Below are 56,051 nucleotides of genomic sequence, written 5' to 3'. Positions count from 1 at the left end.
CCGCCTCCGACACCCGCGAGCAGAAGCCCCGGCTGCAGGAACTCGCGCCGGGCGCCTACGGCTACATCAGCGACTTCGATCCCAACTGCGGCTTCGTCGTCGGCGACGAGCAGGTGGTGCTGATCGACACCCGCCCCACGCCGCGCATGGCGCGCGACTTCCTCGCGGCGATCCGCAGCGTGACCGACAAGCCCATTCGCACCATCGTGCTCACGCACTACCACGCGGTGCGCGTGATGGGCGCGAGCGCCTTCGACGAGGTGCAGGAGATCGTCGCCAGCAACGGCACGCTCGACTGGATCCGCACGCGCGGCCAGGCCGACTTCGAGTCGGAGGTCAGCCGCTTCCCGCGCCTGTTCGCGGGCGTGGAAGAGATTCCGGGCCTGACCTTCCCCACCACGGCCTTCGAACGCGAGATGACGCTGCCGCTGGGCGACGGCCGCGAGTTGCGGCTCATGGCGCTGGGCCGCGGCCATTCGAGCGGCGACACCGTGGCCTGGCTGCCCGACAGCGGCGTGCTGTTTGCGGGCGACGTGGTCGAGAACCACTGTGGCGTGTACGCGGGCGACGCCTACATCGGCGACTGGGCCGGCACGCTCGACGCCGTGCGCGCGCTCAAGCCGCGCGTGCTGGTGCCCGGGCGCGGCGCGGTGCTGCAAGGCGAAGCCGCCTGCGCCGAAGCGATCGGGCTCACGAAGGACTTTCTCTCCACGCTGCTCGACAGCGTGCGCGCGGGCATCGCCGCGGGCGAAACGCTCAAGGGCTGCTTCGCGCGCGCCGAGGCGGCCATGACGCCGCGCTTCGGCGGCTGGCCGGTGTTCCAGCACGTGCTGCCCTTCGACGTCTCGCGCGCCTACGACGAACTGCGCGGCATCGAGCACCCGGTCGTGTGGACCGCCGAGCGCGACCGCGAGCTCTGGCAGATCCTGCGCGGCACCTGAGCCGCCCCCTTTTTCAACAAAGCAACGGAGACAACAAACGATGAAACGCCTTCTTCCCCTGCTGGCCGCGACCCTCGCGCTCGCCGCCGCACCCTTCGCGTCGGCGCAACCGGCGGCCTACCCCAGCCAACCCGTGAAATGGATCGTGCCCTACGTGGCCGGCGGCGGCACCGACAACCTCGCGCGCTCGCTGGCCGAGGCCATGCAGCCGTCGCTGGGCCAGCCGCTGATCATCGACAACCGCCCCGGCGCGTCGACCAACATCGGCGTGTCGGTGATGATGCAGGCCAAGCCCGACGGCTACACGATCATGCAGGCCGAGAACGCGGCGCTGCTGTTCAACGAGCACATGTTCGCCAAGCTGCCCTACAAGCCGGCGACCGACTTCACCTACATCGGCACCATCGGGCGCTTCCCGGTGGCGCTGGTGGTGCACCCCGACTTCCCCGCGAAGAACGTGGCTGAGTTCGTGCGCTACGTGAAGGCCAACCCCGACAAGGTGAGCTACGCCTCGCCCGGCAACGGTTCGCCGCACCACATGGCGATGGAGCTGTTCAAGCAGAAGGCTGGCCTCACGATCACGCACGTGCCGTACAAGGGCGCCGCGCCCGCCATGACCGACGTGATGGGAGGCCAGGTGCCGACGATGATGCTCGACCTGGCCTCGGGCCTGCCGATCATCAAGTCGGGCAAGGTGCGCGTGCTGGCCATCGCGCTGCCGCAGCGCGCCAGTGCGTTGCCCGAGGTGCCGACCTTTGTCGAGGCCGGCTTCAGCGACGTCAACGCCTACGCCTTCCACGGCCTGATCGGCCCGGCCGGCATGCCGCCCGAGGCCGTGGCGCGCATCAACACCGAGCTGCACAAGGCGATGAAGGCACCGAAGGTGGTGAAGCTGTTTGCGGAGTTCGGCTTCGAGGCGCTGCCCGGCACGCCGCAGGACTTCTACAAGCTCTCGCGCGCGGAGAGCGATCGCTGGGGCAAGATCATCCAGGCAGCCGGCGTGAAGCTCGACTGAGCTGACGGCCCGGCTACCAGCCCAGTCCCAGGTGCAGGGGCAGGTACACCGCCATGCCGGCCAGCATCGTGCCGAGCACCCCGCGCCGCCAGAAGTAATAAGCGCCGCCGACGACCGCCGCATAGAGACGGGCGTCGTGCAGCGTGGTGATCAGGTGGCCCTGCGTCATCACGATCTCGGGTGCGATCACGCCGGCCAGCGCGGCGGCCGGCGCGTAGTGCAGCGCGCGGTGCGCCCACTCGGGCAGACCCCAGGGCCGGTCGAGGATGAAGAAGAAGCAGCGCGTGAGCACCGTGACGGCCGCGAGGCCGGCGATCACGGCAATGGACCACCAGTCGGTGCCGCCGCTGTTCACTTGTCGTCCTCCGCGTCGGGGTCGAGCCCGAACTGCTTTTCGAGCCAGAAGCACAGCAGCACCGCCACGCCGATGGCGACCACGATGTTGAGCTTGAGCGGCAGCGCATAGGCCGCGACCGCCGTGGCGCCCGCGATGAGCGCGGCCAGCACGCGCAGCCGCGTCGTCGCCATCGAGCAGACGATGGCCACCAGGCTCAGCACGCCGGCAAAGCCCAGGCCCCAGGTCTGCGGAATGAGGTTGGCCAGCGCGATGCCCAGCAGGCTCATGCCCATCCACGCGCACCAGGTCACGAAGTAGTTGCCGGTGAGGTAGGCCTCTTGCGCCAGCCGCTCGGCGGGCGTGGTCGGCGGGGCCGTGTACTGCTTCGTGAAGAGCGCGTAGCTCAGGTCGGCCGTCAGATAGCCGTGCAGCAGGCGGCGCCAGCGCGGCATGTGCATGAGGTAGGGCCGCAGGTGCAGGCTGAACACCACGAAGCGCAGGTTGACGCAGAAGCCCGTCGCCAGGATCACCCAGGCCGGCGCGCCCGCGGCCAGCAGCGGGATGGCGGCCAGCTGCGAGCTGCCGGCGTAGACGAACAGGGTCATCGCCACGGCCTCGAGCACGCTCATGTCCGACTTGACCATGGCCACGCCGGTCATCAGGCCCCAGGCGCCGATGCCGAGCGCGGCCGAGGCCATGTCGCGCATGCCGGCGCGGAACTCGGGCTGGCGGCGCAGCGTGGGCGAGAGGAACATCAGCCGAAGACCTGTCCGGCCTTCAGGTCGAAGCCGCGCAGGAAATCGGCCGCGGGCAGGCGCTTGCCGCCCGGGCGTTGCAGTTCGGTGAGCACCACGGTGGCGTCCGACGCCGCCACGGCGACGCCGGTGGCGTCGGCCGAGACGACGGTGCCGGGCGCGGCGCCTGCAGGGCCGGGCGCCACGTGCGCAGCCCAGAGCTTGACGGTCTCGCCACCGAGCGGGCTGTTGGCGCCGGGGAACGGATCGAAGGCCAGCACGCGGCGCACGATGGCGGCGGCCGGCTGCGTCCAGTCGATCAGCGCTTCGTGCTTCTCGACCTTGTGGGCGTAGGTGATGCCTTCGGTGGGCTGCGGCGTGCGAACCAGCTGGCCGATCTGCGCCAGTGCCTCGACCACCATGCGCCCGCCGAGCGCGGCCAGCCGGTCGTGCAGGCGGGCGGTGTTCTCGCCGGGTGCGATGTCGATCGCCTCGCGCAGCAGCATGTCGCCGGTGTCCAGGCCCGCGTCCATCTGCATGATGGTGATGCCGGTCTGTGCGTCGCCGGCCTCGATGGCGCGGTGGATCGGCGCCGCGCCGCGCCAGCGCGGCAGCAGGCTGGCGTGGATGTTGAGGCAGCCGTGCGTCGGCAGGTCGAGCACCCACTGCGGCAGGATCAGCCCGTAGGCCGCGACCACCATCACGTCGGGCTGCCACGCGAGCAGCGTGTCGCGCGCGGCGGTGGCCTCGTCGGGGTACTTGCCATCGAGCCGCAGGCTGCGCGGCTGGGCGACGGGCCAGTTGTGGGTCACGGCGCACTGCTTGACGGGCGAAGCCTGCAGCTTCATGCCGCGACCGGCGGGCCGGTCGGGCTGGCTCATCACGCCGACGATGTCATGGCCGGCGGCGGCGATGGCCTCCAGGGCGACGCGCGCGAACTCGGGCGTGCCCGCAAAAACGACTTTCAACGCGCTCAATCCCGGATCCGTTCGAATTCGAGGTCATCCCCCGTGTGATACCGGCGCACCACGCCGGTGGGGTCGATGTAGATATAGAGCATGCGACGCTCGTTGATGGCCTTGTAGCGCCAGGTCCAGACGGTGCCGTCGAAGGAGCTGACGCGGCTGATTTCGTAGGGCTTGCCGTAGAAGGCCAGCACCTCGTTCTGGCGCCAGCGGTCGACCTGGATGTCGTGGTCGAAGCGCGCCTCGGTGAGCACCTGGGTCACCGAGACGACCTTGCCGGACGCGTCGAGGTCGATGTCGACCACCTCGAAGCCGGCCGGCATGCGCGAGTACTGCAGGCGCTCGCCGCCGCCGTTGAGCGGGTAGCGGCCGGTGGGCGCACCCAGGCGCTGCAGGGTTTCGGCGGCGGAGGTGCCGGGCTGGATGCGCGTGGGTTCGCTGACGCAACCCGCCAGGAACAACAGTCCGGCGGCGGCCAGCGAGGACCACGCAGCCCGGTGGCTCATGCCCGTGCTTCTTTCATGTCCTCGCGCTGCTGCTTGAGGAGCTTGCTCTTGATGCGGTTGCGCTTGAGCGGCGACAGGTATTCGACGAACACCTTGCCCATGAGGTGGTCGAGCTCGTGCTGGATGCACACGGCCAGCAGGCCGTCGGCCTCGATGGTGTGGGTGTTGCCGTCGGCGTCGAGCGCCTGGACCTTCACCGAGGTGGAACGCATCACGCCGTCGTAGATGCCGGGCACCGAGAGGCAGCCCTCTTCATTCAGCACCTTTTCGTCGCTGGCCCAGGTGATTTCCGGGTTGATGAGCACGATCGGCTCGTTGCGCTCTTCGGAGACGTCGATCACGACCACGCGCTCGTGCACGTCGATCTGGGTCGCGGCCAGGCCGATGCCGCTCGCGTCGTACATGGTTTCCAGCATGTCGGCGACCAGCGTCTTGATGCGCGCGTCCACGCCCTGCACCGGCTTGGCCACCGTGTGCAGGCGCTTGTCGGGGTAACTCAGAATGATTCGTTTGGCCATGAAATCGGGGGGAAGTTGTGGCTATTTTCGCCAATTCCGCGACGCGTCGCGGCGCAATGACGCGAAAACGTTGCCCTTGCAAGGGCTTCGGGCGCAGAATTCGTAGCAAATTGTGAGATTCGTATGCGCCACGATACTTCGTGCGCTCACCCATCCAGACATGACACAGCCCAGCTCCACCGAACACCAGCGCCCGACCTTCTTTGCCTTCTGGACGGCCGCCCTGGCGGTGGCCGGCAGTTGCGGCGCCACGGCGGCCTGGGCGCAGACGACCTACCCGGTCACGCCCCAGCAGCGCGCCACCGCCCAGCAGACCGCCCAGGCCGGCGTGCCGCTGAGCGAGCTGTCGCCGAAGGCGCCCGACGAGTACACGGTCAAGCCCGGTGACACGCTCTGGGCCATCTCGCGCCTGTACCTGCTGCGCCCCTGGCGCTGGCCGGAGCTCTGGGGCATGAACATCAACGAGATCCAGGACCCGCACCGCATCTACCCGGGCCAGGTGCTGTACCTGGACAAGAGCGGCGGCCGCGCCCGCCTGACCACGCGCCGCGGCGTCTCTGGCGGCGACGGCGGCACCATCAAGCTGTCGCCGCGCACGCGCTTCGACTCGCTCGCCGGCATGGCCCTGCCCACGCTCAACCCGAGCCTGATCGAGCCCTTCCTCAGCGAACCCATCGTGGTCGACGCCAACACGCTCGACGCCGCGCCGCGCATCGTGGCCGGGAACGACAGCCGCGTGCTGCTGTCGCGCGGCGACCGCGCCTATGCGCGCGGCAATGCCGAATCGCCACTGGTCGAGAAGCCGGGCCCGGTGCAGCACTACCGCATCTTCCGCAGCGCCACGCCGCTGAAAGACCCCGGCACGGGCGAAATCCTCGGCTACGAGGCGCAGTACCTGGGCAAGGCCCAGCTGCAGCGCGGCGAATCGACCACCATCGAGACGACCGGTGACAAGGACGTCATCACCGTCGTGCCGGCCAGCATCGACATCATTGCGTCGCGCGAAGAAATGCGCGCCGGCGACCGCCTGCTGCCCGAGCCGCCGCGCCAGCTGCTGAGCTACGCACCGCGCGCGCCCTCCACCCAGGTGGACGGCCGCATCGTGTCGGTCTACGGCAATGCCGTGCAGTACGCCGCGCAGAACCAGGTCGTGGCCATCAACAAGGGCACGCGCGACGGCGTCGACAACGGCCACGTGCTGGCCATCCTGAAGAACGGCGAGACCATCCTCGACCGCACCGGCGCACGCAAGGAAACCATCAAGCTGCCGAACGAACGCATCGGCCTGCTGATGGTGTTCCGCACCTTCGAGAAAGTCTCGTACGCACTCGTGCTCGAAATCAACGACACTCCCCGCGCCGGCGACTTCCTCGTCAATCCCTGACACGCGCCTGAGGCTTCTTTCTCGCACACTCGTTTGGAACGCGCAGAACTCGCAGGCTGGCTGCGACTTTCACTGACCCCAGGCGTCGGCGACGGCGCCGCACGCCGCCTGCTCGCGGCCTTCGGGCTGCCTGACGCGATCTTCGCGCAGCCCGAGGCGACGCTGGGCGAAGTCGTCAGCACCGCCCAGGCCGCCGCGCTGAAGCAGCCGCCTTCCGGCCTGCAGGCGCAGGTCGACCAGACCTGGCAATGGCTGCACCCCGCGGACGACCCCACTGGCGGCGCCATCACGCGCCGCGTCGTGACGCTCGGCGACGCCGGCTACCCGGGCTCGCTGCTCGAGATGGTCGACCCGCCGCTGATGCTCTACGTGCTCGGCGCCGCCGCCTTCGACCTCACGCAACTCGGCCGCAGCCTTGCCGTGGTCGGCAGCCGCAACCCGACACCACAGGGCGCCAGCCATGCGCGCGCCTTTGCGCGGGCGCTGGGCGAAGCGGGCCTGCCCGTGGTCTCGGGACTGGCGCTCGGTATCGACGGTGCGGCGCACCTCGGCGCGCTCGACGCGGCCGGCGACGCCCCGGTGCTCGCCACGGTGGCCGTGGTCGGCACCGGCCTGGACCGCGTGTACCCCGCGCGGCACCGCGACCTGGCGCACCGCATCACGCTGCAGGGGCTGATCGTGAGCGAGCTGCCGCTGGGCACGCCGCCGCTCACGCAGAACTTTCCCAAGCGCAACCGCCTCATCGCGGGCCTGGCGCGCGGCACGCTGGTGGTCGAGGCCGCACTGGCGTCGGGCTCGCTCATCACCGCACGGCTCACCTCGGAGCAGGGCAAGGAAGTGTTCGCGATCCCGGGTTCGATCCACTCGCCGCAATCGCGTGGTTGCCATGCGCTGATCCGGCAGGGCGCGAAGCTGGTCGAGTCGGTGAACGACATCCTCGAAGAACTGCCGCCGCTGGCGCCGCCCGCTCGCACGCCTTCCACCGACACGCCTTCGCCGGCCCCGGAGCATCCGCTGCTCGATGCCCTCGGCTTCGACCCGGTGAGCCTCGATGCGCTGAGCGCACGCACCGGCTGGAGCGCGGCCCAGCTGCAGGCGAAGATGCTCGAGCTTGAACTCGACGGGCATGTCTCGCGGCTGCCCGGCGGCCTGTTTCAAAGAGCCGCCGTCGGCTGACGCACGAAGTGCACGAAAGCCTGGGGACGCACGACAGATTCCTCGGCTATATTGGGCCCATGTTCGAAGTGCTCGTGTTTGTGTATGAAAACTACTGGCGCGGCGATGCCTGCCCCGAACCCGAACAGCTGGGCCGCAAGCTCAGTGCGCACGGCTTCGAGGCGGACGAAATTCGCGACGCCCTGCAGTGGCTCGATGGCCTGAGCCTTGCCACGCAAGGCCTGCAGTTTGAACACCAGGCCAGTGAAGGCGATGACGACAACGCCATCACCACTGCCCGCGTCACGCTGGGCGGCGCACCCGAGGCGGCACTTCCGCAATCGAGCCAGTCGATGCGCGTGTACTCGCCGTCGGAGCAGGAACACCTCGGCGCCGAGTGCCTCGGCTTCATCCGTTTTCTCGAACTCTCGAACGTGCTGCCTTGCGGCCTGCGCGAGATCGTCGTCGAGCGCGCGATGGCCGCGCCGGGCGACCCGGTGGCATTGGACGAACTCAAGATCATCGTGCTGATGGTGCACTGGAGCACCGGCATCGAGCCCGATGCCCTCGTGCTCGACGAACTCTGCGAGAGCCGCGAAGGCCGCACGGCGCACTGAACTCGCCCCCAGGCAGTTCAAGCGCTCCCCGGCACAGACGAGAGCAGCCGAGCGGCTGACTAGTTCAGCAGCCGCTCGGGATTCGCATCGAGCTTCGCCAGCGCCTCGCGCGTTGCGCGCGCGGTGAGCGTTTCTTCCTCGGCCGGCACCAGCAGGCCAGCCTGCAGGTACATCGCCAAGCGCCCAGCCTGGATGAGGAAGCTGCGGCCGTCGGCCGAGGCGAACAAGTGCAGCTGCTTGCGGTCGCTGCGCCAGACGAACTGGACCTGGGTCACGCGGTCGTTGTGGTCCAGCATGAACCAGTTGCCGACCTGCAGTTCGTGCGTCCACGCGAGCATGTCCTCGGCCACCTTGACGCCGGCGGTGTCGGAAATGACCTCGATCGCGGTCGCGTCCACGCCGAGCAGCAGCTCGATGCTCTGCGCGTCCAGCGGCAGGCTGGAGGCGGTGCCGTCGTCGGTCACGAAGTCTTCGAGGTGCGCCAGCCGCTCGGCCATGGCCTCGATCTTGGCCTGCGGAATGGCCTCGGTCTTCGACATGAAGGCGTCGGTGAGCGTGGCGCCGATGGTCTTGATGTGGCCTTCCTGCGGCTCGCCGACGATGCCCAGCAGGTCCATGCCCTGGCGCAGGCGCTGCAGCAGCTGCGGCAGGTCCTGGATCACGCGGGCGCGGTCGGCGCGGTTGGGCTTGGCGCTGGCGGCCCAGACCAGCTCGGAGGCCACGCGCTTGAGCATCACGGTGTGCTCGCCCTGTGCGCCGTAGCGCAGCGCGGCGATGGCCAGCACCTCGGCCCAGACCTTGAACAGGAACTCGCGGATCTCGTCGCGCACCGGCATGTCGTTGAGCATCTTGCGCAACTCGATGGTGTACTGGATCGCCATCGTCTCCTTCTGCTCGACCTGCTGCGCCACGCTCATGACGCGCTGCGTGGCGTCGCTCTGCGTGAGGTAGCGGCTGAGGAAAGCGACGAACTCGTCGAACACCAGCTTGAATACGCGCTGGCCGGTCTCGGGGTACTGCTCGATCACCTGCACCACGCGCTTGATCTCGTTCTCGAGCGCGCTGCCGGTGATGGCGGCGGCGTCGAAGCCCATCACACAGGAGCCCATGCGGTCGATCAGCATGCGCGCGGGGTGCTGCAGGGTGCCGAAGAACTCGGGCTCGGCGATGGCCACGCGCAGCACGGGCATCTGCAGCCGCGCGAACCACACGCGGGCGGAGAACGGAATGCGTTCTTCCGCGAGGATGGCCTGGAACATCAGCGCCACGATCTCGACCGTGGCCTTGTCGGCCGTGGTGGGCGCGCGCTTCTTGAGCTCGGCGGTGCGCCGGCGCAGGTCGACGGCGGTCTGCTGGATCAGCGTGGCCTGCTCGCCGCCGCCGTCGATGTACTGCGTGGCCGCCATGCGGTAGGCGACCTCGGCATCGGCGATGGCGCCGGCAAAGGTGCGTGAAAACACGCGGGGCGCGGCCACGCCGCCGCCGGTGCCGGTCGTGCCTCCGCCCGGTTGCGAGGCGCCGGCCTCGCCGCCGATGCGCGCGGCGACAAAGCGCTTGAGGCTCAGCAGCGCGGTCTGCGCGCGCTGCCGCGCGAAGGCTAGCGGCGAGCTGCCCATCATCGAGCTGGAGGCCGGCCCCGACGACGGCACGGACGCCGCATGCGAGGCCTGGAAAGCGAAGCCCGGACGCTGCAGCGGCTGCGATGGCTGCTGCTGGCCGTGCGGCACAGCCGCACCCGCCGGCGCCCCCTGCCCCATCGGCATGCTCGACGACACCGGCATGCCCATGGACGACGGGCCGCCGCCCGAATCGCCCGTGCGGCGCACGAAGCTCTTGAGGTCGATTTCGGGCATCACGCCCTGCGCGATCAGGAAGGCGTTGGCGTTTTCGTAGGCCTTCACGACCACATCCGCCAGGGCCTGCTGCACCGTGCCCTGCACGCGGCCCCAGGCCTCGCGGCTCAGGCCGGCGGCCAGCCACTGTTCCACCAGCAGCTTGGCCAGGGTCTCGGGTTTCAGCACGTCCCGGGCATCGAGCTCGTGCGTGCCTTCGAGGTGCTGGATGCGCAGGCGCAGGTCGCTGAGTTCGAAGCTGGCCTTGTCGTGGATGGTCTGTGCCAGGCGCGAGGCGAGGATGTTGCTCTCGACCACCTCGTCGCCGATGAGTTCCAGCCGCAGCGCCGCGGGGGCCGACGATGTGCCGCCCGCCGGGCCCGTGCCCAGCGCCTTGCGCCAGCCGGTCTGCGCCAGCGACACCCACTGCGAGGCATGGCCCTGGAACGCCACGAGGTCGTCGCGGCTTTCCTGCATGGTGCGCGCGCTGCCGACATCGGAGGCCACCGCGGTCAGCCGGTCGCGGATGGCCTGGGCCAGCGGAGCGATCGCGCCTTCCGTGGCCGCCACGAAACGCTCACGCGCCTCGCGTGCGAGCTGCAGGGAAGAAGCGGACCGCGCAGTGCTCATTGATGGATCGGAAAGGCCGGAGAGAACGGTTCATCGGCGACAGCCCCGAGCTTGCATCGGGATGCGCCACCGCACAAGTGCGGGTGACGCGAAGCTGGCGCCGAAGTATCCCTCAGACGACGGCGCCGGCGTTCGGGTCGTCGCCGCCGGAGTCGCCGTCGCGCTTGACCGGCGGACCCTTGATCAGGTCCTCGCGCTTCACGCCCAGCCACATCGCGATCGCGGCGGCCACGAAGCACGACGAGTAGATGCCGAAGCAGATGCCGATGGTCAGCGCCAGCGCAAAGTAATGCAGCGTGGGGCCGCCGAAGAAGAACATCGACAGCACCACGAGCTGCGTGGAGCCGTGGGTGATGATCGTGCGGCTGATGGTCGAGGTGATCGCGTTGTCGATGACTTCGGTGGTCGTCATCTTGCGGTAACGACGGAAGTTCTCGCGCACGCGGTCGAAGATCACGACCGACTCGTTCACCGAGTAGCCCAGCACCGCCAGCACCGCCGCCAGCACCGCCAGCGAGAACTCCCACTGGAAGAAGGCGAAGAAGCCCAGGATGATCACCACGTCGTGCAGGTTGGCCAGCACGGTGGACAGCGCGAACTTCCATTCGAAACGGAACGCCAGGTAGATCATGATGCCGATCACCACCATGGCCAGCGCCTTGATGCCGTTGGAGGTCAGCTCGTCACCGACCTGCGGCCCGACGACCTCGATGCCGCGCTGCGTGGCCGACGGGTCGACCGACTTCAGCGCCTGCATGACCTGCGCGCTCTGCTGGTCGGAGCTCATGCCCTTCTGGGTGGGCAGGCGGATCTGCACGTCGCGCGAGGTGCCGTAGTTCTGCACCTGCACTTCGGGATAGCCGAGCTTGGTGACGGCCTCGCGCACCTTGCCGATGTCGGCCGATTGCTCGTAGGCCACTTCCATCACCGTGCCGCCGGTGAACTCCACCGACAGGTGCAGTCCGCGGTGGAACAGGAAGAACAGCGCCAGCGCAAAGGTTGCGAAGGAGATGATGTTCAGCACCAGGGCATGGCGCATGAACGGGATGGTCTTGTGGATGCGGAAGAATTCCATGGCGATGGTCCTCGGCCGTTACTTGGTGTCGACCACGGCCGTGCCGTCGGTCTTGGGCCGCCAGACGGTGCCGATCGACACAGACTTGAGCTTCTTCTTCTGGCCGTACCAGAAGTTCACGAGGCCACGCGAGAAGAACACGGCAGAGAACATCGAGGTGACGATGCCGATGCAGTGCACCACCGCGAAGCCGCGCACCGGACCCGAGCCAAAGGCCAGCAGCGCAATACCGGCGATCAGCGTGGTCACGTTGGAGTCGAGAATCGTGCCCCAGGCGCGGTCGTAGCCCGCGTGGATGGCGGCCTGCGGCGAGGCGCCGTTGCGCAGCTCTTCGCGCACGCGTTCGTTGATCAGCACGTTGGAGTCGATGGCCACGCCGATGGCCAGCGCCATGGCCGCGATGCCGGGCAGCGTGAGCGTGGCCTGCAGCATCGACAGGATGGCGACCAGCAGCATCAGGTTCACGGCCAGCGCGATCGACGAGAACAGGCCGAACAGCGCGTAGTAGGCACACATGAAGACCATGATGGCCAGGAAGCCGTACATCACGCTCTTGAAGCCCTTCTCGATGTTGTCGGCGCCGAGCGTCGGGCCGATCGTGCGCTCCTGGATGATCTCCATGGGCGCGGCCAGCGAGCCGGCGCGCAGCAGCAGGGCGAGGTCGCTGGCTTCGGCCACCGTCATCGAGCCCGAGACCTGGAAGCGGTTGCCCAGTTCGCCGTTGATCGACGGGGCCGTGAGCACTTCGCCCTTGCCCTTCTCGAAGATCAGCATGGCCATGCGCTTCTTGTAGTTCTCGCGGCTGACGTCGCGCATGATGCGGCCGCCCTTGGCGTCCATGGTCAGGTCGACCTTGGGCTGGTTGCTCTGCTGGTCGAAGCCGGGCTGGGCATCGGTGAGGTTCTCGCCGGTGACGAGCACCTGCTTCTTCACGATCACCGGGCGGCCACCGCGGTCGAGGAATTTCTCGGAGCCGAAGGGCACGGGCGCGCCGCTCAGTTCGGCCGCGCGGCCTTCGGCGCTTTCGTCCACCATGCGCATTTCGAGCGTGGCGGTGCGGCCCAGGATTTCCTTGGCCTTGGCCGTGTCCTGCACGCCGGGCAGCTGCACGACGATGCGGTCCAGGCCCTGCTGCTGGATCACCGGCTCGGCCACGCCGAGTTCGTTGATCCGGTTGTGCAGGGTCGTGATGTTCTGCTTGAGCGCGGCGTCCTGCAGGCGGCGGGCCGCCTCGGGCTTGATGGTGGCGGTCAGGCGCCAGTTGGTGCCGTCTTGCGTGTCGGTGGTGCTGAGGTCGGGGAACTGGTCCACGATCAGGCGCTTGGCGGTCTCCAGTGAGGCCGCGTCGCGGAAGGTCACCTCGACGGTCTGGCCGTTGCGGCTGACCTGGGTGCCGCGGATGCTCTTGTCGCGGAAGGTGGTGCGCAGGTCGCTCGCGAACGATTCGGCCTTCTTGTCGATGGCGCCCTTCATGTCGACCTGCAGCAGGAAGTCGACGCCGCCGCGCAGGTCCAGGCCCAGGTACATCGGGAACGCATGCAGCGACGTGAGCCACTTGGGCGAACGCGACAGCAGGTTCAGCGCCACCGTGTAGGGCGGGTCGCTGGCGTCGGGCACCAGGGCGCGCTGCACGACGTCGCGCGCCTTGAGCTGGTCGTCGGTGGTGGTGAAGCGGGCGCGCAGCGAGCCGGCGTCCAGCGTCACCAGGTCGGGCGTCAGGCCGGCCGCCTTCAGCGCCTCCTCGACCCGGGTCTGGGTGGCGGCATCGACCTTGACGGTCGTCTTGGCCGCGGACACCTGCACCGCGGGTGCCTCGCCGAAGAAATTGGGCAGGGCGTAGATGAGCCCCACGAGCAGCACGATCACGATGATCGTGTACTTCCAGACCGGGTAACGGTTCATGAGAAGGCGCTTTTCACAAGCGTTTCAGAAATGGAACACGGCGTGACTTGGGGCCCTGCGCCCTGAAGCGCAAGGTTCAGCTCACGCTTTTATTGCTTGACGGCGCCCTTGGGCAGCACCTGGACCACCGCGCTGCGCTGGATCTTGATCTCGACGCCGTTGGCGATTTCCAGGCCGAGGTACTGGTCGTTCAGCGAGGTGATCTTGCCGAGCACGCCGCCGGCCGTGGCGACTTCGTCACCCTTGGCCAGGGCTTCGATCATGGCGCGGGCCTCTTTCTGGCGCTTCATTTGCGGGCGGATCATGACGAAATACAGCACCACGAACATCAGCACCAGCGGCAGCATGCTGCCCAGCGAAGACAACATGTCGCCACCACCGGCGGCTGCGGGCGCGGTTTGAGCGAAAGCAGAGGAAATGAACAAGAGAGTCTCCAGCAGAGGGAAGAGAGAAGAAAAAGACTTCAGATGCGCGGGCCGGGCCCGCGGTTCCGCGCCCACGAGGGATGCGGGCCGCAAGTCAAAGGCTCGGCGGGGGAGGCCGCGCGCAGTCGGGCATTGTATTCGGCGCGGATGGCCGTTTCGCGCCCTTATCCGGCGCACCCCCGAGGGCTTTCAGCTATCGTTTAAATAGCAAAGAGCGCCGCAGGGGCGCTCTTTGTCAGGGGAAACGGGCCTGGCGGATCAGGCCGCTGCGCGCTGCGCCTGGGGGTTGCGCCACTTGCCCATCAGCTCGGTCCAGCGGGTGCGGGCCGCCGCCAGGTTGCGCTCCTTGACGTGGCCGTAGCCGCGGATCTGCTCGGGCAGGCTCGCGATCTCCAGCGCCAGCGCGTGGTTGTCGGCGCGCAGGCCCTTGAGCACTTCCTCGATGCTGGCGCGGTACTCGCCGATGAGGGCGCGCTCGGTCTTGCGCTCTTCGGTGCGGCCGAAGACATCGAGCGCCGTGCCGCGCAGGCCCTTGAGCTTCGCCAGGAAGCGGAAGCCCGTGAGCATCCAGGGGCCGAACTTCTGCTTCTGCAGCTGGCCCTTGGTGTTCTTCTTGGCCATGAGCGGCGGCGCCAGGTGGTAGTTGAGCTTGTAGTCGCCTTCGAACATGCCCTCGACGCGATCGAGGAAGGTGCGGTCGGTGTGCAGGCGGGCGACTTCGTACTCGTCCTTGTAGGCCATGAGCTTGAACAGGTAGCGCGCCACCGTTTCGGCCAGTCCCGTGCTCTTGCCGACGGCCGACTCGACCTGCTGCACGCGGCCGACGAAGGCCTTGTATTCCTCGGCGTAGGCGGCGTTCTGGTAGCCGGTGAGGAACTCGGCGCGACGAGCGACGAGGGCCTCGACCGTCTCGCGCTTCTTGAACTCGATGACCTGGCCCGGGCGCACGCGCTTTTGCAGCTCGTCCGGGCGCACGGCGGCCTGGCGGCCCCACTCGAAGGCGGTCTTGTTGTTCTCGACGGCCACGGCGTTCAGCTCGATGGCGCGCATCAGCGACTCGTGCGCCAGCGGCACCCAGCCCTTCTGCCAGGCGTAGCCCAGGATCATCGGGTTGACGTAGATGGTGTCGCCCATCAGCGCGGTGGCGGCGGCATCGGCGTCGAAAGCGCCCAGGCCCTCGATGCCCACGGCGCGCGCAATTTCAGCGGCGCAGGCGTCTTCGGGGTTCTGCCAGTTGGCGTTGCGCACGAAGGCCGCGGTAGGCGCGCTGTGGCTGTTGAGCGCCACGTGCGTGCGCCCTTCGCGCATGCGCGCCATGGTCTCGGCGTTGATCGTCACCAGCGGGTCGCAGGCCAGGATCAGGTCGGCCGCCGCGGTGCCCACGCGGGTGGTGCGGATGTCGTCCTGCGTGTCGCCGATGAGCACGTGGCTCCAGGTGGCGCCGCCCTTTTGCGCCAGGCCCGCCGCGTCCTGCGTGACGATGCCCTTGGCCTCGATGTGCGCGGCCATGCCCAGCAGCTGGCCGATGGTGATCACGCCCGTGCCGCCGACGCCGGCCACCACCACGCCCCAGACCTTGCCGCCCGCGAGCGACGGAATGGCGGGCTCGGCCAGCAGGCCGAACTCGGCCGGCGTGGTCGCCTTGTTCTTGCCCTTCTTCTTGAGCTGGCCGCCCTCGACGGTCACGAAGCTCGGGCAGAAGCCCTTCAGGCAGCTCATGTCCTTGTTGCAGCTGCTCTGGTTGATGGTGCGCTTGCGGCCGAATTCGGTTTCCAGCGGCTCCACCGAGAGGCAGTTGCTCTGCACGCTGCAGTCGCCGCAGCCTTCGCAGACCAGCTCGTTGATGACCACGCGCTTGGCCGGATCGACGGCCGTGCCGCGCTTGCGGCGGCGGCGCTTCTCGGTCGCGCAGGTCTGGTCGTAGATGATGGCCGTGGTGCCGGCCATGGCGCGGAACTCGCGCTGGATGTCGTCGAGCAGGTCGCGGTGCTTCACCTGCACGTGGTCGCCCGGAATGCTCACGCCCTCGTACTTCTCGGGCTCGTCGGTGACGATGACGACCTTCTTCGTGCCCTCGGCATGCAGGCTTTCTGCGATCTGCAGCACCGAGTGGCCCTCGGGGCGCTCGCCCACGGTCTGGCCGCCGGTCATGGCGACCGCGTCGTTGTAGAGGATCTTGTAGGTGATGTTCACGCCCGCCGCGATGCTCTGGCGAATCGCCAGCAGGCCGCTGTGGAAGTACGTGCCGTCGCCCAGGTTCGCGAAGATGTGCTGGTCGGTCGTGAAGGGCTGCTGGCCCACCCATGGCACGCCCTCGCCACCCATCTGCGTGAAGCCGATGGTGGAGCGGTCCATCCAGGTCGCCATGAAGTGGCAGCCGATGCCGCCCATCGCGCGCGAACCTTCGGGCACGACGGTGCTGGTGTTGTGCGGGCAGCCCGAGCAGAACCAGGGCTGGCGCGTGGCGTCGGCCACGCTGGTGGACGCCTGCTGCACCACCATCGCGCGTTCCTTGGCCTCCAGGATGGCCAGTTGCGCGTCGATGCGCGCGGCCATGTCGGCGCCCGCGGCGGCCAAGAGGCCGGTCTTCTTCAGGCGTCCGGCGATGGCCTTGGCGATGAGCGCCGGGTTCAGGTCGGCGTTGGCGCGCAGCAGCGTGTGCGAGGTCGGGTTGGGCATCGACCATTCGCCGCCGGAGTAGCCGTCGTCCGTGGAGCTGGCGCCTTCGTCGAACTTGCCGACCACGTTGGGGCGCACGTCGGAGCGCCAGTTGTAGAGCTCTTCCTTGAGCTGGTATTCGATGACCTGGCGCTTCTCCTCGACCACCAGGATTTCCTGCAGGCCGGTGGCGAACTCGCGCGTGAGCTGCGCCTCCAGCGGCCACACCACGCCCACCTTGTGCAGGCGGATGCCCAGCTGGCGGCAGGCCGCGTCGTCCAGGCCCAGGTCGATGAGCGCCTGGCGCGTGTCGTTGTAGGCCTTGCCGCTGGCCATGATGCCGAAGCGGTCGTTCGGGCCTTCGATCACGTTGTGGTTCAGGCGGTTGGCGCGGATGTAGGCCAGCGCGGCGTACCACTTGTAGTGCATGAGCCGGGCTTCCTGCTCCAGCGCATGGTCGGGCCAGCGGATGTGCAGGCCGCCGGGCGGCATCTCGAAGTCGGTCGGGATGACGATGTCGACGCGCTCGGGGTCGATCATGGCCGTGGCGCTGGACTCGACGATCTCCTGGATCGTCTTCATGCCCGACCACACGCCCGAGAAGCGGCTCAGCGCGAAGGCGTGGATGCCCAGGTCGAGAATTTCCTGCACGTTGGCCGGGAAGAACACCGGCGTGCCGCAGGCCTTGAAGATGTGGTCGCTCTGGTGCGCGGCCGTGCTGCTCTTGGAGATGTGGTCGTCGCCGGCCACCGCGATCACGCCGCCCCAGGCGGTGGTGCCGGCCATGTTGGCGTGCTTGAAGACGTCGGAGCAGCGGTCCACGCCCGGGCCCTTGCCGTACCAGATGCCGAAGACGCCGTCGAACTTGTTGGTGCCCTGGGGCGAGAAGCCCAGCTGCTGCGTGCCCCACAGCGCCGTGGCCGCGAGCTCTTCGTTCACGCCGGGCTGGAAGACGATGTTCTGTTCTTTCAGGAACTTGCTGGCCTTCCACAGCGCCTGGTCGTAGCCGCCGAGCGGGGAGCCGCGGTAGCCACTGATGAAGCCGGCGGTGTTCTTGCCGACCTGCTTGTCGCGCAGGCGCTGCAGCATCGGCAGCTTGACCAGGGCCTGCACGCCGCTCATGAAGGCGCGGCCGTAATCGAGGCTGTATTTGTCGTCGAGCGTGACGGTTTCTAGCGCGCGGCGGATGTGCTCGGGCAGCGGGGCGTTCATGTTCTCTGTCTCCGTATTGGCAGGGCTTTGTGGGCCTGGCTGAGGGGTGTGGGTCTGTGCCCGGTAGGGCGCAAGCCCATGGTGACGCAAAGTGTATGCCGGGGTCTGCGACAGGTGTTTGCGTTTTTTGCCTCGGAAAAACGACTTTCAGAAAGAATCTTGCTTAACATCCACCCCTATGGAAAGCATTGACAAGTTCGACCTCGCTATCCTGCAAGAACTGCAGACCGATGGCCGCCTCACGAACGCCGAATTGGCGCAGCGCGTGGGCCTGTCGGCGGCGCCCTGCTGGCGCCGCGTGCGCGCGCTGGAAGACGCCGGCTTCATCAAGGGCTACCGCGCCGAGATCGACCGCCACAAGATCGGGCTGGGCGTGCTCGCCTTCGTGCGCGTGGACACCGAGCGCGTCACCCACGAGGCCACGCGCAAGCTCGAGGACGCGATCCGCAAGATGCCCGAGGTGGTGGCCTGTCACTACATCAGCGGCACCGGCACCTTCGAGCTGCAGGTGGTGGCGCAGGACCTGAACGGCTTCTCGGCCTTCGCGCGGCAGAACCTCATGAACCTGCCGAACGTGAAGGACCTGCACACCAGCTTCTCGCTGGGCGAGGTGAAGGCCAACAGCGCGCTGCCGCTGGGGCACCTGGCGAAGTAGCCGCCCCTCCAGAAAAGAAAAAGGGCCGCCTCCCGCGAGGGAGCCGGCCCGTCCATCCGCCCGAGGGCGGTGCACCTTCTATCTGGTTAGAAGGTGATGTCCTTCTCGACGTCCTGCAGCTTGCGGCGGGCCAGCGCCAGGTTCGACTTCGCCTTGTCGAGCACGAAGTAGATGAACACGCCTTCCTTCTGCGCCATCGGGCGCAGCAGGTGGTACTGCTTGCCCAGCGTGATCAGGATGTCTTCGATGGTGTCGCTCAGGCCCAGCGCGCGCATCGTCTTGAGCTTGGCACGCATCACTTCGGTGTTGCCGGCGGCGGCCACTTCGAGGTCCACGCCGGAGCCGGCGGCGCCCAGCATCATGCCGCTGGCGGAATCGACTACGGCAGCGCACAGGGCGCCGTCGGCGGTCAGGAGGGTGTCGAGGCTGGTCTGGATCGAGGCCATGTCAGTAAGTCCTGTGAGTGAAATTCATGCGAATGAAAAAAGAGGGTGGAGACGTCGCATGCCAATCCGTCCCCGCCCGTGAATTCGTAGCCAGAACCTAGAGCTGCGGCGCCTCGAGCGCCCGCACGCAGGCCGCCGTGCGGTACATCGCCTGTGCGAGCACCGCATCGGCGTCGGCGATCACGTTCACGACCAGCGAGGTCTCGCCGCTGTGCACCGGGCTGACGAGCGCAAAGCCGTTGTCGGTCGCGACCGTGATGCAGGTGCAGCGGCCCAGGCGCGCCTCCTGCGACACCACGGCGCCGATGGCGGCGATCGAGCTGGCCATGGCGGCGATGCGCGCGGGCTCGACGTCGCGCCGCGCGACGCTGGCGATCTCGAAGCCGTCGGGCGTGGCGATCACCACCGAGGCGATGCCCGTGACCTCGTCGAGCACGCGGCGCGCCTCGACCGCGGCGCGCAGCTTCAGGGCGTGGGGAATCTTCATGGCGCGGGCTCCTCGTCGAGCACTTCGATCTGCATCAGCAGCGTCTCGATCAGCGCGACCACGTCGTCCTTGCGGCGCGGGTCGACCGCCAGCAGCGGCAGCACCAGCCCGCGCGCTGCCAGCGCCTGCGCGTAGTCGTCGAGCGTGGGGGTGGGGTGCGAGGGCAGGCGGCTCACGCCCACGGCGCAGGGCATGCGCTCGAGCGCGCCGGCGAAACCGTCCAGGTACTGGGCCAGGTCGGCCAGCGGGTCGGGCCGGCTGTTGTCCAGCAGGATCGCCAGGCCGAGCGCATCGCGCACCAGGATCTTCCACATGAAGTCGAAGCGGCTCTGACCCGGCGTGCCGTACAGGCGCAGCCGGTCGCCGTTGTCCAGCGTCACCTGGCCGAAGTCGAGCCCCACCGTGGTGGTGGCCTTGGCGACCGAGGTGTCGGCGTTGGCGACCTCGGTGGCGATCGGCGCGGTCTCGCTGATGGCCGCGATGGCCGTGGTCTTGCCCACGCCCATCGGGCCCGTGAAGACGAGCTTGAAGTCCCTCATGCCGGCGCCCTGTTCAGGCCAGCCCGAGGCGTCGGCGGATGCGAGAGAGCAGGCCCCGCTTGTGCTGCGCGGCCTCGGCGCCGGCACTGGCCCCCGAGGGGCGCGGCGCGCGGGCTTCCTCCGACCAGGTCAGCGCGCCTTCTTCCTCCAGCAGGCCGAGGAAGGTGCTGCACTCCTGCACGTCGATACGCCCCAGCACGCTCAGGCTTTCGGCCGATTGCGCGCTCTTGGACAGGGCCGCCGCCAGTCGCACGTAGATCGGATGGCGCTGCAGGGTCACCTGCGAGGGCCAGCGGATCAGCGAAGCGCGTGCACGGATCGAGCGCACCATGGCGCGCGCCGCGTCGCCCGAGGCCCCGCTGGGCGCGACCTGGTTGAGCAGCGCGACCAGCTCTTCCGCATAGATGGGGCGCGCCAGCGTGCGACGCGCGGGCGCGGCAGCCACGGCCTCGCCGCGCGCCACCATCGGCACCACGAAGCGCGCGGCCGGCGTCTGCCGCTCGGTGGCCGGCGCATCGCCGTCCACCAGCAACAGGTCGCACGGCTGCGACTCGCTGACCGTCCACAACGACCGGAGATTGGAGCTGAGGCGAACGATGATCCGCAGGAGCTCGACCTCGACCTGAGGGAGCCCCATGACGCCCAAAACCAATGGCATACCTTCTTCCCTGAGCAATTGTTCTTAATAGTTCCTTATTGTTATATGTGTTAACTAATTGATGCGTTGTGTATCGAGTCGATGCCCAAATTTGGACGCGCACCGAGAAGTAACGCACACGCTGGGAGCGCCGGGCCGGCGGCGCGGCCCTTCCCAAGACCTCTGGGACACTGGGCCCCATGAATCCCCAAGAAACCGGCCCACGGGCCCTGTCGCACCTGCACACCCTGCGCCTGCTGACCGACGCCGAACACGCGCAGGCGCTCGCGCACCCCGACCTGCCGGACACGCCGCTGCGCACCCCGAGCGAAGCGCTGGGCTGGGCGGCCGCCAAGGGCATCGTCGCGCCGGAGTCGCTGCCCGGCCTGCGCGCCCGCGCCGCCCCCGGCGCGCAAGACGAGGCGCACCGCACCGTGGCGAACGCCGTGGCCATGGTCAGCGGCCAGGCGCCGGCCTGGGTGCTGCTCGAGATCAGCCTCATGGCGAACCGCCTGGAAGACGGCGTGACCGAGAGCGCCCTCGATCAACTGCAGGCGCTACAGCTGATCGACCCCGCGCAGCACGCACAGGCCCTCAGCCTGCTGCCCGCACAGGAGCCCGAATGGGCGGCGCCCGCCTCGCCGGCCGCCACGCTCGCCTGGGCCGTGCGCACCGGCGTGCTGACGCCCGCGCAGCTGCAGGTGCTCGCCACGCCGATGTCCGCGGTCTCGCCGGAAGGCCGGCAGGTCGTGGCCGACGCGCTCGTCCGCACGGAACGCAGCAGCGGCGGGCGCACGAAGACCGTGCGCACCCACAGCGTGACGTGGAGTTCCACTGGCGCCTCCGGCTCGCCCCGCGCGGGCAAGGTGATCGCTGTCGTGGCCGTGGTGGCCGTCGCGCTCTACTTCCTGTTCGCCCGGTAGGCGGCAAGGGGGCCCGATAGCGACCGCCTAAAATGCTCGCCCACCGCTTCCCGCCGGGCGGCAAAGACACAAGGACCCCGAATGAACTCTCTACGCCGCGCCCTGGCCCTCGGCCTCGCTGCCGCCACGCTCGCCTTCGGTGCCCAGGCCCAGAACCGCGAACTCACCGTGGCCTCCAGCGCCACCTACGCGCCGTTTGCCTTCGAGAACAAGGACAAGCAGATCGTCGGCTTCGACATCGACATCATCAACGCCATCGCCAAGCAGCAGGGCCTGAAGATCAAGATCGTCAACACGCCCTTCACCGGCATCTTCGGCGCGCTGAACAACGGCGACGTCGACCTCGTGATCTCGGGCGTCACCATCAACGAGAAGCGCAAGCAGAGCTACGACTTCACGCCGCCGTACTTCGCGGCCCGCCAGCTCATCGCGCTGCCGAAGAACAGCACCGTGGCCTCGCTGAAGGACCTCACGGGCAAGAAGATCGCCGTGGTCAGCGCCTCCACCGCCGACGACATCGCCTCGCGCGAGTTCGGCAAGACCAGCCCCAACATCCGCCGCTTCGAGAGCACGCCGCTCATCATTTCCGAGCTGGCCGGCGGCGGCGTCGATGCCGCCATGGGCGACAACGGCGTGATCGCCTACCGCGTGGCGCAGCACCCCGAGCTGAAGACGCTGGACGACAAATCCTTCCCCGAAGAAGGCTTCGGCATCGTGGTGAAGAAGGGCGACAAGGCGCTGCTGGACAAGCTCAGCGCCGGCCTGGCGGCCATCCGCGCCGACGGCAGCTACGTGACGATCTACAAGAAGTGGTTCAACAAGGACCCGAACGTGCGCTGAGCCGCACGGCATTTTCCTGAACACGGCCGCCCTCACGCGGCCGTTTCGTTTTTCCGCTGACCGACAGATAGACAGAGAGTTGAGGACGCAAGCATGGAACAACCAGTGCTGCTTTTCGGATGGTTCCGCTGGGACATCCTCGTGGAATACAAGGACCTGTTCTGGCAGGGCGCCTGGATGACGCTGCGCATGACCGTGGTCTGCGTGCTGCTGGGCGCCAGCTGGGGCCTGTGCCTGGCGCTGGCGCGGCTGGCGCAGGCGCGCCATGCGCCGTGGACCTGGCTTACGCGCGTGTTCCTGCGCTGGCCCGCCACGGTGTACGTGAGCTTCTTCCGGGGCACGCCGCTGTTCGTGCAGATCCTGCTCATCCACTTCGCGGTGATGCCGGTGTTCATCCACCCGAGCACGGGCATCCTGATCGACGGCGAACTCGCGCGCACGCTCAAGCAGGAGCACGGCGCCCTCATCTCCGGCGTGGTCGCGCTCACGCTGAACTCGGCGGCCTACATCTCCGAGGTGTTCCGCGCCGGCATCCAGTCGATCTCGCGCGGGCAGTTCGACGCCGGCCGTTCGCTGGGCCTGAGCCCGGCGCAGGTGATGCGCTACGTGGTGCTGCCGCAGGCCTTTCGCCGCATGCTGCCGCCGCTGGGCAACAACGCGATCGCGCTGCTCAAGGACACCTCGCTGGTGTCGGCCATCGGCCTGGCCGAACTGGCCTACGCCGCGCGCACCGTGGCCGGCGCCTATGCGCGCTACTGGGAGCCGTACCTGGCGATCTCGGTGGTGTACTGGGTGATGACGCTGGTGCTGACCACGCTGCTGCGCCGCTTGGAACACCGTCTCGCGCGCAGCGACCGGGGCTAGGCGCGCCGCCTCGCGCCACAATAGCGCGACATGCCGCCCATATCCCCCGAAGAGACACCCCTCCCGCCGGCCCGGCCGCAGCCCTCGAACCTCGCGGCGCTGGAGCCCCTGAAGCTCCCCGTGTTCCGCATGCTGTGGAGCACCTGGCTCATCGCCAACATCTGCATGTGGATGAACGACGTGGCGGCGGCGTGGATGATGACCTCGCTGACCACCTCGCCGATCTGGGTCGCGCTGGTGCAGTCGGCCTCCACTCTGCCGGTGTTCCTGCTCGGTCTTCCGAGCGGCGCGCTGGCCGACATCCTCGACCGCCGGCGCTGGCTGGTGGCCACGCAGTTCTGGCTGGCCGGCACCGCCGTGGTGCTGTGCGCCGCCATCGCGCTCGACGTGATGACCGCGCCGCTCCTGCTGGCGCTCACCTTCGCCAACGGCATCGGGCTGGCGCTGCGCTGGCCGGTGTTCTCGGCCATCGTGCCCGAGCTCGTTCCGCGCCAACAGCTGCCGGCGGCGCTGGGCCTGAACGGCATCGCCATGAACGCCTCGCGCATCGTCGGCCCGCTCACGGCCGGCATGCTGATCGCGAGCGCGGGCAGCGTGTGGGTGTTTGCGCTCAACGCGGTGCTGTCGGTGGCCTCGGGCTTCGTGGTGCTGCGCTGGCGCCGCGAGCACACGCCCAACCCGCTGGGGCGCGAGAAGCTCATCAGCGCGATGCGCGTGGGCGTGCAGTTCGTGCGCCAGTCGCAGCGCATGCGCGCGGTGCTCACGCGCGTGTCGCTGTTCTTCTTCCACTCGACCGCGCTGCTGGCGCTGCTGCCGCTGCTGGCACGCAACCTCCAGGGCGGCGGCGCCGGCACCTTCACGCTGCTGCTGGCCGCCATGGGCACGGGCGCGATCATCGCGGTGCTCTTTCTGCCACGGCTGCGCCAGGCGCTCGGGCGCGACCAGCTGGTGCTGCGCGGCGCCATGCTGCAGTCGGCCGCCACCGCCGTGATGGCCGTGGCGCCCAACGCCTGGGTCGCGGTGCCGGCGATGTTCTTCGGCGGCATGGCGTGGATCACGGTGGCCAATTCGCTCTCGGTGTCGGCCCAGCTGGCGCTGCCCGACTGGGTGCGCGCGCGCGGCATGTCGACCTACCAGATGGCGATCATGGGCGCGAGCGCGATCGGCGCGGCGCTGTGGGGCCAGGTGGCCACCGTCACGTCGCTGAAGCTGAGCCTGGCCATCGCCGCCGTGAGCGGCACGCTGCTGATGCTGGCGGCCATGCGCTGGGTGACCGACGTGAGCGGCGAAGACGACGTGCGCCCCGCCCAGGCCGGTTGGGCCACCGGCCCGCCGGCCGAGGCGCCGCAGGAAGACGGCCGCGTGGTGATCACGGTCGAATACCTCATCGACCCGTCGCGCGCCGCGGCCTTCCACCTCGTGATGCAGCAGACCCGGCGCGCGCGCCTGGGCCAGGGCGCCATCGGCTGGGAGCTGCTGCACGACATCGCGCAGCCCGAGCGCTACGTGGAGCAGATCGTCGACGAGTCGTGGACCGACCACCTGCGCCGCTTCAACCGCGCCACCGCCGCCGACATGGCGCTGCGCGAGCGCCGCCTGGCCTTCCACCTGGGCGAGTCGCCGCCGGTGATCACGCGCTTCGTGGTGCGGCGCTGAGCAGCAGGGCCGTCAGCGGAAGAACGCCAGCCGCGCGAGGAAGGTGTGGTCGGCCTCCGCCGCCATCAGCCCGACCAGCACCAGGAGGCACAGCGGCGGCAGCAGGATCGCGTAGACCAGCGCCATCCGCTCCCACGCCATGTGCATGAAGACCGCGACGATGAGCCCGGCCTTCAGCAGCATGAAGACGATGATCAGGCCCCAGCGCAGGTAGCCCTGCACGTGCAGGTAGTCGACCATGTACGACATCGCGCTGAGCACGAACAGGAGCCCCCAGATCTTCAGGTACAGGCCGATCGGGTGCTGCTGGCCGGTGGTGGCGTGGGTGGTGTTCATGATGATGGTCCTCACCAGAGATAGAACAGCGCGAAGATGAAGACCCACACCAGGTCGACGAAGTGCCAGTACAGGCCCACGATCTCGACCACCTGGTAGTTGCCGGCCTTGTCGTAGTCGCCGCGAATGAGCTTGAAGGCCACTGCGAACAGCAGCACCACGCCGGCCGACACGTGCAGCCCGTGGAAGCCGGTGATCATGAAGAAGGCCGCGCCGAACTGCGCCGCGCCCATCGGGTTGCCCCAGGGCCGCACGCCCTCCTCGAGGATCAGCTTGGACCACTCGAAGGCCTGCATGCCCACGAAGAGCTCGCCGAAGGTGGCGGTCACGAGCATCAGCGTGGCGGCGTTCACGCGGTCGCCGCGGTAGGCGAAGTTGACCGCCATCGCCATCGTGCCGCTGCTGCTGATGAGCACGAAGGTCATGATCGCGATCAGCAAAAGCGGCACGTCGGCCCCGCCCACGTGCAGCGCGAACACCTCGCTCGGATTCGGCCAGGCCACGGTGGTCGAGACGCGCACCGTCATGTAGCCCGTGAGGAAGCAGCTGAAGATGAAGATGTCGCTCAGCAGGAAGATCCACATCATGGCCTTGCCCCACGAGACGTGGAAGGCCTGGCGGTCGGACGACCAGTCGGCCACCAGCCCGCGCCAGCCGCTCGCGGCGACGGCGGAGCCGGTGAAGGTTGCGGTGCTGGAGTTCATGCGAAGCCTCCTCACGCCGTGCCGCAGAGGACGCGCGCCACCTCCGGCGTCACCCACCCCAGCAGCGCGAACAGCGCCAGCCACACGGCCAGCATGAAGTGCCAGTAGCGCGCGCACAGCGCGATGCGCCATCCGGCCCGGGCGGGGTCGGCCCACGCGACGCGCGCCGCCATCGCCCACCCCACCAGCCCGCCCGCCAGGTGCAGCCCGTGCATGGCGGTCAGCAGGTAGAAGAAGCTGCCCGACGGGTTGCCGGCCGGCAGCACCTGCGCGTGCGCCATCGCGGCCCAGGCCCACAGCTGCACGCCGAGGAAGCCCGCGGCGCACAGGCCGCCGGCCAGCAGCAGGCGGCGCATGCGCGCCGGGTCCACGCGGCGCGAGGCGGCTTCCAGCGCCATGCTGCCCGCCGCCAGCAGCGCCGAGCTGAGCCACAGCTGCCACGGCAGCGCGAGCGCGACCGCGTCGCCGCTGCTCATGCGCATCACGTAGGCCACGGTGAACAGGGAGAACAGCGCGGTGACCACGCCCATGAAGACCCACAGGCCGATGCCCGCCGCGCTCGCGTGCGCGTCGCGCAGCCGCACGTCGCGGGGCAGGCCGCGCAGGCGCAGGGCGGCGTCCGCGTTCATGCCGGGGCTCCGCGCGCGCCGCTCACCGGCACGTCGTTCTCGTCGTCGCTGGCCTGCGGCGGGGCGTTCTGCGCGATGAAGTCTTCCGCCGCGCCCGGCACGCCGTAGGCATAGGCCCAGCGGTAGGCCACGGGCAACCGCGGCCCCCAGTTGCCGTGGCCGGGCGGCGTCTCGGGCGTCTGCCATTCGAGCGAGGCGGCACGCCACGGGTTGGCGCCGGCGGGCCTACCGCGCCACGCGCTCCAGGCCAGGTTGACGATGAAGAGCAGCTGCGCCGCGCCGACCACCAGCGCGACCACGGTGATGAATTCGTTCAGGCTGAAGGCCGACGGCGGAATGAACTTGTAGCCGTCGAAGTTGTAGTAACGCCGCGGCATGCCCAGCACGCCCAGGTAGTGCATGGGAAAGTAGATCGCGTAGGTGCCCAGGAAGGTGATCCAGAAATGCAGCCGCCCGATCCGGTCGTCCAGCATGCGGCCGGTGATCTTGGGGAACCAGTGGTAGATGCCGCCGAACACCACCAGGAGCGGCGCCACGCCCATCACCATGTGGAAGTGCGCCACCACGAAGTAGGTGCCCGACAGCGGAATGTCCACGCTCACGTTGCCCAGGAACAGGCCCGTGAGCCCGCCGATGACGAAGGTGCACACGAAGGCCAGCGCGAACAGCATCGGCACCGACAGGTGGATGTCGCCGCGCCACAGCGTCAAGAGCCAGTTGTAGACCTTGATCGCAGTGGGCACTGCGATGACCAGCGTGGTGGTGGCGAAGAAGAAGCCGAAGTACGGGTTCATGCCGCTCACGAACATGTGGTGCGCCCACACCACCACGCTGAGCCCGCCGATGGCCACGATGGCCCACACCATGGTGCGGTAGCCGAAGATGCGCTTGCGCGCGTGCACGCTGATCAGGTCGGACACGATGCCGAAGGCCGGCAGCGCCACGATGTAGACCTCGGGGTGGCCGAAGAACCAGAACAGGTGCTGGAACAGCAGCGGGCTGCCGCCCTTGTGGCCCGACAGCTGCCCCATCGACACCAGCGCCGGCATGAAGAAGCTGGTGCCCACCGTGCGGTCCAGCAGCAGCATCACGCCGCTGACGAACAGCGCCGGAAAACCCAGCAGCGCCAGCACCGTGGCCACGAAGATGCCCCACACCGTGAGCGGCATGCGCAGCAGCGTCATGCCCCGGCAGCGCGCCTGCAGCACGGTGGTCGCGTAGTTCAGGCCGCCCATGGTGGTGGCCACGATGAAGATCAGCAGCGACACCAGCATCAGCACGATGCCGCCGCCATGGCCCGGCGTGCCGGGCAGGATCGACTGCGGCGGGTACAGCGTCCAGCCCGCGCCGGTGGGGCCGCCCGCGACGAAGAAGCTCGCCATCAGCACCACCACCGACAGCAGGTAGACCCAGAAGCTCAACATGTTGAGGTAGGGGAACACCATGTCACGCGCCCCCACCATGAGCGGGATCAGGTAGTTGCCGAAGCCGCCCAGGAACAGCGCCGTGAGCAGGTAGATCACCATGATCATCCCGTGCATGGTCACGAACTGGTAGTAGCGCTCGGCGTTGATGAACTCGAACTGGCCCGGGAACCCGAGCTGCAGCCGCATCAGGTTGGACAGCACCAGGCCGACCACGCCGACCGCGATGGCGGTGCAGGCGTACTGCACGGCGATCACCTTGTGGTCCTGGCTCCAGACGTAGCGGCGCAGGAAGCCCTGCGGCGCCGGGTGGCCGGCGTCGTCGTGCTCGTCGTCTTGAGTGAGCGCAGAAGAAGTCATCGCGCGGCCTTCTGTTCGGTGGCAGCCTGCGCCGGCGGGCTGCCCAGACTCTGGATGTAGGCCACCAGCGCGGCCAGTTCCTCGTCGCTCAGGTCGATCTTCGGCATCACCGGCGGGAAGCCCTTCACGTGGCGCGCCTGCGGGTCGCGGATGAAGCTGCGCAGATAAGCCTCGTCGACCAGCGCCGTGCTGCCGTCGGCCATCGACTCGGTCTTGCCGTACAGGCCCTTCCAGGTCGGCCCCACGCGTGTGCTGCCGTCGATGGTGTGGCAGGCCACGCAGCCCTTGGCGTCGGCCAGCGCGCGGCCCTGGTCGACGCGCGCGCCGCCGCCGGCCGGTGCCTGGGCAGCCTGCGCCGCCTTGGCCGCTTGCGCCAGCTGCATCGCGCCGAAGGTCGGCAGCGCCGTGCGCCAGGCGTCGTAGGCCGCCGCGTCCTCCACCACCACGAAGCCGCGCATGTTCGGATGGCCCACGCCGCACAGCTGCGCGCACAGCGCCTCGTAGCGGCCCGCGACGGTGGGCGTGAACCAGAAGCGGCTCACCTGCCCCGGCACGATGTTCATGCGGGCGCGGATGGGCGGCACGAAGAAGTCGTGCAGCACGTCGTGGGAGCGCATCAGCACCAGCACCGGCTGGCCGATCGGCAGGTGCACCTCGTCGCCGGGAACCAGCAGGTCGTCCAGCCCCGCCGCGTCGGCCGGGTCGAGCCCGAAGGGGTTGGCGGCGCTGACGAAGCGCGCATCGGTCGCGCCCAGCTTGCCGTCCGCGCCCGGCAGGCGAAAGCGCCACTGCCACTGCTGGCCCAGCACCTCGAGCACGCGCGCGTCATGCGGCGTGCGCACGTAGTTCGCGTACACCACGAGGCCGGGCGCCAGCAGCGCCATGATGCCGACGGTGGTGCCGCCGATGAGCCAGCGCTCCAGCGTGCGACTCTCGGGCGCATGCGGCGCTACGCGGCGCCCCTCGCGGTGGCGAAAGCGCACCACGGTGTAGGCGAGGAACAGGTTGATGACGACGAAGAACAGGCCCGTGATGAGCAGCGTGATGGTCAGCGTGTCGTCCATGCGCTGCCAGTTGGAGGCCAGCGGCGTCGTCCACCACGGATTGACGACGTGGAACGCCACCGAGGCCACCACGATGAGCAACAGGACGACGGCGATGGTCATGTGCTGCGCTCCCTGGGGTGGCCATCGTGGGTTCCGGGAGTCGCATGCGCGGCGGCTTCAGCGGATCGCCGGGATCCGCGGCTCTTCGCCCTCGAAGCGGGCCTCGGGGTGCGTGGCCTCCAGCATCGCCTCGACCTCGCGCACGCGCGACGGCGGCAGGTCGACCATCAACAGGACCTGGCCCTGCGCGATGGCGCTCTCGAAGCGCGCCAGCCGCGGGCTCGGGATCGACACGCCGACCATGGTGGCCGACCAGGCGCCCACCACGCCGCCCAGCAGCGCCAGGCCCACGGCCACGGCCCATTCGGGCTCGTCGCCGAACACGGGGAACAGCAGCGCGGCCAGCAGCCCGACGACCACGCCGCAGGCGGTGCCGAGCACCCAGCCGGTCTTGGCGGCGTGAACGAGGTCGGAGGTCTGCCAGACGTTGGCCGCATGGAGCCCGGCCATGTCCTGGCCTTCGCGTGCGGCGAAATGCAGGTGCGCGATGTCGACACGCGCCTGCAGCAGATCGTGCATCGCCTGCCTGGCACTCGCCAGGTCCGGCAACAGCCAATAGATGCGTCTTTTCACGGCGCCTCCTTTCCGTCTTGCGACGAGCAAGAGACCATGCTTGAGTTATAGGCTCAACAAGGGCCGCATTCAAGTCGGCGCGCCATCGGGACCGACCCGGTGAGTACGGAAGTTCGTCGGTTTCCAGAAGGGCAATTGCACTGAATAATCCGCCGCTCCAGGCCCCCACGGCCTCATGAAAAACAAGAAGGAGCAAACGACATGCGCATGGAGCGAGGCCCCCGGTTTTCCCACTTTTCTCGGTTTTCTTTTCCCCGCCGTCATCCGGCATCTCCCCTTCCCTGGCTCGCGGCCGCCCTTGCAGGGCTCGCAGGCGGCGCCGCGCACGCGGCCTGCGGCCCCACCGCCACGCCGGTCACCGGCGACACCGTGGTCTGCGACGGCACCACGACCGTATCGCCCAGCGTGATCGCCACGCCGGGCAGCACCGGCGTCACCATCACCGTGAACAGCGGCGCCACGCTGGCCACCAACGCCACGCAGGCGCTGCTGGTGCGCGATGCGAGCACCATCACCAACAACGGCACGATCACGGTGTCGGGCGGCTCGGGCTCGGCGCGCGCGGCGATGGTCGCCACGGGCAACGACAACACGCTGACCAACAACGGCAGCCTGCGCACCACGAGCAGCGGCACCTCCGGCATCCTGGTGACGTCGAACAGCAGCACGCGCACCCTCATCACCAACAACGGCAGCATCGTCACCACGGGCGGCAGCTCGCACGGTATCTCTTTGCTGGGCCCGGGCAACACGGTGATCAACAACGGCAGCATCTCGGCCATCGGCAGCTCGGCCAAGGGCGTGTACCTGCAGGGCGGCAACCTCGTGGCCAACCTGCTGGTGAACACCGGCAGCATCGCCACCACGGGCGCCAACTCGCCGTCGGGCGGCGCCGACGCGGTGCATGCGAACACGCTCGGCGGCACCTTCTTCTCGCGCGTGGAGAACCGGGCCGGCGCCACGCTCTCGAGCGCCAACGGCTACGGCTACCGCGGCCAGAACGGCAACGACGTGCTGGTCAACGCCGGCACCATCGAAGGCCACGGCGGCACCGCCAGCACCGACGCGATCTACATGGGCGCGCTCGGCAACGGCACGCTGATCCTGCAGACCGGCTCGGTCATCAAGGGCGGCGCCGACGGCGGCGTCGGCAAGACGGCCAGCACTTTCCTCGAAGGCAGCGGCACGGTCGACAACGCCTTCCGCAACTTCCAGCACCTGACGATGCGCGGCACCGCGTGGTCGTGGCAGACCGACGCGAGCTTCTCGGATTCGATCCGCGTCGAGTCCGGCCGCTTCACCCTGCCCGCCACGCTGACCAGCCCCGTCATCACGGTGTTGCCCGGCACCACCGTGGCCGGCACCGGCACCTTCGCGGGCAACGTCACCCACCAGGGCACGCTGCTGCCCGGACCGAACGACGGCGTCGGCTTCGGCGCCTTCACGGTGCGCGGCAACTACGTGGGCGGCAGCGGCGCGCTGCTGCAGGTCAACACCGTGCTGGCGGGCGACAACGCGCCCTCGGACAAGCTGGTGATCGACGGCGGCGCGGCCACGGGGTCCACCGGCCTGCGCGTGGTGAACCGTGGCGGCCTGGGCGCGCCCACGCTGGCCGACGGCATCCTGGTGGTGCAGGCCGTCAACGGCGGCACCACGGCCGACCAGGCGTTCTCGCTGACCCAGGCGGTGGAGGCCGGCGCCTACAACTACCGGCTGTTCCGCGGCGGCGCGACGGGCAATAACCGCGACAACTGGTACCTGCGCAACAACGGCTACCTCGTGGGCGGCACCGTGGTGGGCTCGCTGGAGGAAGCCGCCGAGGTGATCGCCGAGACAGGCGCGCCGGCGACGGTGAAGCAGGTCAAGCTCTACCGGCCCGAGGTGCCGCTGTACAGCGCCCTGCCGATCGCCGTGCGCCGCCTCGGGCTGGCGCAGCTGGGCACCTTCCACGACCGGCAGGGCGATGCGCAACTGCTCGCGGACGGTGAAGGCCGGCAGGCCTCGTGGGGCCGCGTGTTCGGCGAAAGCACGCGGCAGCGCCTGCGCGGCGATGCCAATCCGCAGTTCGACGGCAGCGTCAGCGGCCTGCAGCTGGGCCACGACTTCCTGGCGGCCACCGACGGCGCGGGCGGGCGCCACCGCGTCGGCGTGCTGGGCGGCTACACGCGGGCCAGCGGCCACGCGAGCGGCGTCGCCGGCGGCGCCACCAACGAGGCGGCCGGCCGGCTCACCGTCGAGGGCTACAGCCTGGGCGCCTACTGGACGCGCATCGCGAGCAGCGGCTGGTACAGCGACGCCGTGCTGCTGGCCACGCGCTACAAGGCCGACGCACGCTCCACCTTGGGGCGCGGCGGCCGCCCGCACGGCACCAGCGTGACCGCCTCGCTCGAGGCCGGCTACCCGCTGGCGCTGAGCGACACCGTCACGCTGCAGCCGCAGGTGCAGCTCATCTGGCAGCGCAGCTCGCTCGACGACTTCGACGACGGCCTCTCGCGCGTGCGCTTCCAGCGCGACAACGCCGTCACCGGCCGGCTGGGCGCGCGGCTCGAAGGCCGCTTCGAGGCGGCCGGCGGCGTCTGGAAGCCCTACCTGAAGCTCAACCTGTGGCACACCTTCAGCGGCAGCAACGCGATCTACTTCGGGCCGAGCGACCGGGTCGCCAACCGCCGCAACGCGAGCGCGCTCGAAGTGGGCGGCGGCATCGTCGGGCAGGTGAACAAGACGCTGTCGGTCTACGGCGGCCTGGCCTACACCAGCGCCATCGGCATCACCGAGCAGACCGGCGTGCAGGGCCAGCTGGGGCTGCGCATGCGCTGGTGACCCCGGGGCGACGGGCGCCCGGGCGGCTCGACTTTTGACCGTCCGTGCAAATTTAATGGCATGCGGTTTGCTTGATAAATATCAACGGGTATCCACGGATAGCCAGTCTTTTTTGACCGTATGGATAATTTAGCCCATCATCCCGTCCGCCCGCCACGAGGTACACCCCGATGAATCACCCCCCCTTGCGCAGCCGCTTCTGGTCCGACCTGACCAGTGAAGAGTTCTCCCGCCTCGACCGCGAACGGCTGATCGCCGTGCTGCCGGTGGGGGCGACCGAACAGCACGGCCCCCATTTGCCGATGTCGACCGACACCGCCACCATCGACGGCATGGTGCGCGCCAGCCTGCCCTACCTGCCCGACGACCTGCCGGTGCTGTTCCTGCCCACCGTGCCCTACGGCAAGAGCAACGAGCACTCGCGCTACCCGGGCACGCTCACGGTGTCGGCCAACACGCTGATCTCGCTGTGGAAAGACGTCGGCGCCTGCGTCGCCAAGGCCGGCGTGCGCAAGCTGGTGCTCTACAACAGCCACGGCGGCCAGATGAGCGTCATGGACATCGTGGCGCGCGACCTGCGCGAAGAGCACGACATGATGGTCGTGGCCTCCAACTGGTACACGCTGGGCCTGCCCGAGGGCCTGTTCACCGCGCACGAAGGCAAGCACGGCATCCACGCCGGCGACCTCGAAAGCTCGGTGATGCTGCACCTCACGCCCGATTACGTGCGCAAGGATCAATTCCAGAACTTCGGCTCCATGACCGAGCAGCTGGCGGCCGAGAACAAGTTCCTGTCGATCACGCCCAGCGGCAAGCTCGGCTGGCAGATGCACGACATCAACCCGGCCGGCGCCGCCGGCGACGCCACCCGCGCCAGCGCCGAGAAGGGCGCCGCGGTGCTCGACCACGTAGGCAAGCGCTTCGTCGAGCTGCTGCACGAGATCGACCGCTTCCCGCTCTCGCGCCTGGCCAACGTTCCGGCCTGGCGCTGACGCCAAGGAGTCCCATGGAAAGCACCACGCCATCCACGCCGCCCCTGGTCCGCCTGCGCAACGTCGGCAAGCGCTTTGCCAACGGCACGCTCGCCCTGCAGGGCATGACGCTCGACATCGGCGAGCACGACTTCGTCAGCTTCCTGGGCCCCTCGGGCTGCGGCAAGAGCACCGCGCTGCGGCTGATCGCCGGGCTCACGCGCATCAGCTCGGGCGACATGCAATGGTCGGGCGCCAACACCGGCAGCGCCAAGGACAGCAAGAGCGACCGCGACCTGGGCTTCGTGTTCCAGGAGCCCACGCTCATGCCCTGGACCAAGGTGTTCGACAACGTCTGGCTGCCGCTCAAGCTCGCGGGCATGAGCCGCGACGAAGCCGCGCCGGTGGTGCAGCACGTGCTGGAGCTGGTCGGCCTCTCGCGCTTTGCCGACGTGTACCCGCGCGAGCTCTCGGGCGGCATGAAGATGCGCGTGTCGATCGCGCGCGCGCTGGTCACGCACCCGCGCCTGCTGCTCATGGACGAGCCCTTTGCCGCGCTCGACGAGATGACGCGCATCAAGCTCAACAACGACCTGCTGGCCATCTGGCGCGAGCACCGCTTCTCGATCGTGTTCGTCACGCACAGCGTGTACGAGTCGGTCTACCTGTCGAACCGCATCGTCGTGATGGCGGCGCGCCCGGGCCGGGTGATCGACGAGATCGCCATCGACGAGCCTTACCCGCGCGGAGAAGCCTTCCGCACCTCCAGCCGCTACAACGCGCACTGCACGGCTGTTTCGCAATCTCTGCACGGAGCGCTCCATGGCCTCGACATCGACCATTGAAACCGTGATGCCCCTCGACACCACCAACGAAGCCACGCCGTCCGCCGAGACGCTGCGCGCGCACGAAGACAAGCTGCGCCGGCGCGAGGCCACGCTGCGCATCGTCGTGCCGGTCGTCATCGTCGCGGCGCTGCTGCTGGTGTGGGAATGGATGGTGCGCGCCAACGACATCCCGCACTACATCCTGCCGGCGCCCTCGCTCATCCTGCGCACGCTGTTCGACAACTGGGGTTCGCTCTCGGGCGCGCTGTGGTTCACGGTGAAGCTCACGCTGCTGGCGCTGGGCGCCGCCATCGTCGGCGGCGTGCTGCTGGCGATTGCCTTCGCGCTGTTCAAGTGGGTGGAGATCGGCCTGTTCCCGATCGCCGTGATCCTGCAGGTGACGCCGATCATCGCGATCGCGCCGCTGATCCTGATCTACGTGTCGAGCACCACCGCGGCGCTGTTGCTGTGCGCGTGGATCGTGGCCTTCTTCCCCATCTTGTCGAACACCGTCATCGGCCTGAAGAGCGCCGACAGCAACCTGCGCGACCTGTTCCAGCTCTACAAGGCCTCGCCCTGGCAGACCTTCCGCTACCTGCTGGCGCCCAGCGCGCTGCCGTACTTCATGGCGGGCCTGAAGATCGCCGGCGGCCTGAGCCTGATCGGCGCGGTGGTGGCCGAGTTCACGGCCGGCACGGCGGGCAAGGAAACGGGGCTGGCCTCGCGCATCCTCGAGTCGAGCTTCCGCACCGAGATCCCGATGATGTTCGCGGCGCTGCTGCTGGTGTCCTTGCTGGGCATCGTGATCTTCATCGTGTTCGCCGCCCTGTCGCGCCTCGTGCTCGGCCACTGGCATGAAAGCGAAATGCGCCGTGAACGCTAGAACCCCGCTGTCCACCGTCGACTGGGACGCCGTGCGCGAGGACCTGCGCGGCCTGAACGTGATCGCCACGCCCAGCCAGCGCAAGCAGCTGTCGAAGGACTTCTACTGGTACAGCCCGATCCTCACGGCGCAGCTCGCGGGCTGCGTGGCCGACCTCGTGGTCAAGGTCAGCACCGAGGACGACGTGCGCCAGGCCGCGGCCGTGGCCGCGAAGTGGAAGCTGCCGCTCACCGTGCGCGCCGGCGGCACCGGCAACTACGGCCAGTGCGTGCCGCTCGAAGGCGGGCTCGTGCTCGACGTGACGCAGATGTGCCGCGTGCTCGACCTGGCCGACGGACGCATCCGCGTCGAGGCCGGTGCGCGCATGCACGACATCGACCTGGCCGCGCGCGAGACCGGGCAGGCGCTGCGCATGTGGCCCTCGACCTGGCACGTGGCCAGCATCGGCGGCTTCATCGCGGGCGGCTTCGGTGGCATCGGCTCGTTTCGCCACGGCATCCTGCGCGACCCCGGCAACCTGCTGCGCGCGCGCGTGATGACGGTGGAGCGCGAGCCGCGCGTCATCGAGCTGGTGGGCGACGAGATCCAGCAGGTGCACCATGCCTACGGCACCAACGGCGTGATCCTCGACGTGGAAGTGGCGCTGAGCCCGGCGGTCGACTGGGTGCACTGCACTGCGCTGTTCGACACCTACCGCGGCGCGCTCGACTTCGGCATTGCCGCGCAGGCGCCCTCGCTGGACATCTTCCTGCTGTCGACCGTGGAGGCGCGCTTCTCGCCCTACTACACGGCCATGGGCGATCGCTTTCCGTCCGACCGGCACGCGGTGTTCACCATGGTCTCGCCCGACTCGATGGCCGAATTCCGCGCGCTCGCGGCGGCGCACGGCGGCACCCTGTCGGTGGCCGGCACCGAGGCCGAACTGCAGGCCGAGGGCCTGCCGCCGGCCTACGAGTGCGCCTTCAACCACACGACGCTGCAGGCGCTGAAGGCCGACCGCAGCTGGACCTACCTGCAGGTGGCCTACGCCCAGCCCTTCGACCCGGCCGTGGTCGAGCGCCACATGCAGATCTTCGGCGACGACGTGCTGCAGCACCAGGACTTCGCGCGCGCCAACGGTCAGTGCGGCACCTTCGGCATCCTGCTCGTGCGCTGGAAGGGTGAGGCCCACCAGTACGAGGTGATGCGCGAGATCGAGTCGCAAGGCGGCGCGCAGATCTTCAACCCGCACGTCTTCACCATCGAGGACGGCGGCATGAAGACCATCGACACGCAGCAGATCGAGTTCAAGAAGCGCAGCGACCCGATGGGCCTGATGAACCCCGGCAAGACGCGCGGCTGGACGCCCGACATGGCCGTCGAGCGCTGAAAAACAATTAGTCTTCGCATCCCGTCCCCACCCCAACCTCCACAGGAGTCCGTCCCCATGCGCATCCCCGCTTTCTCTCTTCGGCCGCTGGCCTTCGGCCTGGCCCTCGCAGGCGCCGCCTTCGCCGCACAGGCCCAGGACAAAGTGGTGTTCGCCACCAACTGGAAGGCGCAGGCCGGCCACGGCGGCTTCTACCAGGCGCTGGTGGACGGCACCTACAAGAAGTACGGGCTCGACGTGGAAATCATGCAGGGCGGCCCGATGGTCAACAACCGGCCCATGCTGCCGGCCGGCAAGGTGGACTTCCTCATGACCGGCAACCTGCTGCAGTCCTTCGACAACGTGAAGAACGGCGTGCCCACCGTGGTGGTCGCGGCCATCTTCCAGAAAGACCCGCAGGCCATGTTCGCCCACCCGGGCCAGGGCTACGACACCTTCAAGGACATGACCAAGGCGCCCGTGGCCTTCATCGGCAAGGACGGCCAGTTCAGCTTCTGGCAGTGGATGAAGTCGGAGCACGGCTTCAAGGATTCGCAGCTCAAGCCCTACACCTTCAACGTGGGCCCGTTCCTCGCGGACAAGAAGTCCATCCAGCAGGGCTACGCCATCTCGGAGCCGCTGTCGATCAAGGCCCAGGCCGGCTTCGACCCCGTGGTGCACCTGCTGGCCGACCACGGCTTCTCGACCTACGCCACCACCATCGAGACCCGCGCCGACCTCATCAAGACCAAGCCCGAGACGGTGCGCAAGTTCATCGAGGCCTCGATCGTCGGCTGGAACAACTACCTCTACGGCGACAACAAGGCCGCCAACGAGCTCATGGCCAAGACCAACCCCGACGCCACGCCGGCCGCGCTGCAGGGCTCCATCGATCTCATCAAGAAGATGGGCATCGTGGACAGCGGCGACTCGCTCACCAAGGGCATCGGCGCCATGGACGAGGCACGCGTGAAGGACTTCTACGACAAGATGGTCAAGGCCGGCCTGTACAAGCCGGGCGAGATCGACCTGTCGAAGGTCGCGACCACGCAGTTCGTCAACAAGGGCGTCGGTGTCGACGTTCGCAAGAAGCTCACCGGCAAGTAATTCGCTTCGTTTTTTCCCGTGGGTCGCGCGGGGCTTGCGCCGGGGTCAGATGCCGGCGCCTGGGTTGCCATAAGGCACGCGCGGCCTTTTATCCCTGGGCTCTGACCCCGTCTCGCCGAACAGGCGAACCGGCCCGAACATGAAAACGCTCGTCGTCCATTGCCATCCGAACCCTGACAGCTTCAACCACGCGCTGTACCGCACCGCCCTCGAGGCCCTCACGCCGCGACATCCCGTCAAGGCCATCGACCTGTACGCCGAGGGCTTCGACCCGACGCTGACGCGCGAAGAGCGCATCGCCTACCTCGACAACCCCGAACTGATCCGCGAGCGCGTGAAACCCCACGTCGAAGCGTTGCTGTGGGCCGAACACCTGGTGTTCGTCTACCCCACCTGGTTCCATGGACCGCCGTCCATGCTCAAGGGCTGGCTCGAGCGCGTGTGGCTGCCGGGCGTGGCTTTCCTGCCCGCCGAACGCAAGGGACAACTCGCGAAGTCGGGCATGCGGCACATCCGCCGGTTGACGGTGGTGACCACGGGCGGTTCGCCGCGCTGGTTCGTGATGGCCATCGGCGACCCGGGACGGCGGCTGTTCACGCGCGCGCTGCGGGCACTGTTCGCGTGGCGCTGCAAGGTGACGTGGCTGCAGCTGCACGACATGAACGCCGTCACCGACAGTGACCGCACCCATTTCATCGCGCGCGTGGCGCGCACGCTGCACAACATCCAGTAGACAAGCAGGGAGACACACACCATGAGCCTCGAACGCACGCTGACCGTCCGTGTCGAACGCATCTCGCGCCAGACGCCGGAAATCCTGGCCTTCGAGCTGACGCACCCGTGGGGCCGGCCGCTGCCCGGCTACGAGGCCGGCGCGCACATCGACGTGCACATGCCCGGCGGCTTCTCGCGCCAGTACTCGCTGGCGCGCGCGCCCTCGGGCAGCGGCGGCTACGTGATCGGCGTGAAGCGCGAGCACGCCAGCCGCGGCGGCTCGGCCTCGATGCACGAGCGCGTGCGCGAGGGCGACCTGATCGCGATCAGCGCACCGCGCAACACCTTCCCGCTGCGCGCCGAGGCCCGGCGCCACCTGCTGCTGGCCGGCGGCATCGGCATGACGCCGCTGCTGGCCATGGCGCAGGCGCTGGCCGCGCGCGGTGCCGACTTCACGCTGTGCGTGTTCGCGCGCAGCGAGGAGCACCTGGCCTTCGCCGAGGCGCTGCACGCGCCCGCGCTGGCACCGCACCTGAAGCTGCACCTCGACCAAGGCGATGCGACGCAGCGCATCGACCTGCGCGCGCTGCTGGCCGAGCGCGCGCCCGACACGCACCTGTACGTGTGCGGCCCCGGCGGCTTCATGCAGGCGGTGCGCGAGGCCGCCGCGCACTGGCCCGAGGACGCGCTGCACACCGAGTACTTCGCCGCGCCCACCGGCACGGCCGCCGCCACCACCGGCCTGCCCTTCACGCTGAAGCTGGCGCGACGCGGCATCGAGGTGCCGGTGGCGGCCGACCAGACCGCGGTCGATGCGTTGCACGAAGTGGGCATCGACATCCCCGTGTCGTGCCAGCAGGGCCTGTGCGGCACCTGCGTGGTCGAGGGCGACGGCGACGGCGCCGAGCACCGCGACTTCTGCCTCACGGGCACCGAGCGGCGCACCAAGGTGGCACTGTGCTGCTCGCGCGCCAAGGGCCCCGACCTGGTGCTGCAGCTGTGAGCGTGACGGACACCGACAGCGAAGCCCCCGCCACGCGCGGGCGTTCGCGCAAGTACACGCAGGTGCTGGGCCTCATCAACCAGGCCGCCATCGAGGTGTTCGCCAGCGAAGGGCTGGCCGGCGCCTCGACCCAGGCCATCGCCGACAAGGCGGGCCTGTCGAAGGCGCAGCTGCACTACTACATCGAGAGCAAGGAGGCGCTGTACCGCCAGGTGCTGCAGGACATCCTGACCGACTGGATCGTGGTGTTCGGCTTCAGCGACGAGGCCTTCGGCCCGCGCAAGGTGCTGGGCGATCTCATCCAGCGCAAGATGATGTTCTCGTTCGAGCACCCGCTGCGCTCGCGCATCTTCACGGCCGAGATGATGCGCGGCGCGCCCGTCATCAACAGCATGATGGACACGAGCAAGCAGCGCACCGACCAGGCCGCCGCCGTGATCCAGAACTGGATGAACCAGGGCCTCATGGACAAAGCCGACCCGATGCTGGTGCTGTTCCACATCTGGGCCGTGACGCAGTTCTATGCCGACCACGCCACCCAGGCCGCCTACTACCGCAACACGGCGCAACAGGGCGACGACAAGGACCGCCGCTACCTGATCGAGCAGGTGACGGAGTTCCTGCTCAAGGGCGCGGGCGTCAAGTAGCCGCGCGCTGCGGCAGGTACATCGTGGCTTCCACCTCGACGAGCACCTCGTCGCCCGGCAGGAAGCGCGACACCTCGACCACCGTACTCACCGGCGGCTCGCCCGGATAGAACAGGCCGCGCACGCGGTTGTAGAAGGCGTAGTGCGGCAGGTGGCGGAAGTACTGCACCAGCTTCACCACGTCCTCCATGGTGCCGCCGTGCTCGGCCGCGATCTGGCGGATGCGCTCCAGCACGAACCAGCTCTGTGCCACGATGGGCGCCTCGAAGATGTCGACCGACATCTGGCCCGTGGCATAGCCCACGCCCTGCAGCGCGGTGCGGGCTTCTTCCGGGATGGCGTCGTAGCCCGCCACCGCACGGCGCGTGGCCGGGTCGACGGCGACCACGCCGCTCATGAAGACGAAATCGCCGACGCGCTTGGCGGCGGCATAGTTGGCCATCGGCTTGCCCATGCTCATGGTGTGTTCTCCAGTGCCCGGCCTGCGCGGTAGACGGTGCGTTGCCGTCCGCGCGGGCCGATGAGTTCGTGTTCGTCTGTGGCGGCCAGCACCACCAGGTCGGCCGGGCAGCCCGGTGCGATGCGGCCGTCCCACGCGAGGCCCAGCGCTTTCGCGGGGTTCACGGTGATGGTGTCGAGCCAGTCGGCGGCGGGCGCCAGGTGCGCCATCTGGACGCCCAGGCCGAAGGTCTCGAGCAGGTCGTAGCTGCCGTAGGGATAGAAGGCGTCCTGCACGTTGTCGGTGGCCAGGCTCGCGCGCAGGCCGTGCGCCGCGGCCTCACGGATGCGCGTGATGCCGCGCGCCACGGGCGTGCGGTCCCACGCACCCTGCAGGTAGAGGTTGGTGGTCGGCAGCGCGACGAGGTGCAGTCCGGCGCCGGCGCACAGCGTGAGCGTTTCGGCGGCCACGGCATCGTCCTGCACCGAGAGCGAGCAGGCGTGGCCGCAGACCACGCGGCCCTTGAAGTCGCGCGCGCGCACCAGCTGCGCGATGCTGCGCAGGCCGCTGGCGTCGGTGTCCAGGCCTTCGTCGACGTGGAAGTCCAGCCCCAGCCCGTGCTGCTGCGCGAGGTCGAACACGCGGCCCAGCTTGGCGAAGAGGCCGTCGTTGCGGTAGATGAAAGCGCCCAGCGAACCGCCCGCGCGCTTCACGTCGCGCGCGATGCGCTCGCCGGCGGCGAGGTCGGCGAACACGTCGAGCGGCACGAGCGCGACGAACTGCAGCTCGATGCGGCCCGCCCATTCCTCGCGCAGCGCCTCGAACACAGCCAGCGCGGCCGGCGGCTCGGGCTCGACCCAGTCGAGGTGCGTGCGCAGCGCGCGCGTGCCGGCGCGCCAGGCCTCGTGCAGCGCGCGCTCCATGCGCAGGCGCAGCGAGGCGCCGGTCCAGCTCGCGCGGTGGCGGCCCATGCGCTCGATGGCGGTGAACAGGTCGCCCTGCGCGGCGCCGACGTCCTGCACGGTGAAGTTCTTGTCGATGTGCGCGTGCGCCTCGACGAGGGCGCTCAGCAGCGTGCCGCGCGCCTGCGTCTGCGAGGCGCTGGGCGCGATGGCCGCGACCTTGTCGCCCTCGATCGTGACGTCGAAGACCTGCACATCGCCCGCTGCTGCGAAGCCCCGCAGCGGCGCGGGAATGCGCAGCGCTTCGAGCGTCGTCATGCGCGCTGGCGCCAGTCGCGCAGCCAGCCCAGGCCGGCCGAGGTGCCGCCGGGTTCCATGCCGCGGCGCGGACGGTATTCGCAACCGACCCAGCCTTGCCAGCCGCACTGCGCCGACACCTCGTCGATCACGCCGAAGAGGTAGTCGTAGTTCTGCTCGCCCACATCGGGCTCGTGGCGCTCGGGCACGCCCGCGATCTGCAGGTGGCCGACACGGCCGGTCGGCAGGTACTGGCGCAGCTTCATCGCCACGTCGCCTTCGACGATCTGGCAGTGGTACAGGTCCATCTGCACCTTGAGGTTGGCGGCGCCCACGGTCTCGACGATCTGGTGCGCGTGGTCCTGCCGGTTGAGAAAGAAGCGCGGGATGTCGCGCGTGTTGATCGGCTCGATCAGCACGTCGCGCCCGGCCTTCGCGGCCTCGGCCGCGGCCCAGCGCAGGTTCCCGACATAGACGGCCTCTGCCGCCTCGCGCGTGAGGCCTTCGGGCACGAGGCCGGCCATGACGTGGATGCGCGGGCAGTCGAGCGCCACGGCGTAGTCGATGGCCTTGGCGATGCCTTCGCGGAACTCGCCCTCGCGCCCCGGCAGGCAGGCCAGGCCGCGTTCGCCGCCGGCCCAGTCGCCGGGCGGTCCGTTGAACAGCACCTGCTGCAGGCCGTTGTGCTTCAGGCGCGCGACGATGTCTTCCTTGCTGAAGTCGTAGGGGAAGAGGTACTCGACGGCCTGGAAGCCGTCTTTCGCGGCGGCGTCGAAGCGGTCGAGAAATGCGAGCTCCGGATAGAGCATCGAGAGGTTGGCGGCGAATTGGGGCATGGGGTGTTTGTACTACCAGCGCGCACCGAAAGTGCGGCGCAGTTCATCGATCTGGTCGGGGGCGAGCGGTGCGGGCCGGGTGGCCTGCGTGAGCATCTGCAGGCGGGCGGTTTCTTCCAGCTCTTCGAGCACGGCCATCGCGGCGGCCGGCGTCTCGTGCCAGACGTTGGGGCCCAGGCGCGCGAGCATCGCCGCGCGGATCGGGGTGCCGGCCGCGCCATAGCGCGCGATGGTCTGCGCCACCTGCTCGGCCGCCTCGGGCGCGCCGGGGCGGTGGTACGGGATGACCGGCACATGGCCGACCTTCATCACGAAGTAGGGCGTGAGCGCGGGCAGCAGTTCGGCTTGCGGGTTGCCCAGGGTCAGGGCCACGCAGTGCGTGCTGTGCGTGTGGATCACGCAGGCCGTGGCGGCATCGAAGCTGCGCGCGGCGGCGTAGATGCGCGTGTGCAGCGCGATGGTCTTGCTGGCGCGGTCGCCGCCGGTCTGCTGGCCCTGCGCGTCGAGCCGTGCGAGCCGCGCGGGGTCGAGAAAGCCCAGGCAGGCATCGGTCGGCGTGATGAGAAAACCGTCGTCCAGCCGCACGCTGATGTTGCCGGCCGTGGCGTGCACGTAGCCGCGCTCGAACAGGCTGCGGCCGACGCGGCAGATTTCGTCGCGGGCTTCGTTCTCGGTCATGCGAGCACTGTAAAAGCTTTGGTGAAGAAATCGTCGCTGCCGAAGTTGCCCGACTTCAGCGTGATGTGCAGCCCCGCTTCGGGCGCCGCATCGCAGCGCGCATGGCACCACGGCACGCCCGGGTCGATCTGCGGACCGATCTGCATCTGCGCGATGCCCAGCGCCTGCACGCAGGCACCCGAGGTCTCGCCGCCGGCCACCACCAGCTGGTGCACGCCGCGCTCGACCAGGCCGCGCGCAATGGCGGCGATGGTGCGTTCGACCATCGCACCGGCTTCTTCCACGCCGAGCCGCCCCTGCACCGACTTCACGGCGCCGGCTTCGGCGGTCGAGTAGACGAGCACAGAACCCTTGTCGATGAGCGGTGCGGCCCAGGCCAGCACTTCGGCCGTCACGTCCACGCCCGCCGCGATGCGCAGCGGGTCGATCGCCATGGCCGCGCCACCGCGCTGGATGAAGTCGAGCACCTGCCGGTTGGTGGCCAGCGAGCAGCTGCCCGACACCACCGCCGTCTTGCCGCCGGCCTTCGGCAGCGCGCTGGCCTGCGACGACGGCGCGAGGCCGAAGTTGGCCGGCAGGCCGATGGCCACGCCCGAGCCCGCCGTGAGCAGCGGCAGCTTGGCGAGCGCCGGGCCCATGCGCAGCAGGTCGTCGTTCGAGACGGCGTCGACGATGGCGATCGACACGCCTTCGGTCTTCAGCTGCGCGATGCGTTCTTCGATGGCCGCTGCGCCGCGTGCGACCACCGCGTGGTCGATCAGGCCCACCTTGCGCGTGCACTGCGCCTGCAGCACGCGCACGAGGTTCGGGTCGGTCATCGGCGTGAGCGGATGGTTCTGCATGCCGCTCTCGTTGAGCAGCACGTCGCCCGCGAACAGGTAGCCCTTGAACACGGTGCGCTTGTTGTCGGGGAAGGCGGGCGTGGCGATGGTGAAGTCGCATTGCAGCGCATCCATCAGCGCCTCGGTCACGGGGCCGATGTTGCCTTGGGCCGTGCTGTCGAAGGTGGAGCAGTACTTGAAGTAGATCTGCTGCGCGCCCTGCGCCTGCAGCCAGCGCAGCGCTTCGAGCGACTGCGCGATGGCCTCGGCCGGCGCGATGGTGCGCGACTTGAGCGCGACCACGACCGCGTCCACGTCGGCATCGAGCGGGCCGGCGGGCACGCCGATGGTCTGCACCACGCGCATGCCGGCGCGCACGAGGTTGTTGGCCAGGTCGGTGGCGCCGGTGAAGTCGTCGGCGATGCAGCCGAGCACGAGCTTCGCCATCGCTCAGCCCTTCAGCGCCAGCGTGACCGCCTGCGCGTTCTCGCGCACGTAGTCGCGCAGGATGGCGTCGAAGCTGGCGTCGGCCTTCAGGCCCAGCGCCTCGGCGCGCGCCGCGTGGATGCGGCTGGGCCAGCTGGTGACGATCTTCGCGATGGCGGCGTCGGGTTCCCAGTCGATGAGGGCGGTGGCCTCGGTGCCGGCGATGCGCTCGAGCGCCTGCGCCATCTCGCGCACGGTGGTGGTCAGCGCGGGCAGGTTGACGGCGGTGCGCGCGCCCCATTCGGCGGCGCCGGCGGTGGCCGCGCGCACGATGCCGCCGACGGTGTTGCCGGGCGAGGCCAGCGCGACCGGCGTCTCGGGCGCCACGGGGCAGCGTGCGCGCACGCCGGCCAGCGGCTCGCGCAGCATGCCGCTCAGGAAGCTGGAGGCCGCGCCGTTCGGACGACCCGGGCGCACCGACACCGTCATGAGCCGCACGTTGCGGCCCTGCACGAAGCCCTTGCGCGTGTAGTCGGCCACGAGCTGCTCGCCGATGAATTTCTGGATGCCGTAGCTGTTCTGCGGCGTGGGCAGCGTGGTGTCCTCGATCACCGCGGGCAGGCGCTGCTCGGGCGAATCGCCGAACACGGCGACGGAGCTGGAGAACACGAACACGGGCGCATGGCCCGCGCTGCGGCAGGCGTCGAGCAGGGCGCGCGTGGTGTCCAGGTTGCTGCGCATGCCGAGGTCGAAGTCGGCCTCGCACTCGCCGCTCACGGCGGCGGCGAGGTGGAACACGGCGTCGGTGTCGGCCAGCGGCAGCGCGCCGTTGGCGGCTTGCTCGTACAGGTCGCCCTGCACGAACTGGATGCGCGCGTCGGCGGCGAGATCGGCGGGCGGCGGCACGCGGTCGGCGAGCGTGATGCGTGCGATGTCTTTCGCCGCGCCGCCGGCCAGTGCGAGCGGGCCGCCGGCGAGCAGGGTGCGGGCGAGGCGGGCGCCGAGGAAGCCGCAGCCGCCGGTGATGAGAACGTTCATGGTGTGTGTCTTTCCTGGGTCGGTGGAGCGCTGTCGCTCGATGCTATTTTTTCCCGGCGGGCAGTTCGATGCCCGGGAAGATCTTGATGACCGCGCTGTCGTCCTCGCGCGCGAAGCCGGCCGTGGAGGCCTGCATGAACATCTGGTGCGCGGTGGACGACAGCGGCAGCGGAAACTTGCTGGCGCGCGCCACGTCGAGCACCAGGCCCAGGTCCTTCACGAAGATGTCGACGGCCGACAGCGGCGTGTAGTCGCCCGCCAGCACGTGGGCCATGCGGTTCTCGAACATCCAGCTGTTGCCGGCGCTGTGGGTGATGACCTCGTACAGCGCATCGGGGTTCACGCCCTCGCGCAGGCCCAGTGCCATGGCCTCGGCCGCGGCGGCGATGTGCACGCCGGCCAGCAGCTGGTTGATGACCTTCACCTTGCTGCCCGCGCCGGCCGAATCGCCCAGGCGGTAGACCTTGGCGGCCATCGCATCGAGCATCGCGCCGGCCTTCTCATACGCCGCGGGCGTGCCGGCGGTCATCATCGTCATCTGGCCGCTCGCGGCCTTGGCGGCGCCGCCGGAAATGGGCGCGTCGAGGTACAGGATGCCTTGCTGCGCCAGGCGCGCTTCGAGCGCCACCGACCAGTTCGGGTCGACGGTGGAGCACATCACGAACAGGCTGCCGGGCTTCATCGACGCCGCGCAGCCGGGCGTGGTGCCGTCGCCGAACAGCACCGATTCGGTCTGCGCCGCGTTGACGACCACGCTGACCACGATGTCGCACTGCGCACCGAGCGCGGCCAGCGTGTCGCAGGCCGTGCCGCCTTCGCGCGCGAAGGCTTCGGCGACGCCGGGGCGCACGTCGAACACATGCGGCGCATGGCCCGCGCGGCGCAGCGATTGCGCCATGCCGCTGCCCATGGCGCCCAGGCCCACGAGGCCGACGACGGGGGTGGTGTTGGAAGAAGAAGTCATGTCGTGCGTCCTTCGATCAGCGATTGACGAGTTGCTTCGGGGTGAGCCACACGCCGATGGCGCCGAGCACCAGCGCGCCGGCCAGTACGTACATGCCGATCTGCGTGCTGCCCGTGAGGTCCTTCAGGTAGCCGATGAGGTACGGGCTCACGAAGCCCGCGAGATTGCCCACCGAGTTGATGACCGCGATGCCCGCCGCCGCCGCCGTGCCCGAAAGGAAGGCGGTGGGCAGCGACCAGAACAGCGGCGCGCAGGTGAGCACGCCGGCCGCGGCGAGCGACAGGAAGGTCAGCGACACGACCGTGTTCTGCGTGTACGAGGCCGCGACCGTGAAGCCCACGGCACCCATCATCGCGGGGATGATCAGGTGCCAGCGGCGCTCGCGGCGCGCGTCGGCGCTGCGCCCGAACAGGTTCATCGCGACGATCGCGCACAGGAACGGAATGGCGCTGAGCAGGCCGATGTTGAAGTTGCCCTGCACGCCCGTGGCCTTGACCAGCGTGGGCAGCCAGAAGGTCAGCGCGTACTGGCCCATGACGAAGGCGAAGTAGATGAGCGCCATCCACCACACGCGCGCGTCGCGGAACATCGCGCCCACCGAATGCGGGCCCTTGGCGCCGTGCGCCTGGTCGCGGTCGACCTCGCGCTGCAGCAGGTTCTTCTCTTCAGGCGAGAGCCAGCGTGCGTGCTTGATGCCGTTGTCCAGGTAGAACAGCACCATCACGCCCACCAGCACGGCAGGAATGGCTTCGATGATGAACATCCACTGCCAGCCGTGCATGGCCGACACGCCGTGGAAGGCGTCCATGATCCAGCCCGACAGCGGGTTGCCGAAGATGCCCGCCACGGGAATCGCCGACATGAACACCGCGATGATCCGCGCGCGCCGGTGCGACGGGTACCAGTGCGTCAGGTACAGGATCACGCCGGGGTAGAAGCCCGCCTCGGCCACGCCGAGCAGGAAGCGCAGGATGTAGAAGCTGGTCGGCGTTTCCACGAACACGAAGCAGGCCGACAGCAGGCCCCAGGTGATCATGATCCGCGCGATCCACACGCGTGCGCCCACGCGGTTGAGCAGCAGGTTGCTGGGCACTTCGAACAGGAAGTAGCCCAGGAAGAAGATGCCGGCACCGAGGCCGAACACGGTTTCGCTGAAGCCGAGGTCCGCGCCCATCTGCAGCTTGGCGAAGCCGACGTTCACGCGGTCGAGGTACGCGACCACGTAGCACAGCATCAGGAAGGGCACGAGGCGCCAGAACACCTTGGCGTAGGCGCGTTTTTCGAGCGCGGCGTCGGGCGCGTCAGCCGCGAGGGGCGCGCCGGCCTGGAGGGTGGAAGTCATTGGGAGGGAGTCCGCTGGATGAAAAAACGGGGCCGTCCCGTCACCCTGCGGCGCGGTCGCCCCTTACTTGTCAGGTCATCATACAAATTTAAGACAAGTTCCCGGATACGGGATAACCCGCACATCCTGGCCTCTCCAACAAATTGTGAGCGTGGGCTTACTTGCCCGCAGGCCAGCCTTCGACCAGGGGGCGGGCGAGCTGGGCGCCTTCCTGCTGCCAGAAGGCCGGGTCGGCCTGCTCGATGCGGCGGATGGCGTTGTCCATGTGGGCCTTGGCGGCCTCGCGCGCGGCCAGCGGGTCGCCGGCGTCGATGGCCTCGACGATGCGCGCGTGCTCCTGCGCCACTTCGCGCACGAAGTCGGCGCGGCGCGCCTCGTTGGCGCGCGTGACGCGGGTGGCGCCATGCAGGAACTGCCGCAGGTACTGCAGCGTCCCGATGAGGAAGGGGTTGCGCGCGGCCTCGGCGATGGCGCGGTGAAAGCGCACGTCCTCGTCGGCGCCGTTGCCCCCCATCGACACCGCCGCGTGCAGCGCATCGATGGCGTCGCGGATGCGCAGCATGTCCTCGGGCGTGCGGCGCTCGGCCGCGAGCGCGGCCACCTCGGCCTCGAGCGCGCGGCGCAGCTCGACCATCTGCACCACCGCTTCGCGCGAGGCCACGTGCGGCATCTCGAAGCGCAGCGGCTCCACACCGGCAGCGCGCACGTACACGCCGCTGCCCTGGCGCGAATCGACCAGCCCGAGCGACTTGAGTCGCGACACCGCCTCGCGCACCACCGTGCGGCTCACGCCGAACTGGGTGGCCAAGGCGGTCTCGGTGGGCAGCCGGTCGCCTTCCGACAGGCGCCCGCTGCGCACCTCGGCCACGAGCGCTTCCGCCACCTGGTCGGCCAGGCGGACGGCGGGAGCAAGGGACTGGAAGCGGGCGGTCATGGGCGCGGGAAGGCGGTGGGGCCTGCGACTCTAACGCAGGCACCGCACCGTCACGCCGCATGGCCGCGCTGGCGCTGTCGTCAGGCGCCGAGCGCGTGCCGCGCGGCCCGCGCGATGCTCGCCGCGTCCACGCCGAAGAAACCGCGCAGCGCGGCGCGCGTGTCGCTGCGACCGAAGCCGTCGGTGCCCAGCGTGAGGTAGCGGCGGCCTTCGGGCAGGAAGGCGCGCACGCTCTCGGGCAGGGCGCGCACGTAGTCGGTGGCGGCGACAATCGGGGCCTTGCTGCTGCCCTTGCCGAGCTGCTGCGCGACGAAGGGCGTGCCGGCGTCTTTTTCGCCGGCCAGCGCGCGCTGCTCGCAGGCCTGGCCGTCGCGCGCGAGTTCGCTCCAGCTCGTGACGCTGAACACCTCGGCCGCGATGCCTTCGTCGGCCAGCTGCTGCGCGGCCTTGATGACCTCGGTGAGGATCGCGCCCGAGCCCAGCAGCGTGACGCTCTGCTTCGCCTTGCCCGATGCCGGCGCATACGTGCCGAAGCGGTAGCAACCGCGCAGGATGTCGGCCTCGGCGCCCGCCGGCAGGTCGGGCTGCGCGTAGTTCTCGTTCATGAGCGTGACGTAATAAAACACGTCCTGCTGCTCGACCATCATCTCGCGGATGCCCGCGTCGACGATGACCGCCATCTCGCCCGCGAAGGCCGGGTCGTAGGCCTTGCAGTTGGGAATGGTCGCGGCCACGAGGTGGCTGCTGCCGTCCTGGTGCTGCAGGCCTTCGCCGCCGAGCGTGGTGCGCCCCGAGGTGGCGCCCAGCAGGAAGCCGCGTGCGCGCTGGTCGGCCGCGGCCCAGATGGCGTCGCCCACGCGCTGGAAGCCGAACATCGAGTAGTAGATGTAGAACGGCAGCATCGCCAGGCCGTGCACGCTGTAGCTGGTGGCCGCGGCCGTCCAGCTGGCGATGGCGCCGGCCTCGCTGATGCCCTCTTCGAGGATCTGGCCGTCGGTGGCTTCGCGGTAGCTCAGCACCGAGCCGATGTCTTCCGGCGCATAGCGCTGGCCCACGCTCGAATAGATGCCGACCTGCTTGAACAGGTTGGCCATGCCGAAGGTGCGCGCCTCGTCGGCCACGATGGGCACGATGCGCGGGCCCAGGGCCTTGTCCTTCATGAGGTTGCCCAGCATGCGCACGAAGGCCATGGTGGTGCTCATCTCCTTGCCGGCGGCGGCCGTGGCGAACTGCGCGTAGGCCGCGATGTCGGGCTTGGGCACGACGTCGCACGCGGTCTCGCGGCGCGGCATGGCGCCGCCGAGCGCCTCGCGGTGCTGGCGCAGGTAGCGCATCTCGGCGCTGTCTTCCGCCGGGCGGTAGAAGTCCATCGCGGTGGCCTGCGCGTCGGTGAGCGGCAGGTTGAAGCGGTCACGGAACTCGATGAGGTCGACGTCGCCCATCTTCTTGTGCGAGTGCGTGGTCATCTTGCCCTGCGCGGCGCTGCCCATGCCGTAGCCCTTCTTGGTGTGGGCCAGGATCACGGTGGGCTGGCCCTTGTGGGCAGCAGCGGCTGCGTACGCGGCATGGATCTTCACGAGGTCGTGGCCGCCGCGCTTCAGGCGGTCGATCTGCTCGTCGGTCATGCCTTCGGCCAGGCGCGCGAGTTCGGGGTTCTGGCCGAAGAAGTTGTCGCGGTTGAAGCGGCCGTCCTTGGCGGCGAAGGTCTGCATCTGGCCGTCGACGGTTTCCGCGAACACGCGCGCGAGCGCGCCGCTCACGTCCTGCGCGAACAGGCCGTCCCAGTCGCTGCCCCACACGAGCTTGACGACGTTCCATCCTGCCCCGGCGAAGAGCTTTTCGAGCTCATCGATGATGCGGCCGTTGCCACGCACCGGGCCGTCCAGGCGCTGCAGGTTGCAGTTGACGACCCACACGAGGTTGTCGAGCTTTTCGCGCGCGGCGAGCGTCAGCGCGCTCATCGATTCGGGCTCGTCCATCTCGCCGTCGCCGAACACACCCCACACCTTGCGGCCTTCGCAGTTCAAGAGGTTGCGGTGCGTGAGGTAGCGCATGAAGCGCGCGTGGTAGATCGAGCTGATCGGGCCGATGCCCATCGAGCCGGTGGGGAACTGCCAGAAGTCCGGCATCAGGTACGGATGCGGGTAGCTGCACAGCCCACGCGCGCCGCTGCCGTCGGTGAAGGCCGGCGCGGTGAGTTCCTGGCGGTAGTGGTTCAGGTCTTCTTCGCTCAGGCGGCCTTCGAGGTAGGCCCGCGCATACACGCCGGGCGCGCTGTGCGGCTGGAAGAACACGAGGTCGCCGCGGTGCGCCGGGCTGCGCGCATGGAAGAAATGGTTGAAGCCGGTCTCGAACAGGTCGGCCGCGCTCGCGTAGCTGGCGATGTGGCCGCCGAGTTCGCCATACGCCTGGTTGGCCTTGGCCACCATGGCGAGCGCGTTCCAGCGCATGAGCGAGGCGAGCTTTTCCTCGACGGCGAGGTCACCCGGGAACGGCGGCTGGTCGGCCGCGGCGATGGTGTTGACGTACGGCGTGGCCAGCTCGGGCTGCCAGCCGATGCGCTGCTGCCGCGCCAGGCGCGCCAGCTCGGCCAGCATCTGGCGCGCGCGCTGCGGACCTTGCGTCTGCGCCAGCGCCAGGAAGGCGTCGCGCCATTCGGCGGTCTCTTCGGGGTCGGGGTCGTGCGACGGCGGCGTGTCGAGCAACAGGGCGCGCATCTGGTCGGCGGAGATCGGGGCGTTCATGTCAGCACTTTAAGCCGCCTTGCGGAAAATTAGCTACCGGCACCTGCGACTTCATGGCTATTCGCAAGCATAAAATGCCGCAAACCAAGCGCTTCACGGAATTTCATGGAACTCGACGCCATCGACCTGCGCATTCTCGACGAGCTGCAACGCGACGGCGCCCTGTCGAACGTCGAACTGGCGCGCCGCGTGCACCTGTCGCCCTCGCCCTGCCTGGCGCGCGTGAAGGTGCTGGAGACCAGCGGCGTGATCGACCGCTACGTGGCGCTCGCGAACGCCAAGGCGCTGGGCCTGGGGCTCAACGTGTTCATCTCGATCAGCCTGACCACGCAGAGCAAGCAGTCGCTGGCCGACTTCGAGCAGCGCATCGCCGAGCACGACGAGGTGATGGAGTGCTACCTGATGACCGGCGACAGCGACTACCTGATCCGCATCGCTGTGGCCGACATGGCGGCGCTGGAGCGCTTCATCATGGAGCAGCTCACGCCGATTCCGGGGATCGAGAAGATCCGCTCGAGCTTTGCGCTCAAGCAGGTCAGATACAAAACGGCGCTGCCGTTGCCAGCAGCGCCGTTGTAATGGGTGCTCCCCCAGGCTTCGCGCACTTCGTGTCGCTGCGCCAACCCCCTCGCCGGGGGCAACACCAGTGGCCCGGCAGAGCCGGTTCCACGGTGTTTCCCGAAGGGGGCTGAGGGCGCTTGGACGCTTACAGGCCGATCAGGCCGCCGTCGTTCTTGGTGATGACCACGGTGGCCGAGCGCGGGCGGGCCGTGCCGCCGTCCGGCCAGTTGCTGATCGGTGCAGCGAGGTCGCCCGTGCCTTCACCCGGATGCTGGATGTTCACGAACAGCGCACGGCCGTCGCCCGACTCGGCGATACCAGTGAGTTCGCAGTCCTTCGGGCCGACCAGGAAGCGGCGCAGGCCTTCCGTGCCGGGGGCCTTGCCCACGAAGGTGTTCTGCGTGCGGGTGATGCTGTTCACGGCGTCGACGTTGGTGATCACCTTCGCGCCGCCGTCGCCCACCTTGCCGGGCAGTGCGGCCAGCAGCATGCAGTTGGTGACGTCGGTGTAGGCGCCGTCGTCGGTCTCCAGCCACAGCAGGCCGGGTGCGGCGTGGCTGAACCACATGCCGTCGGGGCTGGACAGGTCGTTGTCGGCCGTGAGCTGCGAGAGGTTGACGTCGGCCGAGGCCGTCGAGCGCGCTGCGAAGAGGTACACGTCCCACTTGAAGCTCAGCGCGGTCGGGTCGGTGTTGTCGTCCGCGAAGCGCACGATGTGGCCGTTCGGGTTGCCCAGCTGCGACTTGCCGGCGGTGGTCTTGTCGTCGTAGTAGCGCGGGTTGGAGGCGCTGGTCTTGCCGATCGGGCGCGAGCCGGCGTTGGTGTTGGTCAGCGTCACGTAGACGTCGCCGGTCTTCGGGTTGACGGCGGTCCACTCGGGGCGGTCCATCTTGGTCGCGCCGGCGGCGTCGGCAGCCAGGCGGGCGTTGGTCACCACGTCGGCCGCATCGGCGAAGGCGTACTTGTCGTAGCTCGAGGTGATGTTGTTCAGGCCGAACTTGAGCTCGAGCCACACGCCCGTGCCGTCTTCGTTGAAGCGGGCCACGTAGAGGCGGCCGTCGTCCATGTACTTGTCGCCCGAGGCCATGCCGCCGCCGATGTCGGCCGCGTCCCAGTTCTTCGTGGAGACGAACTTGTAGATGTACTCGTTGCGCGAGTCGTCGCCCATGTACCAGACCAGCGGCTTGCCGACCACGACCGGGCCGAGGCAAGCGCCTTCGTGGCCGAAGCGGCCAAGGGCGGTGCGCTTCTTCGGCGTGCTCGTCGGGTTGAACGGATCGATCTCGACCACCCAGCCGTAGGTGTTGTGGCCGTTGCGGTAGTCGTCGGTGGCGGTGGCGCCAATGACTTCGGTGTTCCAGCGGCCGTACTGGCCGTCGGCGGTGTCGGGCGTGACGGTGGCCCAGAGTTCACGGCCGGTGCCGGTCACGCCGTAGCGGCTGAACGAGGCCTTTTCCTTGGTGGTGCGGTTCTTGTCGTCGTTGGCAACGATGCGGCGGAAGTAGCCTGCCCAGTTCTCTTCGCAGGTGAGGTACGTGCCCCACGGCGTGGTGCCGTTGGCGCAGTTGTTGAGCGTGCCGCGGGTCTTGCTGCCGTCGGTCGAGTACTTGGTCTTCAGGTAGTCGGTCTTGGCGGCCGGGCCCGAGAACTGCATTTCAGTGAGCGTGTGGACGCGGCGGTTGAAGCTCGAATCCTGCTTGTAGCTCCAGCTGCTGCCGTTCTTGTTCACCTCGACCACGCTCACGCCGTGCAGGTAGAACTCGCGCGTCACTTCATCGGCGACGGTGCGCACACCGCCCACGATGGTCTGGCCTTTCGGGTGCAGGAACAGCGGCGTGATGGCCTCATGGTTCATCACCAGCAGGCCACGCGACGCGTTGGCCGGGTCCCACTTGTTCGTGGCGTTGACGCCGAAGAAGGTCATGCCGTCGTGGTGGTCGCCGGCGCGGCGGTCGTAGGTGGCCGGATCGTCGGTGCCGTCGTTCTTGTACGCAGCCACGCCGGCAGCGATCGGGTCGCCCAGGCGGTAGAGCACGCTGGCGGTGTAGCCGGCGGGCACGGTCACGACGTCATCGAGACTCTTGGCCACGGGGTTGAAGCCCAGCTTCAGCGGCGTGGGCGACGGTGCGGGGGCCGGCGCGGGCGCGGGAGCCGGTGCGGGCGGAATGATGGGGAAGGCTGCGCCGCCACCACCGCTGCCGCCACCGCAGGCCTGCAGCAGTGCGGCGCCGGCGGTACCGACGCCCAGGCCGAACAGATGGCGGCGGCTCAGGCGCGACGCGACCAGGTCGGTAAAGGACGGGTTCGGGGAATCGTTGGTGCCGACATCGTCGAGATCGACGCCGTTGGCGTCCGTGCGGGTGTTTGCGGTCATGCGCAATATCTTTCGTGGGTTGGGATTGAAACCAGCCCGCGAAGTTAGGCACTTCGCATGACATGCCTGTGAAACGCTCGGCCGTTGGTTGGGGTACGGCGAGATTTCGTCAAAAAACCTTCACGCCCGCGCCACACATTGCAGCGCGGACGCTGCGCCCCTCAGGGCGCCGGCAGTTGCCTCGGCCACAACGCCCACAGCCGCAGCGGCTGGTTCACGCTCGCCGCCAGCCGGCCGGCCTCGGCGCCGGTGCCCGCGAAGTAGTCGGCGCGCACGGCGCCCAGGATGGCGCTACCGGTGTCCTGCGCCACCACCAGCTTCTGCAGCTGCGCGGTCGGGCCGTTCGATGCGAGCCACACCGGCGTGCCGTAGGGAATGCTCTCGCGATCGACCGCGATGGAGCGCCCCGCCGTCAGCGGCACGCCTTGCGCGCCGCGCGGGCCGAAGGCGGCGTCGAGTTCGCTCATGGTCTCTTCGCGGAAGAACACGTAGCGCGGGTTGCTCCACAGCAGCTGCGACACGCGCTGCGGGTTCTGCGCCACCCAGGCCTTGGTGTCGTCGGGCCACTTGCCGACCTTGGCCACGCCCTGGCTCATGAGCCACTGTTGCACGCTGCGGTACGGCTGCTCGTTGGTGGCCGCGTAGGCCACGCGCACCGTGTGCTGGTAGCCGTTGGCCTCGGTGATGCGCAAGCGGCCCGAGCCCTGGATGTGCAGCATCAACGCGTCGATGGGGTCGGCCATCCAGGCGATCTCGCGACCGCGCAGCGCGGCCTGGGCCTCGGGCAGGGTCTCGATCTCCTGGCGCGTGAACCAGGGGCGCTTGGGCACGAGGCCGTCGGGCGCCTGGTACAGCGGCACGCTGAAGCCGGCCGAGGGCACGCGCGAGGCCTCGTACACGGGCTCGTAGTAGCTGGTGAGCTTGCCTTCGCTCTGGCCCGCGAGCGATTCCACGCGGTAGGGCTGCAGCCGGTCGGTCATCCAGCGGCGCTGCTCCTCGGGCGTGGCGATGGCGAGCTGGCGCACCTCGCGGCACAGCGGCGCGAAGGCGGCGTTGGGGCGTGCGCAATTGGCCAGCAGCGCGATCCACGCCTCATGCAGCGGGTCTTCGCTGAAGCCCGGCAGCTCGGACCAGCCCACGGGCACCCAGCGGCTTTTCGGATGCGCGAGCGATCCGGTCAGCGGACCGAGGTCGCGCGGCGGGGTGACGGTGGGTCGGGTGGGGGTGTCG

General features: G+C 69.0%; 52 protein-coding genes (1 of these 52 running past the window's edge). 20 read left to right on the top strand and 32 right to left on the bottom strand.

The annotated features are described in order from the left end of the window. Positions 1–941: the 3' portion of an MBL fold metallo-hydrolase gene (locus AC07YS_RS24280; protein ID WP_495269217.1), read on the top strand. It extends 25 nt beyond the left edge of the window; only the last 941 of its 966 coding nucleotides appear in the window; its start codon lies off the left edge, out of view; the stop codon is at positions 939–941. A gap of 40 nt (positions 942–981) precedes the next feature. Continuing rightward, positions 982–1,956: a Bug family tripartite tricarboxylate transporter substrate binding protein gene (locus AC07YS_RS24275; protein WP_495269218.1), complete on the top strand. Its 975-nt coding sequence runs from the start codon at positions 982–984 to the stop codon at positions 1,954–1,956. A gap of 13 nt (positions 1,957–1,969) precedes the next feature. Here the strand turns inward: AC07YS_RS24275 and AC07YS_RS24270 are convergent, their stop codons facing one another. Genes AC07YS_RS24270 through def form a run of 5 tightly spaced genes read right to left on the bottom strand, consistent with a single transcriptional unit; the run spans position 1,970 to position 5,016 of the window. Further along, a complete protein-coding gene (locus AC07YS_RS24270) occupies positions 1,970–2,311 on the bottom strand; it encodes an AzlD domain-containing protein (RefSeq protein WP_495269219.1) in 342 nt (113 codons plus the stop codon). Beyond that, positions 2,308–3,048 (bottom strand): AzlC family ABC transporter permease, encoded by a 741-nt coding sequence (locus AC07YS_RS24265; RefSeq protein ID WP_062478259.1) that lies wholly within the window; start codon positions 3,046–3,048, stop codon positions 2,308–2,310. The genes AC07YS_RS24270 and AC07YS_RS24265 overlap by 4 nt, the downstream gene beginning before the upstream one ends. Then, the gene (fmt, locus tag AC07YS_RS24260) at positions 3,048–4,004 is read right to left on the bottom strand and encodes a methionyl-tRNA formyltransferase (protein ID WP_495269220.1); all 957 of its coding nucleotides are present in this window, start codon (positions 4,002–4,004) and stop codon (positions 3,048–3,050) included. The genes AC07YS_RS24265 and fmt overlap by 1 nt, the downstream gene beginning before the upstream one ends. After that, positions 4,001–4,498: a hypothetical protein gene (locus AC07YS_RS24255; protein WP_095950492.1), complete on the bottom strand. Its 498-nt coding sequence runs from the start codon at positions 4,496–4,498 to the stop codon at positions 4,001–4,003. Before AC07YS_RS24255 ends, fmt begins: the two co-directional genes overlap by 4 nt. After that, positions 4,495–5,016: a peptide deformylase gene (gene def, locus AC07YS_RS24250; protein ID WP_070063231.1), complete on the bottom strand. Its 522-nt coding sequence runs from the start codon at positions 5,014–5,016 to the stop codon at positions 4,495–4,497. The genes AC07YS_RS24255 and def overlap by 4 nt, the downstream gene beginning before the upstream one ends. Before the next feature lie 160 nt (positions 5,017–5,176). Between def and AC07YS_RS24245 the strand changes: the two genes are divergently transcribed. Genes AC07YS_RS24245 through AC07YS_RS24235 form a run of 3 tightly spaced genes read left to right on the top strand, consistent with a single transcriptional unit; the run spans position 5,177 to position 8,172 of the window. After that, positions 5,177–6,400, top strand: a complete 1,224-nt coding sequence (locus AC07YS_RS24245; RefSeq protein WP_070063232.1) for a LysM peptidoglycan-binding domain-containing protein — start codon at positions 5,177–5,179, stop codon at positions 6,398–6,400. 33 nt (positions 6,401–6,433) lie between these two features. Beyond that, the gene (gene dprA / locus AC07YS_RS24240) at positions 6,434–7,576 is read left to right on the top strand and encodes a DNA-processing protein DprA (RefSeq protein ID WP_495269221.1); all 1,143 of its coding nucleotides are present in this window, start codon (positions 6,434–6,436) and stop codon (positions 7,574–7,576) included. A 59-nt stretch (positions 7,577–7,635) separates the two neighbouring features. Then, entirely contained in the window at positions 7,636–8,172 is a 537-nt protein-coding gene (locus AC07YS_RS24235) for a Smg family protein (protein ID WP_493195051.1), read from the top strand. A gap of 59 nt (positions 8,173–8,231) precedes the next feature. Here AC07YS_RS24235 and AC07YS_RS24230 read toward each other — a convergent pair whose 3' ends face one another. The 5 genes from AC07YS_RS24230 to AC07YS_RS24210 all read right to left on the bottom strand — a co-directional run bounded on the left by AC07YS_RS24230 (position 8,232) and on the right by AC07YS_RS24210 (position 17,906). Next, on the bottom strand, positions 8,232–10,634 hold the full coding sequence (locus tag AC07YS_RS24230) for a DUF1631 family protein (protein WP_495269222.1): 2,403 nt from the start codon (positions 10,632–10,634) through the stop codon (positions 8,232–8,234). A gap of 112 nt (positions 10,635–10,746) precedes the next feature. After that, positions 10,747–11,709 (bottom strand): protein translocase subunit SecF, encoded by a 963-nt coding sequence (secF, locus tag AC07YS_RS24225; protein ID WP_062478240.1) that lies wholly within the window; start codon positions 11,707–11,709, stop codon positions 10,747–10,749. Positions 11,710–11,727: 18 nt separating this feature from the next. Beyond that, positions 11,728–13,611, bottom strand: coding sequence for a protein translocase subunit SecD (gene secD / locus AC07YS_RS24220; protein ID WP_062478237.1), 1,884 nt, complete (start codon positions 13,609–13,611; stop codon positions 11,728–11,730). Between the two features lie 89 nt (positions 13,612–13,700). Continuing rightward, complete coding sequence (yajC, locus tag AC07YS_RS24215; protein WP_062478234.1) at positions 13,701–14,036, bottom strand: preprotein translocase subunit YajC; 336 nt, start codon at positions 14,034–14,036, stop codon at positions 13,701–13,703. Positions 14,037–14,294: 258 nt separating this feature from the next. Beyond that, positions 14,295–17,906 carry an indolepyruvate ferredoxin oxidoreductase family protein gene (locus AC07YS_RS24210; RefSeq protein WP_495269223.1) on the bottom strand — a complete coding sequence of 1,204 codons (3,612 nt, stop codon included), beginning with the start codon at positions 17,904–17,906 and terminating at the stop codon, positions 14,295–14,297. 178 nt (positions 17,907–18,084) lie between these two features. On the opposite strand from AC07YS_RS24210, the gene AC07YS_RS24205 reads away from it, so the two are divergent. Then, entirely contained in the window at positions 18,085–18,561 is a 477-nt protein-coding gene (locus tag AC07YS_RS24205; RefSeq protein ID WP_062478228.1) for an Lrp/AsnC family transcriptional regulator, read from the top strand. Between the two features lie 86 nt (positions 18,562–18,647). On the opposite strand, the gene AC07YS_RS24200 is transcribed toward AC07YS_RS24205, so the two are convergent. From AC07YS_RS24200 to AC07YS_RS24185, 4 genes are all read right to left on the bottom strand, one after another. Continuing rightward, positions 18,648–19,007 carry a hypothetical protein gene (locus tag AC07YS_RS24200; RefSeq protein ID WP_062478225.1) on the bottom strand — a complete coding sequence of 120 codons (360 nt, stop codon included), beginning with the start codon at positions 19,005–19,007 and terminating at the stop codon, positions 18,648–18,650. A 97-nt stretch (positions 19,008–19,104) separates the two neighbouring features. After that, the gene (locus tag AC07YS_RS24195) at positions 19,105–19,494 is read right to left on the bottom strand and encodes a roadblock/LC7 domain-containing protein (RefSeq protein ID WP_307582181.1); all 390 of its coding nucleotides are present in this window, start codon (positions 19,492–19,494) and stop codon (positions 19,105–19,107) included. Continuing rightward, the gene (locus AC07YS_RS24190; RefSeq protein ID WP_495269224.1) at positions 19,491–20,033 is read right to left on the bottom strand and encodes a GTP-binding protein; all 543 of its coding nucleotides are present in this window, start codon (positions 20,031–20,033) and stop codon (positions 19,491–19,493) included. Before AC07YS_RS24190 ends, AC07YS_RS24195 begins: the two co-directional genes overlap by 4 nt. A gap of 13 nt (positions 20,034–20,046) precedes the next feature. Next, the gene (locus tag AC07YS_RS24185; protein WP_495275735.1) at positions 20,047–20,691 is read right to left on the bottom strand and encodes a hypothetical protein; all 645 of its coding nucleotides are present in this window, start codon (positions 20,689–20,691) and stop codon (positions 20,047–20,049) included. Positions 20,692–20,870: 179 nt separating this feature from the next. On the opposite strand from AC07YS_RS24185, the gene AC07YS_RS24180 reads away from it, so the two are divergent. The 4 genes from AC07YS_RS24180 (at position 20,871) to AC07YS_RS24165 (ending at position 24,953) form a co-directional block, all read left to right on the top strand. Then, on the top strand, positions 20,871–21,593 hold the full coding sequence (locus AC07YS_RS24180) for a hypothetical protein (RefSeq protein WP_495269226.1): 723 nt from the start codon (positions 20,871–20,873) through the stop codon (positions 21,591–21,593). An 81-nt stretch (positions 21,594–21,674) separates the two neighbouring features. Continuing rightward, positions 21,675–22,433 (top strand): basic amino acid ABC transporter substrate-binding protein, encoded by a 759-nt coding sequence (locus AC07YS_RS24175; protein WP_062479619.1) that lies wholly within the window; start codon positions 21,675–21,677, stop codon positions 22,431–22,433. Positions 22,434–22,526: 93 nt separating this feature from the next. Next, the gene (locus AC07YS_RS24170; protein ID WP_307582189.1) at positions 22,527–23,297 is read left to right on the top strand and encodes an amino acid ABC transporter permease; all 771 of its coding nucleotides are present in this window, start codon (positions 22,527–22,529) and stop codon (positions 23,295–23,297) included. 30 nt (positions 23,298–23,327) lie between these two features. Beyond that, on the top strand, positions 23,328–24,953 hold the full coding sequence (locus AC07YS_RS24165) for an MFS transporter (protein WP_095950483.1): 1,626 nt from the start codon (positions 23,328–23,330) through the stop codon (positions 24,951–24,953). A 12-nt stretch (positions 24,954–24,965) separates the two neighbouring features. On the opposite strand, the gene AC07YS_RS24160 is transcribed toward AC07YS_RS24165, so the two are convergent. The 6 genes from AC07YS_RS24160 to AC07YS_RS24135 are packed head-to-tail and all read right to left on the bottom strand — an operon-like array spanning position 24,966 to position 30,145. Further along, a complete protein-coding gene (locus AC07YS_RS24160; RefSeq protein ID WP_495261370.1) occupies positions 24,966–25,289 on the bottom strand; it encodes a cytochrome C oxidase subunit IV family protein in 324 nt (107 codons plus the stop codon). An 11-nt stretch (positions 25,290–25,300) separates the two neighbouring features. Next, complete coding sequence (locus AC07YS_RS24155; protein ID WP_495269227.1) at positions 25,301–25,993, bottom strand: heme-copper oxidase subunit III family protein; 693 nt, start codon at positions 25,991–25,993, stop codon at positions 25,301–25,303. A gap of 11 nt (positions 25,994–26,004) precedes the next feature. Then, on the bottom strand, positions 26,005–26,622 hold the full coding sequence (locus AC07YS_RS24150; protein WP_495269228.1) for a cytochrome c oxidase subunit 3 family protein: 618 nt from the start codon (positions 26,620–26,622) through the stop codon (positions 26,005–26,007). Beyond that, a complete protein-coding gene (locus tag AC07YS_RS24145; RefSeq protein ID WP_495269229.1) occupies positions 26,619–28,406 on the bottom strand; it encodes a cytochrome c oxidase subunit I in 1,788 nt (595 codons plus the stop codon). The genes AC07YS_RS24150 and AC07YS_RS24145 overlap by 4 nt, the downstream gene beginning before the upstream one ends. Next, entirely contained in the window at positions 28,403–29,572 is a 1,170-nt protein-coding gene (locus AC07YS_RS24140) for a cytochrome c oxidase subunit II (protein WP_495269230.1), read from the bottom strand. Before AC07YS_RS24140 ends, AC07YS_RS24145 begins: the two co-directional genes overlap by 4 nt. 57 nt (positions 29,573–29,629) lie before the next feature. Then, complete coding sequence (locus tag AC07YS_RS24135) at positions 29,630–30,145, bottom strand: hypothetical protein (protein ID WP_062479635.1); 516 nt, start codon at positions 30,143–30,145, stop codon at positions 29,630–29,632. A 201-nt stretch (positions 30,146–30,346) separates the two neighbouring features. Here AC07YS_RS24135 and AC07YS_RS24130 point away from each other — a divergent pair, with 201 nt between their 5' ends. The 9 genes from AC07YS_RS24130 (at position 30,347) to AC07YS_RS24090 (ending at position 40,465) form a co-directional block, all read left to right on the top strand. Next, a complete protein-coding gene (locus AC07YS_RS24130; RefSeq protein WP_495269231.1) occupies positions 30,347–32,965 on the top strand; it encodes an autotransporter family protein in 2,619 nt (872 codons plus the stop codon). A 170-nt stretch (positions 32,966–33,135) separates the two neighbouring features. Beyond that, complete coding sequence (locus AC07YS_RS24125; RefSeq protein ID WP_495269232.1) at positions 33,136–33,957, top strand: creatininase family protein; 822 nt, start codon at positions 33,136–33,138, stop codon at positions 33,955–33,957. Between the two features lie 14 nt (positions 33,958–33,971). Next, on the top strand, positions 33,972–34,781 hold the full coding sequence (locus AC07YS_RS24120; RefSeq protein ID WP_062479639.1) for an ABC transporter ATP-binding protein: 810 nt from the start codon (positions 33,972–33,974) through the stop codon (positions 34,779–34,781). Beyond that, positions 34,759–35,646: an ABC transporter permease gene (locus AC07YS_RS24115; protein ID WP_174250296.1), complete on the top strand. Its 888-nt coding sequence runs from the start codon at positions 34,759–34,761 to the stop codon at positions 35,644–35,646. The genes AC07YS_RS24120 and AC07YS_RS24115 overlap by 23 nt, the downstream gene beginning before the upstream one ends. After that, positions 35,618–37,015 (top strand): FAD-binding oxidoreductase, encoded by a 1,398-nt coding sequence (locus AC07YS_RS24110; protein WP_082818236.1) that lies wholly within the window; start codon positions 35,618–35,620, stop codon positions 37,013–37,015. The genes AC07YS_RS24115 and AC07YS_RS24110 overlap by 29 nt, the downstream gene beginning before the upstream one ends. Before the next feature lie 57 nt (positions 37,016–37,072). After that, a complete protein-coding gene (locus AC07YS_RS24105) occupies positions 37,073–38,101 on the top strand; it encodes an ABC transporter substrate-binding protein (RefSeq protein WP_495269233.1) in 1,029 nt (342 codons plus the stop codon). A gap of 139 nt (positions 38,102–38,240) precedes the next feature. Next, positions 38,241–38,834 (top strand): NAD(P)H-dependent oxidoreductase, encoded by a 594-nt coding sequence (locus AC07YS_RS24100; RefSeq protein ID WP_139700783.1) that lies wholly within the window; start codon positions 38,241–38,243, stop codon positions 38,832–38,834. A gap of 21 nt (positions 38,835–38,855) precedes the next feature. Beyond that, the gene (locus AC07YS_RS24095) at positions 38,856–39,818 is read left to right on the top strand and encodes a PDR/VanB family oxidoreductase (RefSeq protein ID WP_495269234.1); all 963 of its coding nucleotides are present in this window, start codon (positions 38,856–38,858) and stop codon (positions 39,816–39,818) included. Then, on the top strand, positions 39,815–40,465 hold the full coding sequence (locus AC07YS_RS24090; RefSeq protein ID WP_159274126.1) for a TetR family transcriptional regulator C-terminal domain-containing protein: 651 nt from the start codon (positions 39,815–39,817) through the stop codon (positions 40,463–40,465). The genes AC07YS_RS24095 and AC07YS_RS24090 overlap by 4 nt, the downstream gene beginning before the upstream one ends. Here AC07YS_RS24090 and AC07YS_RS24085 read toward each other — a convergent pair. The 10 genes from AC07YS_RS24085 to mdeB form a co-directional block, all read right to left on the bottom strand. Beyond that, positions 40,458–40,925, bottom strand: coding sequence for a RidA family protein (locus AC07YS_RS24085; RefSeq protein WP_062479653.1), 468 nt, complete (start codon positions 40,923–40,925; stop codon positions 40,458–40,460). The two genes, AC07YS_RS24090 and AC07YS_RS24085, sit on opposite strands and share 8 nt — an antisense overlap. Next, entirely contained in the window at positions 40,922–42,124 is a 1,203-nt protein-coding gene (locus tag AC07YS_RS24080; RefSeq protein WP_495269235.1) for an amidohydrolase family protein, read from the bottom strand. The genes AC07YS_RS24085 and AC07YS_RS24080 overlap by 4 nt, the downstream gene beginning before the upstream one ends. After that, positions 42,121–42,939 (bottom strand): 2-oxo-tetronate isomerase, encoded by an 819-nt coding sequence (gene otnI, locus AC07YS_RS24075; RefSeq protein WP_307695228.1) that lies wholly within the window; start codon positions 42,937–42,939, stop codon positions 42,121–42,123. The genes AC07YS_RS24080 and otnI overlap by 4 nt, the downstream gene beginning before the upstream one ends. Positions 42,940–42,951: 12 nt before the next feature. Further along, positions 42,952–43,617, bottom strand: coding sequence for a class II aldolase/adducin family protein (locus AC07YS_RS24070; protein ID WP_495269236.1), 666 nt, complete (start codon positions 43,615–43,617; stop codon positions 42,952–42,954). Then, a complete protein-coding gene (gene otnK / locus AC07YS_RS24065) occupies positions 43,614–44,885 on the bottom strand; it encodes a 3-oxo-tetronate kinase (protein WP_495269237.1) in 1,272 nt (423 codons plus the stop codon). Before otnK ends, AC07YS_RS24070 begins: the two co-directional genes overlap by 4 nt. Before the next feature lie 3 nt (positions 44,886–44,888). Beyond that, positions 44,889–45,902 carry a D-erythronate dehydrogenase gene (gene denD / locus AC07YS_RS24060; protein ID WP_495269238.1) on the bottom strand — a complete coding sequence of 338 codons (1,014 nt, stop codon included), beginning with the start codon at positions 45,900–45,902 and terminating at the stop codon, positions 44,889–44,891. A 43-nt stretch (positions 45,903–45,945) separates the two neighbouring features. Beyond that, complete coding sequence (gene ltnD, locus AC07YS_RS24055) at positions 45,946–46,866, bottom strand: L-threonate dehydrogenase (RefSeq protein ID WP_495261360.1); 921 nt, start codon at positions 46,864–46,866, stop codon at positions 45,946–45,948. Between the two features lie 16 nt (positions 46,867–46,882). After that, entirely contained in the window at positions 46,883–48,208 is a 1,326-nt protein-coding gene (locus AC07YS_RS24050; RefSeq protein ID WP_070063259.1) for an MFS transporter, read from the bottom strand. 157 nt (positions 48,209–48,365) lie between these two features. Further along, a complete protein-coding gene (locus tag AC07YS_RS24045) occupies positions 48,366–49,142 on the bottom strand; it encodes a FadR/GntR family transcriptional regulator (RefSeq protein ID WP_070063260.1) in 777 nt (258 codons plus the stop codon). A gap of 80 nt (positions 49,143–49,222) precedes the next feature. Continuing rightward, the gene (gene mdeB, locus AC07YS_RS24040) at positions 49,223–51,886 is read right to left on the bottom strand and encodes an alpha-ketoglutarate dehydrogenase (RefSeq protein WP_495269239.1); all 2,664 of its coding nucleotides are present in this window, start codon (positions 51,884–51,886) and stop codon (positions 49,223–49,225) included. A 105-nt stretch (positions 51,887–51,991) separates the two neighbouring features. On the opposite strand from mdeB, the gene AC07YS_RS24035 reads away from it, so the two are divergent. Next, positions 51,992–52,465: an Lrp/AsnC family transcriptional regulator gene (locus tag AC07YS_RS24035; protein WP_062480783.1), complete on the top strand. Its 474-nt coding sequence runs from the start codon at positions 51,992–51,994 to the stop codon at positions 52,463–52,465. 127 nt (positions 52,466–52,592) lie between these two features. On the opposite strand, the gene AC07YS_RS24030 is transcribed toward AC07YS_RS24035, so the two are convergent. Both AC07YS_RS24030 and mltA read right to left on the bottom strand, forming a co-directional pair. Beyond that, on the bottom strand, positions 52,593–54,821 hold the full coding sequence (locus AC07YS_RS24030; protein WP_495269240.1) for a PhoX family protein: 2,229 nt from the start codon (positions 54,819–54,821) through the stop codon (positions 52,593–52,595). 161 nt (positions 54,822–54,982) lie between these two features. Then, a partial coding sequence (gene mltA / locus AC07YS_RS24025) for a murein transglycosylase A (RefSeq protein WP_495275734.1) occupies positions 54,983–56,051 on the bottom strand: 1,069 nt, incomplete at its 5' end.

The organism is Variovorax sp. GW458-11-26-14-LB1, from assembly GCF_059423965.1.
The sequence above is the reverse complement of the archived record's forward strand: the minus strand, read 5'-3'. Positions and strand labels throughout refer to the sequence as shown.

Bases quoted from the DNA above. Each gene is read 5' to 3' on its own strand.
- AC07YS_RS24275 (WP_495269218.1), top strand. From the start codon at position 982: ATGAAACGCCTTCTTCCCCTGCTGGCCGCGACCCTCGCGCTCGCCGCC.
- AC07YS_RS24265 (WP_062478259.1), bottom strand. From the start codon at position 3,048: ATGTTCCTCTCGCCCACGCTGCGCCGCCAGCCCGAGTTCCGCGCCGGC.
- AC07YS_RS24255 (WP_095950492.1), bottom strand. From the start codon at position 4,498: ATGAGCCACCGGGCTGCGTGGTCCTCGCTGGCCGCCGCCGGACTGTTG.
- def (WP_070063231.1), bottom strand. From the start codon at position 5,016: ATGGCCAAACGAATCATTCTGAGTTACCCCGACAAGCGCCTGCACACG.
- AC07YS_RS24245 (WP_070063232.1), top strand. From the start codon at position 5,177: ATGACACAGCCCAGCTCCACCGAACACCAGCGCCCGACCTTCTTTGCC.
- AC07YS_RS24235 (WP_493195051.1), top strand. From the start codon at position 7,636: ATGTTCGAAGTGCTCGTGTTTGTGTATGAAAACTACTGGCGCGGCGAT.
- AC07YS_RS24230 (WP_495269222.1), bottom strand. From the start codon at position 10,634: ATGAGCACTGCGCGGTCCGCTTCTTCCCTGCAGCTCGCACGCGAGGCG.
- secF (WP_062478240.1), bottom strand. From the start codon at position 11,709: ATGGAATTCTTCCGCATCCACAAGACCATCCCGTTCATGCGCCATGCC.
- secD (WP_062478237.1), bottom strand. From the start codon at position 13,611: ATGAACCGTTACCCGGTCTGGAAGTACACGATCATCGTGATCGTGCTG.
- AC07YS_RS24210 (WP_495269223.1), bottom strand. From the start codon at position 17,906: ATGAACGCCCCGCTGCCCGAGCACATCCGCCGCGCGCTAGAAACCGTC.
- AC07YS_RS24205 (WP_062478228.1), top strand. From the start codon at position 18,085: ATGGAAAGCATTGACAAGTTCGACCTCGCTATCCTGCAAGAACTGCAG.
- AC07YS_RS24200 (WP_062478225.1), bottom strand. From the start codon at position 19,007: ATGGCCTCGATCCAGACCAGCCTCGACACCCTCCTGACCGCCGACGGC.
- AC07YS_RS24195 (WP_307582181.1), bottom strand. From the start codon at position 19,494: ATGAAGATTCCCCACGCCCTGAAGCTGCGCGCCGCGGTCGAGGCGCGC.
- AC07YS_RS24190 (WP_495269224.1), bottom strand. From the start codon at position 20,033: ATGAGGGACTTCAAGCTCGTCTTCACGGGCCCGATGGGCGTGGGCAAG.
- AC07YS_RS24185 (WP_495275735.1), bottom strand. From the start codon at position 20,691: ATGCCATTGGTTTTGGGCGTCATGGGGCTCCCTCAGGTCGAGGTCGAG.
- AC07YS_RS24180 (WP_495269226.1), top strand. From the start codon at position 20,871: ATGAATCCCCAAGAAACCGGCCCACGGGCCCTGTCGCACCTGCACACC.
- AC07YS_RS24175 (WP_062479619.1), top strand. From the start codon at position 21,675: ATGAACTCTCTACGCCGCGCCCTGGCCCTCGGCCTCGCTGCCGCCACG.
- AC07YS_RS24170 (WP_307582189.1), top strand. From the start codon at position 22,527: ATGGAACAACCAGTGCTGCTTTTCGGATGGTTCCGCTGGGACATCCTC.
- AC07YS_RS24165 (WP_095950483.1), top strand. From the start codon at position 23,328: ATGCCGCCCATATCCCCCGAAGAGACACCCCTCCCGCCGGCCCGGCCG.
- AC07YS_RS24160 (WP_495261370.1), bottom strand. From the start codon at position 25,289: ATGAACACCACCCACGCCACCACCGGCCAGCAGCACCCGATCGGCCTG.
- AC07YS_RS24155 (WP_495269227.1), bottom strand. From the start codon at position 25,993: ATGAACTCCAGCACCGCAACCTTCACCGGCTCCGCCGTCGCCGCGAGC.
- AC07YS_RS24150 (WP_495269228.1), bottom strand. From the start codon at position 26,622: ATGAACGCGGACGCCGCCCTGCGCCTGCGCGGCCTGCCCCGCGACGTG.
- AC07YS_RS24145 (WP_495269229.1), bottom strand. From the start codon at position 28,406: ATGACTTCTTCTGCGCTCACTCAAGACGACGAGCACGACGACGCCGGC.
- AC07YS_RS24140 (WP_495269230.1), bottom strand. From the start codon at position 29,572: ATGACCATCGCCGTCGTCCTGTTGCTCATCGTGGTGGCCTCGGTGGCG.
- AC07YS_RS24130 (WP_495269231.1), top strand. From the start codon at position 30,347: ATGCGCATGGAGCGAGGCCCCCGGTTTTCCCACTTTTCTCGGTTTTCT.
- AC07YS_RS24125 (WP_495269232.1), top strand. From the start codon at position 33,136: ATGAATCACCCCCCCTTGCGCAGCCGCTTCTGGTCCGACCTGACCAGT.
- AC07YS_RS24120 (WP_062479639.1), top strand. From the start codon at position 33,972: ATGGAAAGCACCACGCCATCCACGCCGCCCCTGGTCCGCCTGCGCAAC.
- AC07YS_RS24115 (WP_174250296.1), top strand. From the start codon at position 34,759: ATGGCCTCGACATCGACCATTGAAACCGTGATGCCCCTCGACACCACC.
- AC07YS_RS24110 (WP_082818236.1), top strand. From the start codon at position 35,618: ATGAAAGCGAAATGCGCCGTGAACGCTAGAACCCCGCTGTCCACCGTC.
- AC07YS_RS24105 (WP_495269233.1), top strand. From the start codon at position 37,073: ATGCGCATCCCCGCTTTCTCTCTTCGGCCGCTGGCCTTCGGCCTGGCC.
- AC07YS_RS24100 (WP_139700783.1), top strand. From the start codon at position 38,241: ATGAAAACGCTCGTCGTCCATTGCCATCCGAACCCTGACAGCTTCAAC.
- AC07YS_RS24095 (WP_495269234.1), top strand. From the start codon at position 38,856: ATGAGCCTCGAACGCACGCTGACCGTCCGTGTCGAACGCATCTCGCGC.
- AC07YS_RS24085 (WP_062479653.1), bottom strand. From the start codon at position 40,925: ATGAGCATGGGCAAGCCGATGGCCAACTATGCCGCCGCCAAGCGCGTC.
- AC07YS_RS24080 (WP_495269235.1), bottom strand. From the start codon at position 42,124: ATGACGACGCTCGAAGCGCTGCGCATTCCCGCGCCGCTGCGGGGCTTC.
- otnI (WP_307695228.1), bottom strand. From the start codon at position 42,939: ATGCCCCAATTCGCCGCCAACCTCTCGATGCTCTATCCGGAGCTCGCA.
- AC07YS_RS24070 (WP_495269236.1), bottom strand. From the start codon at position 43,617: ATGACCGAGAACGAAGCCCGCGACGAAATCTGCCGCGTCGGCCGCAGC.
- otnK (WP_495269237.1), bottom strand. From the start codon at position 44,885: ATGGCGAAGCTCGTGCTCGGCTGCATCGCCGACGACTTCACCGGCGCC.
- denD (WP_495269238.1), bottom strand. From the start codon at position 45,902: ATGAACGTTCTCATCACCGGCGGCTGCGGCTTCCTCGGCGCCCGCCTC.
- ltnD (WP_495261360.1), bottom strand. From the start codon at position 46,866: ATGACTTCTTCTTCCAACACCACCCCCGTCGTCGGCCTCGTGGGCCTG.
- AC07YS_RS24050 (WP_070063259.1), bottom strand. From the start codon at position 48,208: ATGACTTCCACCCTCCAGGCCGGCGCGCCCCTCGCGGCTGACGCGCCC.
- AC07YS_RS24045 (WP_070063260.1), bottom strand. From the start codon at position 49,142: ATGACCGCCCGCTTCCAGTCCCTTGCTCCCGCCGTCCGCCTGGCCGAC.
- mdeB (WP_495269239.1), bottom strand. From the start codon at position 51,886: ATGAACGCCCCGATCTCCGCCGACCAGATGCGCGCCCTGTTGCTCGAC.
- AC07YS_RS24035 (WP_062480783.1), top strand. From the start codon at position 51,992: ATGGAACTCGACGCCATCGACCTGCGCATTCTCGACGAGCTGCAACGC.
- AC07YS_RS24030 (WP_495269240.1), bottom strand. From the start codon at position 54,821: ATGACCGCAAACACCCGCACGGACGCCAACGGCGTCGATCTCGACGAT.